The 50,929-nt window shown below is 72.1% G+C and carries 49 protein-coding genes and 2 pseudogenes (1 of these 51 running past the window's edge); 39 read left to right on the top strand and 12 right to left on the bottom strand.

Annotation, left to right across the window (positions count from 1 at the left end):
* Nucleotides 1-129 precede the first annotated feature (129 nt).
* The 17 genes and pseudogenes from ACZ6KO_RS30055 to ACZ6KO_RS29975 form a co-directional block, all read left to right on the top strand.
* A pseudogene (locus ACZ6KO_RS30055) lies at nucleotides 130-513 on the top strand (hypothetical protein); the annotation flags it as partial.
* A gap of 157 nt (nucleotides 514-670) precedes the next feature.
* Entirely contained in the window at nucleotides 671-1,108 is a 438-nt protein-coding gene (gene rpsP / locus ACZ6KO_RS30050; RefSeq protein WP_401454400.1) for a 30S ribosomal protein S16, read from the top strand.
* A gap of 2 nt (nucleotides 1,109-1,110) precedes the next feature.
* On the top strand, nucleotides 1,111-1,350 hold the full coding sequence (locus tag ACZ6KO_RS30045; protein WP_201880709.1) for an RNA-binding protein: 240 nt from the start codon (nucleotides 1,111-1,113) through the stop codon (nucleotides 1,348-1,350).
* 78 nt (nucleotides 1,351-1,428) lie between these two features.
* On the top strand, nucleotides 1,429-1,980 hold the full coding sequence (rimM, locus tag ACZ6KO_RS30040) for a ribosome maturation factor RimM (protein ID WP_469307147.1): 552 nt from the start codon (nucleotides 1,429-1,431) through the stop codon (nucleotides 1,978-1,980).
* Nucleotides 1,980-2,801, top strand: coding sequence for a tRNA (guanosine(37)-N1)-methyltransferase TrmD (gene trmD, locus ACZ6KO_RS30035; RefSeq protein WP_469307146.1), 822 nt, complete (start codon nucleotides 1,980-1,982; stop codon nucleotides 2,799-2,801). The genes rimM and trmD overlap by 1 nt, the downstream gene beginning before the upstream one ends.
* Nucleotides 2,802-2,934: 133 nt before the next feature.
* Complete coding sequence (rplS, locus tag ACZ6KO_RS30030) at nucleotides 2,935-3,285, top strand: 50S ribosomal protein L19 (RefSeq protein WP_401454395.1); 351 nt, start codon at nucleotides 2,935-2,937, stop codon at nucleotides 3,283-3,285.
* 44 nt (nucleotides 3,286-3,329) lie between these two features.
* A complete protein-coding gene (gene lepB, locus ACZ6KO_RS30025) occupies nucleotides 3,330-4,049 on the top strand; it encodes a signal peptidase I (protein ID WP_469307145.1) in 720 nt (239 codons plus the stop codon).
* A complete protein-coding gene (gene lepB, locus ACZ6KO_RS30020; protein ID WP_469307144.1) occupies nucleotides 4,042-4,866 on the top strand; it encodes a signal peptidase I in 825 nt (274 codons plus the stop codon). Before lepB (ACZ6KO_RS30025) ends, lepB (ACZ6KO_RS30020) begins: the two co-directional genes overlap by 8 nt.
* 112 nt (nucleotides 4,867-4,978) lie before the next feature.
* Complete coding sequence (gene lepB / locus ACZ6KO_RS30015; RefSeq protein ID WP_469307143.1) at nucleotides 4,979-5,866, top strand: signal peptidase I; 888 nt, start codon at nucleotides 4,979-4,981, stop codon at nucleotides 5,864-5,866.
* 63 nt (nucleotides 5,867-5,929) lie between these two features.
* Entirely contained in the window at nucleotides 5,930-6,721 is a 792-nt protein-coding gene (gene lepB, locus ACZ6KO_RS30010) for a signal peptidase I (RefSeq protein WP_469307142.1), read from the top strand.
* Complete coding sequence (locus tag ACZ6KO_RS30005) at nucleotides 6,711-7,268, top strand: NUDIX hydrolase (RefSeq protein WP_469307141.1); 558 nt, start codon at nucleotides 6,711-6,713, stop codon at nucleotides 7,266-7,268. The genes lepB (ACZ6KO_RS30010) and ACZ6KO_RS30005 overlap by 11 nt, the downstream gene beginning before the upstream one ends.
* A 55-nt stretch (nucleotides 7,269-7,323) precedes the next feature.
* Complete coding sequence (locus tag ACZ6KO_RS30000; RefSeq protein WP_179178094.1) at nucleotides 7,324-7,632, top strand: DUF2469 domain-containing protein; 309 nt, start codon at nucleotides 7,324-7,326, stop codon at nucleotides 7,630-7,632.
* An 87-nt stretch (nucleotides 7,633-7,719) separates the two neighbouring features.
* Complete coding sequence (locus tag ACZ6KO_RS29995) at nucleotides 7,720-8,082, top strand: YraN family protein (protein ID WP_469307140.1); 363 nt, start codon at nucleotides 7,720-7,722, stop codon at nucleotides 8,080-8,082.
* Nucleotides 8,082-9,740 (top strand): YifB family Mg chelatase-like AAA ATPase, encoded by a 1,659-nt coding sequence (locus ACZ6KO_RS29990; protein WP_469307139.1) that lies wholly within the window; start codon nucleotides 8,082-8,084, stop codon nucleotides 9,738-9,740. Before ACZ6KO_RS29995 ends, ACZ6KO_RS29990 begins: the two co-directional genes overlap by 1 nt.
* On the top strand, nucleotides 9,737-10,906 hold the full coding sequence (dprA, locus tag ACZ6KO_RS29985) for a DNA-processing protein DprA (protein WP_469307138.1): 1,170 nt from the start codon (nucleotides 9,737-9,739) through the stop codon (nucleotides 10,904-10,906). Before ACZ6KO_RS29990 ends, dprA begins: the two co-directional genes overlap by 4 nt.
* A gap of 224 nt (nucleotides 10,907-11,130) precedes the next feature.
* A complete protein-coding gene (gene whiG, locus ACZ6KO_RS29980) occupies nucleotides 11,131-11,967 on the top strand; it encodes an RNA polymerase sigma factor WhiG (protein WP_469307137.1) in 837 nt (278 codons plus the stop codon).
* Nucleotides 11,968-12,037: 70 nt separating this feature from the next.
* Nucleotides 12,038-12,577: a TetR/AcrR family transcriptional regulator gene (locus ACZ6KO_RS29975; RefSeq protein ID WP_469307187.1), complete on the top strand. Its 540-nt coding sequence runs from the start codon at nucleotides 12,038-12,040 to the stop codon at nucleotides 12,575-12,577.
* Between the two features lie 111 nt (nucleotides 12,578-12,688).
* On the opposite strand, the pseudogene ACZ6KO_RS29970 reads toward ACZ6KO_RS29975, so the two are convergent.
* Nucleotides 12,689-13,048: pseudogene (locus ACZ6KO_RS29970) on the bottom strand (peptidoglycan DD-metalloendopeptidase family protein); the annotation flags it as partial.
* A gap of 298 nt (nucleotides 13,049-13,346) precedes the next feature.
* Between ACZ6KO_RS29970 and rpsB the strand changes: the two are divergent.
* The 9 genes from rpsB (at nucleotide 13,347) to ACZ6KO_RS29925 (ending at nucleotide 23,159) form a co-directional block, all read left to right on the top strand.
* On the top strand, nucleotides 13,347-14,237 hold the full coding sequence (gene rpsB, locus ACZ6KO_RS29965) for a 30S ribosomal protein S2 (protein ID WP_469307136.1): 891 nt from the start codon (nucleotides 13,347-13,349) through the stop codon (nucleotides 14,235-14,237).
* A gap of 132 nt (nucleotides 14,238-14,369) precedes the next feature.
* A complete protein-coding gene (gene tsf / locus ACZ6KO_RS29960; RefSeq protein ID WP_469307135.1) occupies nucleotides 14,370-15,203 on the top strand; it encodes a translation elongation factor Ts in 834 nt (277 codons plus the stop codon).
* Between the two features lie 163 nt (nucleotides 15,204-15,366).
* Nucleotides 15,367-16,149, top strand: a complete 783-nt coding sequence (gene pyrH, locus ACZ6KO_RS29955) for a UMP kinase (protein WP_401454380.1) — start codon at nucleotides 15,367-15,369, stop codon at nucleotides 16,147-16,149.
* A gap of 96 nt (nucleotides 16,150-16,245) precedes the next feature.
* Nucleotides 16,246-16,803 (top strand): ribosome recycling factor, encoded by a 558-nt coding sequence (gene frr, locus ACZ6KO_RS29950; protein ID WP_401454424.1) that lies wholly within the window; start codon nucleotides 16,246-16,248, stop codon nucleotides 16,801-16,803.
* Nucleotides 16,803-17,786, top strand: a complete 984-nt coding sequence (locus tag ACZ6KO_RS29945; RefSeq protein WP_469307134.1) for a phosphatidate cytidylyltransferase — start codon at nucleotides 16,803-16,805, stop codon at nucleotides 17,784-17,786. The genes frr and ACZ6KO_RS29945 overlap by 1 nt, the downstream gene beginning before the upstream one ends.
* Nucleotides 17,787-17,890: 104 nt before the next feature.
* Entirely contained in the window at nucleotides 17,891-19,003 is a 1,113-nt protein-coding gene (gene rlmN, locus ACZ6KO_RS29940; protein WP_401454378.1) for a dual-specificity RNA methyltransferase RlmN, read from the top strand.
* A gap of 252 nt (nucleotides 19,004-19,255) precedes the next feature.
* Nucleotides 19,256-20,356, top strand: coding sequence for a thiamine ABC transporter substrate-binding protein (locus ACZ6KO_RS29935; protein ID WP_469307133.1), 1,101 nt, complete (start codon nucleotides 19,256-19,258; stop codon nucleotides 20,354-20,356).
* A gap of 107 nt (nucleotides 20,357-20,463) precedes the next feature.
* Nucleotides 20,464-22,116 carry an ABC transporter permease gene (locus ACZ6KO_RS29930; RefSeq protein ID WP_469307186.1) on the top strand — a complete coding sequence of 551 codons (1,653 nt, stop codon included), beginning with the start codon at nucleotides 20,464-20,466 and terminating at the stop codon, nucleotides 22,114-22,116.
* Nucleotides 22,116-23,159 carry an ABC transporter ATP-binding protein gene (locus ACZ6KO_RS29925; RefSeq protein WP_469307132.1) on the top strand — a complete coding sequence of 348 codons (1,044 nt, stop codon included), beginning with the start codon at nucleotides 22,116-22,118 and terminating at the stop codon, nucleotides 23,157-23,159. Before ACZ6KO_RS29930 ends, ACZ6KO_RS29925 begins: the two co-directional genes overlap by 1 nt.
* Here the strand turns inward: ACZ6KO_RS29925 and ACZ6KO_RS29920 are convergent.
* The 5 genes from ACZ6KO_RS29920 to ACZ6KO_RS29900 all read right to left on the bottom strand — a co-directional run bounded on the left by ACZ6KO_RS29920 (nucleotide 23,156) and on the right by ACZ6KO_RS29900 (nucleotide 28,097).
* On the bottom strand, nucleotides 23,156-24,058 hold the full coding sequence (locus ACZ6KO_RS29920) for a hypothetical protein (protein WP_469307131.1): 903 nt from the start codon (nucleotides 24,056-24,058) through the stop codon (nucleotides 23,156-23,158). The two genes, ACZ6KO_RS29925 and ACZ6KO_RS29920, sit on opposite strands and share 4 nt — an antisense overlap.
* A gap of 156 nt (nucleotides 24,059-24,214) precedes the next feature.
* The gene (locus ACZ6KO_RS29915; RefSeq protein ID WP_469307130.1) at nucleotides 24,215-25,288 is read right to left on the bottom strand and encodes a hypothetical protein; all 1,074 of its coding nucleotides are present in this window, start codon (nucleotides 25,286-25,288) and stop codon (nucleotides 24,215-24,217) included.
* The gene (locus tag ACZ6KO_RS29910) at nucleotides 25,270-26,046 is read right to left on the bottom strand and encodes an ABC transporter ATP-binding protein (protein WP_469307129.1); all 777 of its coding nucleotides are present in this window, start codon (nucleotides 26,044-26,046) and stop codon (nucleotides 25,270-25,272) included. The genes ACZ6KO_RS29915 and ACZ6KO_RS29910 overlap by 19 nt, the downstream gene beginning before the upstream one ends.
* Before the next feature lie 183 nt (nucleotides 26,047-26,229).
* Nucleotides 26,230-27,609, bottom strand: a complete 1,380-nt coding sequence (locus ACZ6KO_RS29905; protein ID WP_469307128.1) for an aspartate aminotransferase family protein — start codon at nucleotides 27,607-27,609, stop codon at nucleotides 26,230-26,232.
* The gene (locus ACZ6KO_RS29900) at nucleotides 27,594-28,097 is read right to left on the bottom strand and encodes an Lrp/AsnC family transcriptional regulator (RefSeq protein ID WP_401454370.1); all 504 of its coding nucleotides are present in this window, start codon (nucleotides 28,095-28,097) and stop codon (nucleotides 27,594-27,596) included. Before ACZ6KO_RS29900 ends, ACZ6KO_RS29905 begins: the two co-directional genes overlap by 16 nt.
* A gap of 169 nt (nucleotides 28,098-28,266) precedes the next feature.
* Here ACZ6KO_RS29900 and ACZ6KO_RS29895 point away from each other — a divergent pair, with 169 nt between their 5' ends.
* The 3 genes from ACZ6KO_RS29895 (at nucleotide 28,267) to ACZ6KO_RS29885 (ending at nucleotide 31,560) form a co-directional block, all read left to right on the top strand.
* Nucleotides 28,267-29,706: a gamma-aminobutyraldehyde dehydrogenase gene (locus tag ACZ6KO_RS29895; RefSeq protein ID WP_469307127.1), complete on the top strand. Its 1,440-nt coding sequence runs from the start codon at nucleotides 28,267-28,269 to the stop codon at nucleotides 29,704-29,706.
* Between the two features lie 95 nt (nucleotides 29,707-29,801).
* Nucleotides 29,802-30,980, top strand: a complete 1,179-nt coding sequence (locus tag ACZ6KO_RS29890; RefSeq protein ID WP_469307126.1) for an ABC transporter substrate-binding protein — start codon at nucleotides 29,802-29,804, stop codon at nucleotides 30,978-30,980.
* Nucleotides 30,981-31,056: 76 nt separating this feature from the next.
* Nucleotides 31,057-31,560, top strand: coding sequence for a hypothetical protein (locus tag ACZ6KO_RS29885; RefSeq protein ID WP_469307125.1), 504 nt, complete (start codon nucleotides 31,057-31,059; stop codon nucleotides 31,558-31,560).
* A gap of 23 nt (nucleotides 31,561-31,583) precedes the next feature.
* On the opposite strand, the gene ACZ6KO_RS29880 is transcribed toward ACZ6KO_RS29885, so the two are convergent.
* A complete protein-coding gene (locus tag ACZ6KO_RS29880; RefSeq protein ID WP_469307124.1) occupies nucleotides 31,584-32,279 on the bottom strand; it encodes a glycerophosphodiester phosphodiesterase in 696 nt (231 codons plus the stop codon).
* Nucleotides 32,280-32,300: 21 nt separating this feature from the next.
* Nucleotides 32,301-33,326 (bottom strand): adenosine deaminase, encoded by a 1,026-nt coding sequence (locus ACZ6KO_RS29875; RefSeq protein WP_469307123.1) that lies wholly within the window; start codon nucleotides 33,324-33,326, stop codon nucleotides 32,301-32,303.
* Nucleotides 33,327-33,436: 110 nt separating this feature from the next.
* On the opposite strand from ACZ6KO_RS29875, the gene ACZ6KO_RS29870 reads away from it, so the two are divergent.
* Nucleotides 33,437-34,144: a DUF4190 domain-containing protein gene (locus ACZ6KO_RS29870; RefSeq protein WP_469307122.1), complete on the top strand. Its 708-nt coding sequence runs from the start codon at nucleotides 33,437-33,439 to the stop codon at nucleotides 34,142-34,144.
* 24 nt (nucleotides 34,145-34,168) lie between these two features.
* On the opposite strand, the gene ACZ6KO_RS29865 is transcribed toward ACZ6KO_RS29870, so the two are convergent.
* The gene (locus ACZ6KO_RS29865) at nucleotides 34,169-35,758 is read right to left on the bottom strand and encodes a TROVE domain-containing protein (RefSeq protein WP_469307185.1); all 1,590 of its coding nucleotides are present in this window, start codon (nucleotides 35,756-35,758) and stop codon (nucleotides 34,169-34,171) included.
* Between the two features lie 440 nt (nucleotides 35,759-36,198).
* Entirely contained in the window at nucleotides 36,199-36,756 is a 558-nt protein-coding gene (locus ACZ6KO_RS29860; protein ID WP_469307121.1) for an NADAR family protein, read from the bottom strand.
* Nucleotides 36,757-36,930: 174 nt separating this feature from the next.
* Here ACZ6KO_RS29860 and ACZ6KO_RS29855 point away from each other — a divergent pair, with 174 nt between their 5' ends.
* From ACZ6KO_RS29855 to ACZ6KO_RS29820, 8 genes are all read left to right on the top strand, one after another.
* Nucleotides 36,931-38,445, top strand: a complete 1,515-nt coding sequence (locus ACZ6KO_RS29855) for a gamma-aminobutyraldehyde dehydrogenase (RefSeq protein WP_469307120.1) — start codon at nucleotides 36,931-36,933, stop codon at nucleotides 38,443-38,445.
* A gap of 49 nt (nucleotides 38,446-38,494) precedes the next feature.
* Nucleotides 38,495-39,742, top strand: a complete 1,248-nt coding sequence (locus ACZ6KO_RS29850; protein ID WP_469307119.1) for a polyamine ABC transporter substrate-binding protein — start codon at nucleotides 38,495-38,497, stop codon at nucleotides 39,740-39,742.
* A gap of 57 nt (nucleotides 39,743-39,799) precedes the next feature.
* Nucleotides 39,800-40,957, top strand: a complete 1,158-nt coding sequence (locus ACZ6KO_RS29845) for an ABC transporter ATP-binding protein (RefSeq protein WP_469307118.1) — start codon at nucleotides 39,800-39,802, stop codon at nucleotides 40,955-40,957.
* Nucleotides 40,954-41,883 (top strand): ABC transporter permease, encoded by a 930-nt coding sequence (locus ACZ6KO_RS29840; protein ID WP_401454353.1) that lies wholly within the window; start codon nucleotides 40,954-40,956, stop codon nucleotides 41,881-41,883. The genes ACZ6KO_RS29845 and ACZ6KO_RS29840 overlap by 4 nt, the downstream gene beginning before the upstream one ends.
* Nucleotides 41,883-42,677, top strand: a complete 795-nt coding sequence (locus ACZ6KO_RS29835; protein WP_469307117.1) for an ABC transporter permease — start codon at nucleotides 41,883-41,885, stop codon at nucleotides 42,675-42,677. The genes ACZ6KO_RS29840 and ACZ6KO_RS29835 overlap by 1 nt, the downstream gene beginning before the upstream one ends.
* A gap of 33 nt (nucleotides 42,678-42,710) precedes the next feature.
* Nucleotides 42,711-44,129: an NAD(P)/FAD-dependent oxidoreductase gene (locus ACZ6KO_RS29830; RefSeq protein ID WP_469307116.1), complete on the top strand. Its 1,419-nt coding sequence runs from the start codon at nucleotides 42,711-42,713 to the stop codon at nucleotides 44,127-44,129.
* A 177-nt stretch (nucleotides 44,130-44,306) separates the two neighbouring features.
* Entirely contained in the window at nucleotides 44,307-44,783 is a 477-nt protein-coding gene (locus ACZ6KO_RS29825; protein WP_469307115.1) for a hypothetical protein, read from the top strand.
* Between the two features lie 70 nt (nucleotides 44,784-44,853).
* The gene (locus ACZ6KO_RS29820; protein WP_469307114.1) at nucleotides 44,854-46,665 is read left to right on the top strand and encodes a chitinase; all 1,812 of its coding nucleotides are present in this window, start codon (nucleotides 44,854-44,856) and stop codon (nucleotides 46,663-46,665) included.
* A 10-nt stretch (nucleotides 46,666-46,675) separates the two neighbouring features.
* Here the strand turns inward: ACZ6KO_RS29820 and ACZ6KO_RS29815 are convergent, their stop codons facing one another.
* Entirely contained in the window at nucleotides 46,676-47,452 is a 777-nt protein-coding gene (locus ACZ6KO_RS29815; RefSeq protein WP_469307113.1) for a phosphatase PAP2 family protein, read from the bottom strand.
* A 133-nt stretch (nucleotides 47,453-47,585) separates the two neighbouring features.
* On the bottom strand, nucleotides 47,586-48,920 hold the full coding sequence (gene gabT / locus ACZ6KO_RS29810) for a 4-aminobutyrate--2-oxoglutarate transaminase (protein ID WP_469307112.1): 1,335 nt from the start codon (nucleotides 48,918-48,920) through the stop codon (nucleotides 47,586-47,588).
* A 273-nt stretch (nucleotides 48,921-49,193) separates the two neighbouring features.
* Between gabT and ACZ6KO_RS29805 the strand changes: the two genes are divergently transcribed.
* Nucleotides 49,194-50,929, top strand: the 5' portion of a protein-coding gene (locus tag ACZ6KO_RS29805) for an ATP/GTP-binding protein (protein WP_469307111.1). It continues 814 nt past the right edge of the window; 1,736 of the gene's 2,550 nt are visible here — the first part of the coding sequence; the start codon lies at nucleotides 49,194-49,196; its stop codon lies beyond the right edge, outside the window.

Here is a 50,929-nt window from a genome sequence, read left to right as displayed (position 1 = left end):
CCGGCCCGCCCGGCGGTGTGGGTGCGGGGCGGGGGGGGGGGGGGGCGCGGGGGGCGCGCGGGGGGGGGGGGCCCCCCGCCCCCCCCCCGGGGGCGGGGGGGGGGGGGCCCCCCCCCCCCCCCCCCCCCCGGCCGCTACCACAACCGCCGTTTCCTGGCGATCGCCGAGGAGATGGGCCTGGACCACTCCGACGAGCCGCACGCCAGCAGCGGCTTCTCGCTGGTCTCGCTCAACCCCGAGGCGAAGAAGCGCTACCGGCCGACCATGGAGCGGCTCCAGCGCGCGCTGAAGGCGCACATGGTGGCCACCGCCGCGGACACCAAGCGCAGCTTCCGGGGTCCGGCCGCCCGGCACGGGTCCTCCGGGGGCGGGGTCCGGGTGAAGGCGGTCTGCGACTGCGGGCGCAACGTCCGGGTGGTGCCGTCGGTGCTGGCCCAGGCGCCGATCGTGTGCGGGGGCTGCGGCAAGCCGTTCCGTATCCCGGAAGTGGCGGTGGGAGCGGCCGCGTCCTGACGCGGCGCGGGCATGTGGCACAATGACTAGCTGTACTCGACAGTCGCATAGGACCCCTCTCTCCTCCGGCTGACGCGTCCATCGGGCACCCGAGTACCGCAACCCCACGTGGCATCTCATGTGCCCAACCACGTCAAGTTCAGGAGACACCACTCCAGTGGCAGTCAAGATCAAGCTCAAGCGCCTCGGCAAGATTCGCCAGCCGCACTACCGCATCGTCGTCGCCGACTCGCGCACCCGCCGCGATGGTCGTGCGATCGAGGAGATCGGTCTGTACCACCCCACGTACAACCCGTCGCGCATCGAGGTCGACTCGGAGCGCGCGCAGTACTGGCTGTCCGTCGGCGCCCAGCCGACCGAGCCGGTCCTCGCCATCCTGAAGCTCACCGGTGACTGGCAGAAGCACAAGGGCCTGCCGGCCCCGGCGCCGCTGCTGCAGCCGGCGACGAAGGAGGACAAGCGTCGCTCCTTCGACGAGTTCGCGAAGGCGCTGGAGGGTGGCGACGCCAAGGGCGAGGCCATCACCCAGAAGGCGAAGAAGGCCGACAAGAAGGCGGACGAGGCTGAGGCCGCCGCCGAGTCGACCGAGGCCTGAGCATGCTCGAGGAGGCTCTTGAGCACCTCGTGAAGGGCATTGTGGACAACCCCGACGACGTGCAGGTCGCCTCGCGCAACCTGCGTCGTGGGCAGGTGCTCGAGGTCCGGGTGCACCCCGACGACCTCGGCAAGGTGATCGGCCGCAACGGCCGCACCGCGCGTGCCCTGCGCACCGTCGTGGGCGCCATCGGCGGCCGGGGGATCCGCGTCGACCTCGTCGACGTGGACCAGATCCGCTGAGAAGTTGAACACCGGCACGGGCCGGGGAGGGCTGGTGCCCACCCCGGCCCGTCGTCGTTCGAAGAGGAGAGATACAGCGTGCAGCTGGTAGTCGCGCGGATCGGCCGCGCCCATGGCATCAAGGGTGAGGTCACCGTCGAGGTGCGGACCGACGAGCCGGAGCTGCGGCTCAGCCCCGGCGCCGTCCTGCAGACCGACCCCGCCTCGACCGGACCGCTGACCGTCGAGACCGGCCGGGTGCACAGCGGCCGGCTGCTGCTGCGCTTCGCGGGAGTCAAGGACCGCAACGCCGCCGAGGCGCTGCGCAACACCCTGCTGATCGCCGACGTGGACCCGGCGGAGCTGCCCGAGGACCCGGACGAGTTCTACGACCACCAGCTGATGGACCTGGACGTGGTCCTCGCCGACGGCACCGTGATCGGCCGGATCACCGAGATCTCGCACCTGCCCTCGCAGGACCTGTTCATCGTCGAGCGGCCGGACGGCACCGAGGTGATGATCCCCTTCGTCGAGGAGATCGTCACCGAGATCGACCTGGAGGAGCAGCGGGCCGTCATCGACCCGCCGCCCGGGCTCATCGACGACCGCGCCGAGATCGTCTCCACGCGCGACGCGGAAGACGCCTCCTGATGCGGCTCGACGTCGTCACGATCTTCCCCGAGTACCTGGAGCCGCTGAACGTCTCCCTCGTCGGCAAGGCCCGCGCCCGCGGCCAGCTCGACGTGCACGTCCACGACCTGCGGGAGTGGACGTACGACCGGCACAACACCGTCGACGACACCCCGTACGGCGGCGGCCCGGGCATGGTCATGAAGACCGAGCCCTGGGGGGACTGCCTGGACGACGCGCTCGCCGCCGGCTACGAGTCCGGCGCGCACGGGCCTGTCATGGTCGTCCCCACCCCCAGCGGCCGGCCGTTCACCCAGGAGCTGGCCGTCGAGCTCTCCGCGAAGCCCTGGCTGATCTTCACGCCCGCGCGCTACGAGGGCATCGACCGCCGTGTCATGGACGAGTACGCGACCCGCATACCGGTCTACGAGGTCTCCATCGGCGACTACGTACTGGCCGGCGGCGAGGCGGCCGTCCTGGTCGTCACCGAGGCCGTCGCCCGGCTGCTGCCCGGGGTGCTCGGCAACGCCGAGTCGCACCGCGACGACTCCTTCGCGCCCGGCGAGATGGCCAACCTGCTGGAGGGGCCCGTCTACACCAAGCCACCCGTGTGGCGCGGGCGCGGCATCCCCGAGGTGCTGCTCAGCGGCCACCACGGCAGGATCGCGCGCTGGCGGCGGGACGAGGCCTTCGCCCGTACCGTCGCGAACCGGCCGGACCTCGTCGAGCGCACCCCCGCCACCGCCTTCGACAAGAAGGACCGCGAGACGCTCAGCATCCTGGGCTGGGAACCGGCCCCGGACGGCCGATTTTGGCGCAGGGCCGAGGCCGTGGAAGAATAGGCGGCTGCTGTACGCCCGCGAGCGCCCCTGCCACAGGGGGACCGTCGTCCGCCGGGTGATACGGCTCCCGAACTCTCTACGAAGAACCCGCACCGGCGACCTGTGGCGTCGTGCGAAGAAAGCAGACGAGAACATGTCTTCTCTCCTGGACGGCGTCAACGCCGCCTCCCTGCGTACGGACGTCCCGGCCTTCCGCCCCGGTGACACCGTCAACGTCCACGTCCGCGTGATCGAGGGCAACCGCTCCCGTATCCAGCAGTTCAAGGGCGTCGTCATCCGCCGTCAGGGCTCCGGCGTGTCCGAGACCTTCACGGTCCGCAAGGTCTCCTTCAGCGTCGGTGTGGAGCGCACCTTCCCGGTGAACTCCCCGATCTTCGAGAAGATCGAGCTGGTCACCCGCGGTGACGTCCGCCGCGCCAAGCTGTACTACCTCCGTGAGCTCCGCGGCAAGGCCGCGAAGATCAAGGAGAAGCGCGACAACTGAGGCTCCCTCCGGTGTCCCGGAACGGCCGGATAGGCTCGCCCCCGATGGACACCGAAGCACCTCACCCGCAGCGCGGCCACTCCTCTCCCGACGAGGGGGAGGGGCGGCCGCGTTCTGCGTTCCTCCGGCTGACCTGGCGGCGGACGGCCCTGCTGGGCGTCGCGTGCAACGCGTTCCTGCTCCTGCTCAGCAACTTCGTGGTGCAGCCGTTCCAGATCCCGAGCACGTCGATGGAGCCGACCCTGGCCGTCGGCGACCGGGTGCTCGTCAACAAGCTGGCGTACCGTTTCGGCAGCACGCCGGCCCGCGGTGACGTGGTCGTCTTCGACGGCACCGGGTCCTTCGTGCCCGAGCGCCCCGAGGGCGACGGCCTCGGGGCGGCGCTGCGCGGCGCGGTCTCGGCGCTGGGTCTGGCCGAGCCCTCCGACAGCGACTTCGTCAAGCGGGTCGTGGGCGTGGGCGGCGACGACGTGGTGTGCTGCGACGCGGCCGGCCGCCTGGCCGTCAACGGGGTCCCGCTGCCGGAGCCGTACCTCCACCCCGGGGACGCCCCGTCGAAGGTGCCCTTCCGCATCGTCGTCCCGCTGGGCACCCTGTGGGTGATGGGTGATCACCGCTCCCAGTCCCGGGACTCGCGGGACCACCTCGGGGAGCCGGGGGGCGGGATGGTGCCGGTGGACAAGGTGATCGGGCGGGCCGACTGGATCGGCTGGCCCGTCTCGCGCTGGGGCGCGGTGGACCGGACCGGCGGTGGTCGTGGGTAGCCGCGGGAAGAAACGCGAGCGGGAGCCGGAACCCTCCTTCGTCACCCTGGAGGGCGGCCGGGCCCACCGGCGCCTGCAGATGCGCCGGCTGCGCCGGCGCCGCCGCACCCGGCGGGCGGGCGAGCTGCCGCTGCTGGTGGTCGTGGCGCTGTGCATCGCGCTCGTCCTGAAGACCTTCCTCGTCCAGGCCTTCTTCATCCCCTCCGGCTCGATGGAACAGACGATCCGGATCGGCGACCGCGTCCTGGTCGACAAGCTCACCCCGTGGTTCGGCTCCGAGATCGAGCGCGGTGACGTCGTCGTCTTCAAGGACCCCGGCGGCTGGCTCCAGGGCGAGGCCGCCCGGCCCGAGCCCGATCCGGTCGTGGTCAAGCAGGTCAAGCAGGTCCTGACCTTCATCGGCCTGCTGCCCTCCGCCGACGAGCAGGACCTGATCAAGAGGGTCATCGGCATCGGCGGCGACACCGTCGCGTGCTGCGACGCCCAGGGGCGGGTGACCGTCAACGGCACGCCGCTCGACGAGCCGTACGTGAACCCCGGCAACGCGCCCTCCGAGATCCGCTTCGAGGTGCGGGTGCCCGAGGACCGGATCTTCGTGATGGGCGACCACCGTTCCAACTCGGCCGATTCCCGCTACCACCTGGACGAGGCCGGCCAGGGAACCATCGCCGTGCCGGACGTGGTGGGCCGGGCCGTCGTCATCGCCTGGCCGTACGGTCACTGGAGCTCGCTCGACACACCCGCGACGTTCCGCAACGTGCCCGATCGTGCGCGGCGCGGGCGCCGCCGGGGCCGCGGGGGCCCGGCGTTCGCATAGTGTGTCCTCGGTCTCCCGCGCCCTCGGGAACTCCCGGTCGTTAAGGGAGGGGAGGGCCCGTGTCCGAACCGGTGCGGGCCGCGACGCGAACGTATGACACTGAGGAGTGGATGTGGGGGATGTGGCAGTAGGCGCACGGTCCGAGCGCGATGAGCCCGAGGAGAAGCCGGACCCGGCCGTCGAGGAGAAGAGCGAGGACGACGCAGCCGAAGCGCAGCCGCACCGCCCCTTCTGGAAGGAACTGCCGCTCCTCATCGGCATCGCCCTGGTGCTGGCCCTGCTGATCAAGACCTTCCTGGTCCAGGCGTTCTCGATCCCGTCGGACTCCATGCAGAACACCCTGCAGCGCGGTGACCGGGTGCTGGTCGACAAGCTGACGCCGTGGTTCGGCTCCGAGCCCGAGCGCGGCGAGGTCGTGGTCTTCCACGACCCGGCGAACTGGCTGTCGGGGGAGCCCACCCCGCAGCCCAACCTCGTCCAGCAGGTCCTCAGCAAGATCGGCCTGATGCCGTCCGCCGACGAGAAGGACCTGATCAAGCGGGTCATCGCGGTCGGCGGGGACACGGTGGAGTGCAAGAAGGGCGGCCCGGTCAAGGTCAACGGCAAGGAGCTCGACGAGCCGTACATCTTCCCGGGCGACACCCCCTGCGACGACTTCCCCTTCGGGCCGCTCACCGTGCCCGAGGGCAAGATCTGGGTGATGGGCGACCACCGGCAGAACTCGCAGGACTCCCGCTTCCACCAGCAGGACTCCACCAAGGGCTTCGTCCCGGTCGACAAGGTCGTCGGGCGCGCCGTGGTCGTCGCGTGGCCGCTCACCCGCTGGTCGACGCTGCCGGTCCCGGACACCTTCGACCAGCCGGGCATCAACGACAAGAAGGCCGCGGCCGCGCTCGGTGCCGCGCCGGCCGCGCTCGGACTCGTCGGCGCGGTGCCGCTCGTCCTGTGGCGCCGGCGGCGGCTGACCGTGGGGTCCGTGGCTCGGGACGGGCGTGGCTAGGGAGCGTACCGCCGGGTAGGGTGCCGCCCAGGTCGAGATCTCCTCAGTCGGGGGCGCGCAGCTATGGGCGGTACACAGCGGTCCACACAGGGAACCGTACGGAGCGGGAATGGCCGCGGTGGCCTCGGCAACGTGTTGTCGGGGATCGCCGTGGCCATCGGCTTTGTGCTCTTCCTCGGCGGCTTCGTGTGGGGCGCGCTGGTCTACCGGCCCTACACCGTGCCCACCGACTCGATGATGCCGACGGTGATGCCCGGGGACCGGGTGCTCGCCCAGCGCATCGACGGCGGCGAGGTCCGCCGCGGGGACGTGGTGATCTTCACCGACGCGGTGTGGAGCAACGCTCCGATGCTCAAGCGGGTCGTCGGCGTCGGCGGTGACACCGTGCGCTGCTGCGGCGCGGGCGGCAAGCTCTCCGTGAACGGCAAGGAGCTCGACGAGCCCTACCTGGACACGGTGAAGGCCGACGGGTCGGGGCAGCGTTCGAAGGCGGCGTCGGAGACCCCGTTCGAGGTGACCGTTCCCGAGGGCAACCTGTTCCTGATGGGCGACCGGCGGTCGGCCTCGCTGGACTCCCGGGCGCACCTTCAGGAGGCCGGGCAGGGAACGGTGCCGCGGGAGGCGGTCAGCGCCCGGGTCGACGCCCGCGCGTGGCCGTCGATGGTGATGGTGGAGCGCCCCGGCACGTACGCGGCCCTGCCCGGCGGGGTCTCCGGGCAGGGGCCGCTGCGGCTCCAGGTGGCGGCGGTCCTGATCGGCGCGTTCCTGGTGGTGGCGGGGGCCGCGTACGGGCCCGTCGCGCGCCTGCTGGGGCGTGGGCGGACCGGCCGGGCGGGAGCCGGCGGTGTCGGCTGAGGGCGGGACCCCGGCCGCGCCGGGCTCCGCGGGCTCCGCGGGTGATCCGGGCGCCGCGGGTGATCCGGGTCCGCGGGCCGTGGCGCGGGTGATCCTGCTGGACCCGGACGACCGGATCCTGCTGCTGCACGGGTTCGAACCGGCCGATCCCGCACAGGAGTGGTGGTTCACCCCGGGCGGCGGCCTGGAGGGGACCGAGAGCCGGGCGGAGGCCGCCCTGCGGGAGCTGGCCGAGGAGACCGGGATCACACAGGTGGAGCTCGGCCCGGTGCTGTGGCACCGCTACTGCTCCTTCCCCTTCGACGGGCGGCGCTGGGAGCAGGACGAGTGGTACTTCCTGGCCCGCACCAGCCAGACCGCGACCGCACCGGCCGCCCTCACCGAGCTGGAGCGGCGCAGCGTCACCGGTGCCAGATGGTGGACCTCCGAGGAACTTCTCGCGGCCCGTGAGACGGTGTACCCGACCAGACTCGCCGAGCTGCTGCGCAAGCTGCTCGACGAGGGTCCTCCGGGTGCGCCGGTGATCCTGGATCCCGAAATCGTTTAGGGGCGCGTGAGCCTGGCGCACAATAGGGGGACGCACGGCTGAAGGGGAACATGCCATGAGCGCCGAGGACCTCGAGAAGTACGAGACCGAGATGGAGCTGAAGCTCTATCGGGAGTACCGCGACGTCGTCGGGCTGTTCAAGTACGTGATCGAGACGGAACGCCGTTTCTACCTCACCAACGACTACGAGATGCAGGTGCACTCGGTCCAGGGCGAGGTGTTCTTCGAGGTCACGATGGCGGACGCGTGGGTCTGGGACATGTACCGCCCGGCCCGCTTCGTCAAGCAGGTGCGCGTGCTGACCTTCAAGGACGTGAACATCGAGGAGCTCAACAAGACCGACCTGGAGCTCCCGGGCAGCTGAGGAAGTTATCCACAATGCCTCGGTTGTCCACCAAGATCCTTCTGACTGGGGGCGGCGCGGGACATTCGGTACCGGAGGTGGTGCCGGATGGACGCACGAGGGGCACTGGGGAAGTACGGCGAGGAGCTGGCCGCGCGGCGGCTGGCCGAGGCCGGGATGACCGTGATCGCGCGCAACTGGCGGTCCGGGCGGGGCGGTGAGATCGACATCGTCGCGCGGGACGGCGACGCGCTGGTGATCTGCGAGGTCAAGACGCGCCGGGCCGGCGCGTTCGAGCATCCCGCGGCGGCGGTCCGGGCGGGCAAGGCGGCGCGGCTGCGCCGGCTCGCCGAGAGGTGGCTGGCCGACCACGGCGGACCACCGCCCGGCGGTGTGCGCATCGACCTGGTCGCGGTGGTCCTGCCTCGGCGCGGGGCGCCCGTCGTGGATCACCTCAGGGGGGTGGCCTGATGGGATTCGCGCGGACGTGCTCGGTGGCGCTCGTCGGCGTCGAGGGCGTGGTGGTGGAGGTCCAGGCCGACCTCGAACCGGGGGTGGCGGCCTTCACCCTCGTGGGCCTGCCGGACAAGACCCTGGTCGAGAGCCGGGACCGGGTGCGGGCTGCGGTGGTCAACTCCGGCGCGGAGTGGCCGCAGAAGAAGCTCACCGTCGGCCTCAGCCCGGCGTCGGTCCCCAAATGCGGTTCGGGGTTCGACCTGGCCGTCGCGGCGGCCGTCCTCGGCGCGGCCGAGCGCGTCGACGTGGCCGCCATCTCCGACCTGGTCCTCATCGGCGAGCTCGGTCTCGACGGCCGGGCCCGCCCGGTCCGGGGCGTCCTCCCGGCGGTCCTGGCGGCCGCGGAGGCCGGCTACCGCAGGGTGGTCGTCCCTCAGAGCTGCGCGGCGGAGGCCGCCCTGGTCCCGCAGGTCTCGGTCCTGGGCATCCGTAGCCTGCGCCAGCTGATCGCGGTCCTGACGGACGCCGAGATCCCCGACGAGGAGCCCCCCGAGCCGCCGGGGCGCCCGGACCCGATGCTCGCGGGCCTGGTCGTGCCGGGGGCCGCGCTGGGCACCGGCCTCCTCCGCGGGCCGGCCGGGGCCGCCGCGGCGGCGGGCGGGGGACCGGGCGGCGCGGAGGGGCTGCCCGATCTCGCCGACGTGGCGGGGCAGCCGCTCGCCCGCCGGGCCCTGGAAGTGGCGGCCGCCGGCGGCCACCACCTCTTCCTCAGCGGCCCGCCCGGCGCCGGCAAGACGATGCTGGCCGAGCGGCTGCCGGGGATCCTGCCGCCGCTCACCCGGCAGGAGTCCCTGGAGGTCACCGCCGTCCACTCGGTCGCCGGGATCCTGCCGCCCGGCGAGCCCCTGGTCGGCGCGCCGCCGTACTGCGCCCCGCACCACTCGGCGACCATGCAGTCGCTGGTCGGCGGCGGGCAGGGCGTGCCCCGGCCCGGGGCGGTCTCGCTGGCACACAAGGGCGTGCTCTTCCTGGACGAGGCCCCGGAGTTCAGCACGCGTGTCCTGGACGCGCTGCGCCAGCCGCTGGAATCCGGTCATGTGGTGGTGGCCCGCGCCGCCGGGGTGGTCCGGCTGCCCGCGCGGTTCCTGATGGTGCTGGCCGCCAACCCCTGCCCGTGCGGGCGGCACACCCTGCTCGGGGCCGGCTGCGAATGCCCTCCGTCGGTGATCCGCCGCTACCAGAGCCGGCTCTCCGGGCCTCTCATGGACCGCGTCGACCTGCGGGTGGAGGTGGAACCGGTCGGCCGGTCCGACCTGCTGGGCCGGGGCGGGCGCGGCGAGGCCAGCAGCACCGTCGCCGGGCGGGTCGCCGAGGCCAGGGCCCGGGCGGCGGCCCGGCTCGCCGGGACACCGTGGACCGTCAACAGCGAGGTCCCCGGGCACGAGCTGCGCACCCGCCGCCAGCCCGTGCCCGGCGCCCTCGACCAGGCCGAACGCGACCTGGAGCGGGGCCTGCTCACCGCGCGCGGCCTGGACCGGGTGCTGCGGGTCGCCTGGACCGTCGCCGACCTGGCCGGCAAGGGCCGCCCCGACGCCCTCGACATGGCCGTCGCCCTGGAACTGCGCACCGGTATCGCCCGTGGTGTGCCGCTGGGCCCGGGGGCGGTGCGATGACCGGGCAGGAGGACCTGCGGGCGAGGGCCGCGCTGACCCGGGTGCTGGAGCCCGGGGACGAGCACGGCGGGCGCTGGCTGCGGGAGTTCGGGGCGGCCGAGGTGATACGGCTGCTCACCGGGCCCGAGGAGGAGAGCCGGGCGCTGGCCGGGGTGGGGCAGGAGCGGCTGGCCGGGTACCGCGGCCGGGCGGCGCTCGCGGACCCGGACCGCGACCTCGCAACGATCGAGGAGCTGGGCGGGCGGTTCGTCTGCCCCGGGTCGCCGCAGTGGCCCCGCCAGCTGGACGACCTCGGGGACGCCCGGCCGGTGGGGCTGTGGCTGCGGGGCGGCCCCGACCTGCGGGCCTGGGCCCTGAGTTCGGTCGCCGTCGTCGGGGCCCGGGCCTGCACGCCCTACGGCGCGCACATGGCCCAGACCCTGGCCGCCGGACTCGTCGAACGCGGCTGGGTCGTGCTGTCCGGGGGTGCCTTCGGGGTCGACGGGGCCGCGCACCGCGGGGCGCTGGCCGCGGGCGGGGCGACGGCCGCCGTGCTGGCCTGCGGGGTGGACGTGGCGTACCCGCGCGGGCACGCAGGGCTGCTGCGCCGGATCGTCGGCCAGGGGCTGGTCCTGGGGGAGCTGCCCCCGGGCAGCCATCCCACCCGCAGCCGGTTCGTCCTGCGCAACCGGGTCATCGCCGCCCTCACCCGCGGCACCGTGGTCGTCGAGGCCGCGCTGCGCAGCGGCTCGCTGGTCACCGCCCGCCGCGCCCAGGCGCTGGGCCGGTTCACCATGGGTGTGCCCGGCCCCGCCACCAGCGCGCTCTCGGCCGGCGTGCACGAACTGCTGCGCGGCGGCGGCACGCTGGTCACCGACGCCGCCGACGTCGTCGAACTGGTCGGCGCCATGGGCGAGCTGGCGCCCGTGCGGCGCGGACCGGTGCTGGCCCGGGACCTGTTGGCGCCGGCGGCGGTCAGGGTGCTCGAAGCCCTGCCCGCCGGGCGGCCCGCCCGCGCCGAGGAGGTGGCACTGGCCGCGGGCACCGGAACCGATGAGGTCATCGGCAGACTGTACGAACTTCACTCTCTGGGGTTCGTCGAACGGCAGGGCGAGGAGTGGCGGTTGACCCCGCACCCGCCCGACGGGGGCACTCGAACCGGTGGCGTCCGGCGAGGCGGTCATTGACCTGGGGTGTTCCGGTGAAAGAGTGAAGCCGATGACAGATGCGGTCCTCCTGGTGCCAGCCGCCGGGACCGGGCGCGAGGCGCCGGTCCCGGGCCGCCCGCGCGACGTGAGCCGCTCCGGGGCCCCCGTGCGATCCCGTACTCTGCGCGCACCGCCTCTTCGCGCACCGCGACGCTTCCGTCACGCTACGCTCCCAAGGAATCCGGCCCCGACAAAGGCGAAGCATGCCCCAGCACACCTCAGGGTCTGACCGCGCTGCCGTGCCCCCCGCTGCCCGCGGCAGCGAGAGGTCCACGGCGCCCTCGTCCCTGGACACGCTGTGGCGCTCGTACAAGGACTCGGGTGACGAACGGCTGCGGGAGCAGCTGATCCTGCACTACTCGCCGCTGGTCAAGTACGTCGCCGGCCGGGTCAGCGTCGGCCTGCCGCCCAACGTGGAGCAGGCCGACTTCGTCTCCTCCGGGGTCTTCGGGCTGATCGACGCCATCGAGAAGTTCGACATCGAGCGGTCGATCAAGTTCGAGACGTACGCGATCACCCGGATCCGCGGCGCGATGATCGACGAGCTGCGCGCGCTGGACTGGATCCCGCGCTCGGTGCGGCAGAAGGCGCGGGCCGTGGAGCGCGCCTACGCCACCTTGGAGGCGCAGCTGCGGCGCACCCCGAGCGAGACCGAGGTCGCCGGCGAAATGGGCATCGCGGTGGAGGAACTCCACTCCGTTTTCAGCCAGTTGTCCCTCGCCAACGTGGTCGCGCTGGAGGAGCTGCTGCACGTGGGCGGCGAGGGCGGCGACCGCCTCTCGCTCATGGACACCCTGGAGGACACCGCAGCCGACAACCCCGTGGAAGTGGCCGAGGACCGTGAGCTGCGCAGACTGCTGGCCCGGGCGATCAACACCCTCCCCGAGCGGGAGAAGACCGTGGTCACCCTCTACTACTACGAGGGCCTGACCCTCGCCGAGATCGGCCATGTCCTGGGCGTCACCGAGAGCCGCGTCAGCCAGATCCACACCAAGTCCGTGCTGCAACTGCGGGCGAAGCTGGCGGATGTCGGGCGGTGAGCTTGCGTCCCCTCCGTAGAGTGGAACCGTGCCAAGGATTCGAGCGGCCTCCGTGGCCGAGCACCGGACGATGCAGCGCGCCGCCCTGCTGGACGCCGCGCGTTCCCTGCTGTCCGAAGGCGGGACGGAAGCGCTGACCTTCCCCGCCCTCGCCGAGCGGACCGGCCTGGCCCGGTCCTCCGTCTACGAGTACTTCCGCTCGCGCGCGGCCGTGGTCGAAGAGCTGTGCGCGGTGGACTTCCCCGTGTGGGCGGCCGAGATCGAGGCGGCGATGGAGGCCGAGCAGGCCCCCGAGGCGAAGATCGAGGCCTATGTCCGCAGCCAGCTGGGCCTCGTCGGGGACCGGCGGCACCGGGCCGTGGTGGCGATCTCCGCCAGCGAGCTGGACGCCGGGGCGCGGGAGAAGATCCGCGCGGCCCACGGCGGCCTGGTGGCGATGATCGTCGAGGCGCTCGGCGCGCTCGGCCACGCCCAGCCCCGGCTGGCGGCCATGCTGCTCCAGGGCGTGGTGGACGCCGCGGTCCGGCGCATCGAGCTGGGCGCCGCGGAGGACCCCGCCGAGGTCACCGAGGTGGCCGTCGCCATGGCCCTGCGCGGCGTCCGGGGCTGACCCCGCTCCCCGCGGCAGCAGCCGGACCGCGGCGCGGCCGAGCAGGGCGAGCGGGTTGAGGTAGGTCTCGCCCGCCAGCAGCCCCCAGTGCAGACACGCGACCGGGCAGTGCGTCCCCGCGTCGAGGACCGCCACGACCTGGCCGGCGGTGACGGCGTCCCCGGTCGCGACCAGCGGCCGCACCGGCTCGTACGTCGTGCGCAGCCCGCCCGGGAGGGTGAGGGACAGCACGCCGCGGCCGGCCACCTGTCCGGCGTAATGCACCCGGCCCGGGCCGACCGCGCGGATCCGCGCGCCCGGCGGCGCGGCGAGGTCCACCCCGCGGTGACCCGCCGCGTACGGCCCCGGCGGCGGATCCCACCAGCGGACCACGTGCAGCGGGGCCGGCAGGGGTCGGACGTACGGCACGGACGGGGCCGGCAGCAGGGCCAGCAGCAGGGCCAGGGGCACGGTGAGCAGCGAGAACGTCATGTTCACCACGGTCCCCCGGCGGGCCCCCGCCACCGGCCCGCCTGTGGACGACCGGGCCGTTGTGGACAACCGGGGCGCCCTGGATCGGGGGCACCCCGGAGGGGGTCCGGGGGAGGCGTCATCCGGCACGGCGCCGGGTCCCGTACACTTCTTGTGGCGATCCGGGTCACCGGGTCGACTTCGCACGCCCCAGCACCGGCCCGCAGCGGCAACGGTGACAGCGTCCCTCGGTCCCCTTCCCGGGGGCAGGACGCGGCGGGGCGTCAGGATGCAACCGAGAATTCAAGGAGATACGGCCATGGCCGTCGTCACGATGCGGGAGCTGCTGGAAAGCGGCGTCCACTTCGGTCACCAGACCCGTCGCTGGAACCCGAAGATGAAGCGCTTCATCTTCACCGAGCGCAACGGCATCTACATCATCGACCTGCTCCAGTCGCTGTCGTACATCGACCGCGCCTACGAGTTCGTCAAGGAGACCGTCGCGCACGGCGGCTCCATCATGTTCGTCGGCACCAAGAAGCAGGCGCAGGAGGCGATCGCCGAGCAGGCGACCCGCGTCGGCATGCCCTACGTCAACCAGCGCTGGCTGGGCGGCATGCTCACCAACTTCTCCACCGTCTACAAGCGCCTTCAGCGTCTGAAGGAGCTCGAGGCGATCGACTTCGAGGACGTGGCCGCCTCCGGCCTCACCAAGAAGGAGCTCCTGGTCCTCTCCCGCGAGAAGGCCAAGCTGGAGAAGACCCTCGGTGGTATCCGCGAGATGCAGAAGGTGCCGAGCGCCGTCTGGATCGTCGACACCAAGAAGGAGCACATCGCCGTCGGTGAGGCGCGCAAGCTCCACATCCCGGTCGTCGCGATCCTCGACACCAACTGCGACCCCGACGAGGTCGACTACAAGATCCCGGGCAACGACGACGCGATCCGCTCCGTCACCCTGCTCACCCGCGTGATCGCCGACGCCGTCGCCGAGGGCCTCATCGCCCGTTCCGGTGTCGCCACCGGTGACTCGAAGCCGGGCGACAAGGCCGCCGGCGAGCCGCTCGCCGAGTGGGAGCGCGACCTGCTCGAGGGTGAGAAGAAGGCTGACGAGGCTCCGGCCGCCGCCGCCGAGGCCCCGGCCGCCGAGGCCCCCGCGGCCGACGAGGCGCCGGCCGCCGAGGCTCCGGCCGCCGAGGCCGAGCAGGCCTGACCCACTGTGAGCGCCCGGCGTTCACCCGCCGGGCACCCGCAGCGCGGACGATGACGACGGGGGACGGTGCTACCGCACCGGCCCCCGCCGTTCACCCGTAGATCTACGACTTCGAGAGAGAATCACAGACTCATGGCGAACTACACCGCCGCTGACGTCAAGAAGCTCCGCGAGCTCACCGGCGCCGGCATGATGGACTGCAAGAAGGCTCTGGACGAGTCCGAGGGCAACGTCGACAAGGCCGTCGAGGCCCTGCGCATCAAGGGCCAGAAGGGCGTCGCCAAGCGCGAGGGCCGGTCCGCCGAGAACGGTGCCGTCGTCTCCGTCATCGCCGCCGACGCCACCTCCGGTGTCCTGGTCGAGCTGAAGTGCGAGACGGACTTCGTCGCCAAGGGCGAGAAGTTCCAGGCCGTCGCCAACACCATCGCCGAGCACGTGGCCGCCACCTCCCCGGCGGACATCGAGGCCCTGCTCTCCTCCGAGATCGAGGCCGGCAAGACCGTCCAGGCGTTCGTCGACGAGGCCAACGCCAACCTCGGCGAGAAGATCGTCCTCGACCGCTTCGCGCAGTACAAGGACGGCTTCGTCCACGCCTACATGCACCGCACGAACCCCGACCTGCCGCCGCAGATCGGTGTCCTGGTGGAGTTCGACAAGGAGAGCGACGTCGCTCGCGGTATCGCGCAGCACATCGCCGCCTTCGCGCCGAAGTACCTCTCCAAGGAGGACGTCCCGGCCGAGGTCATCGAGTCCGAGCGCCGCGTCGCCGAGGAGACCACCCGCGCCGAGGGCAAGCCCGAGGCCGCGCTCCCGAAGATCGTCGAGGGTCGCGTCAACGGCTTCTTCAAGGAGGCCACGCTGCTGGGCCAGCCGTACGCGCTGGACAACAAGAAGTCCGTCCAGCAGATCCTGGACGAGGCCGGTGTCACCCTGAAGCGCTTCACCCGCATCAAGGTCGGCATCTGAGTCCGTCCGTACGCGACGGACACCCGGACCCCGGTAGGGTCTGAGGCAGTCGTCCGCGTTCGCGCAGGACGACCGCAGATCTGACGAGGAGGCCATTGCCGTAGAGGGAACCGCAAGGACCCACCGGCAATGGCCTTCTTCGTATGTGCACGAGGAGATCTCCATGAATCAGGGCGTGGACCCCCACACCGCTTCCGACGACAAGAGCGACCACGACAAGAAGGCAGGCCGCCGCTTCATGCTGAAGCTGTCCGGCGAGGCCTTCTCCGGCGGCGGCGGCCTGGGTGTCGACCCCGACGTCGTGCACGCCATCGCCCGCGAGATCGCGGCCGTGGTCCGCGACGGCGCGGAAATCGCGGTCGTCATCGGCGGCGGCAACTTCTTCCGCGGCGCCGAGCTGCAGCAGCGCGGCATGGACCGTGCCCGGTCCGACTACATGGGCATGCTCGGCACCGTCATGAACTGCCTCGCCCTCCAGGACTTCCTGGAGAAGGAAGGCATCGACTCCCGCGTCCAGACCGCCATCACCATGGGCCAGGTCGCGGAACCGTACATCCCGCTGCGTGCCGTGCGGCACCTGGAGAAGGGCCGCGTCGTGATCTTCGGCGCCGGTATGGGCATGCCCTACTTCTCCACCGACACCACCGCCGCGCAGCGCGCCCTGGAGATCGACGCCGAGGCGCTTCTCATGGGCAAGAACGGCGTGGACGGGGTCTACGACTCCGACCCGAAGACCAATCCGGACGCCGTCAAGTTCGACGCGCTGGAGTACGGCGAGGTGCTCTCGCGCGACCTCAAGGTCGCCGACGCCACCGCCATCACGCTCTGCCGCGACAACAAGCTGCCGATCCTGGTCTTCGAGCTGCTCGCCGAGGGCAATATCGCCCGCGCGGTCAAGGGTGAGAAGATCGGCACGCTCGTGAGCGACGAGGGCACCCGGGCGTAGTGCCCCCGAGCCCGGGCGCCGCCCCGAGCGTCCCGCCGGCCGCGAGGCCGGCGCCGCCCGCCTGAACCATCCATATCTGACATGCAGGAGCACGTGGTGATCGAAGAAATCCTCCTCGAGGCCGAGGAGAAGATGGAGAAGGCCGTCGTGGTCGCCAAGGAGGACTTCGCCGCGATCCGCACCGGCCGTGCGCACCCGGCGATGTTCAACAAGATCGTGGCGGACTACTACGGTGCCCTCACGCCCATCAACCAGCTGGCCTCCTTCTCGGTGCCCGAGCCGCGCATGGCCGTGGTGACCCCGTTCGACAAGAGCGCGCTGCGCAACATCGAGCAGGCCATCCGCGACTCCGACCTGGGTGTCAACCCCAGCAACGACGGCAACATCATCCGGGTGACCTTCCCGGAGCTCACCGAGGAGCGCCGCCGCGACTACATCAAGGTCGCGCGCACCAAGGCCGAGGACTCCAAGGTCTCCATCCGTTCCGTGCGCCGCAAGGCGAAGGACGCCCTCGACAAGCTCGTCAAGGACAAGGAGACGGGCGAGGACGAGGTGCGCCGCGCGGAGAAGGAGCTCGACGACACCACCGCGAAGTACGTCGCGCAGGTGGACGAGCTGCTCAAGCACAAGGAAGCCGAGCTCCTCGAGGTCTGATGAACGACTCTCCCTGGGCCGCGGAGCCGGTTGCCGCGGGTCCGGCTTATGATCGGGGGGCTGCCCTTCCGGGCGGCCCCCCGGTCCGTGCCGAGATGCCGCCGCAGGAGCCCATGCCCACGCCACCATCGCAGGCCCCGCAGGCCTCCTCGCAGCCTCCGCAGAGGAAGCGGGCGGGGCGGGACCTGCGCGCCGCCATAGGGGTCGGCGTCGGCCTCGGCGCGGTCATCTTCGCTTCGCTCTTCATCGTCAAGGCGGTCTTCGTCGGCGTCGTCGCCGTCGCGGTCGTCGTGGGCCTGTGGGAGCTGACGTCCCGGCTCCAGGAACGCAAGGGCATCAAGGCGCCGCTGGTACCGCTCGCGGTCGGTGGCGCGGCCATGGTCATCGCCGGATACGTCCGCGGGGCCGAGGGCGCGTGGGTGGCCATGGCCCTCACGGCGCTCGCGGTGCTCGTGTGGCGGATGACCGAACCGCCGGAGGACTACCTCAAGGACGTCACGGCCGGTGTCTTCGCCGCGTTCTACGTGCCGTTCCTGGCGACCTTCGTGGCGATGATGCTCACCGCGGACGACGGTCCGCAACGGGTGGTCACCTTCCTGGTGCTCACCGTGGTCAGCGACACCGGCGCGTACGCGGTCGGCTGGCGCTTCGGCAAGCACAAGCTCGCCCCGCGCATCAGCCCCGGGAAGACCCGCGAGGGCCTGCTCGGCGCCGTCGCCTTCGCCATGGCGGCCGGCGCGCTGTGCATGGAGTTCCTGGTCGACGGCGGCAGCTGGTGGCAGGGTCTGCTGCTGGGGCTCGCGGTCGCGGTGAGCGCCACGCTCGGCGACCTCGGCGAGTCGATGATCAAGCGGGACCTGGGCATCAAGGACATGGGCACCCTGCTCCCGGGCCACGGGGGCATCATGGACCGCCTGGACTCCCTGCTGCCGACGGCACCGGTGGTGTGGCTGCTGCTGGCGGCCTTCGTCGGCACCGGTTGATCATGGTCGCCGGCTGATCCGGGGCCCGTGCGGGTCCCAGCCGTTACCCTGGAAGGGCGCGCTGCTTCTGCGGCGCGCCTTTCGTCTTACGAGGAGTACCTGCCATGGCCCGCCCCGCACCGGGAGAGCTCACCTTCGTCGCCCCTCGCGGAGCCAAGAAGCCCCCGCGGCACCTGGCCGACCTCACCCCCGCCGAGCGCCGGGAGGCGGTCGCCGCGATCGGGGAGAAGCCGTTCCGGGCCAAGCAGCTCTCCCAGCACTACTTCGCGCGGTACGCGCACGACCCGGCCGAGTGGACCGACATCCCGGCCGGCTCGCGCGAGAAGCTCCAGCAGGAGCTGCTGCCCGACCTGATGTCGGTCGTACGGCACATCTCCTGCGACGACGACACCACCCGCAAGACCCTGTGGAAGCTGCACGACGGCACGCTCGTCGAGTCGGTCCTGATGCGTTACCCCGACCGGGTCACCATGTGCATCTCCTCGCAGGCCGGCTGTGGCATGAACTGCCCGTTCTGCGCCACCGGCCAGGCCGGCCTGGACCGCAACCTGTCCACCGCCGAGATCGTGCACCAGATCGTCGACGGCATGCGGGCCCTGCGCGACGGCGAGGTCCCCGGGGGACCCGCGCGGCTGTCCAACATCGTCTTCATGGGCATGGGCGAGCCGCTGGCCAACTACAAGCGGGTCGTCGGCGCCATCCGCCGCCTGACCGACCCCGAGCCCGATGGTCTGGGCCTGTCCCAGCGCGGCATCACGGTCTCCACCGTCGGTCTGGTCCCGGCGATGCTGCGCTTCGCCGACGAGGGCTTCAAGTGCCGCCTCGCGGTCTCGCTGCACGCCCCGGACGACGAGCTGCGCGACACCCTGGTCCCGGTGAACACCCGCTGGAAGGTCCGCGAGGTCCTCGACGCGGCCTGGGAGTACGCCGAGAAGTCCGGCCGCCGGATCTCCATCGAGTACGCCCTGATCCGCGACATCAACGACCAGGCCTGGCGCGGCGACCTGCTGGGCAAGCTGCTCAAGGGCAAGCGTGTCCACGTCAACCTGATCCCGCTGAACCCGACGCCGGGCTCGAAGTGGACCGCCTCGCGGCCCGAGGACGAGCGGGCTTTCGTGGAGGCCATCGCCCGGCACGGCGTGCCCGTGACCGTACGGGACACCCGCGGCCAGGAGATCGACGGCGCCTGTGGCCAGCTGGCCGCCTCGGAGCGCTAGCTTCCGCTTCTGTCCGGCGGGATTCGGCCACGGGGTACCCTGTGGCCGAACCAAATTTCATATTCCGACAGGGGAGCGCCACAGCGCTGAGAGTGCGGGAACCGTCATCCGCAGACCCTCTGAACCTCGCCCCGGTCATTCGGGGTAGGAAGTTCGGTCACCACTCATGCTGTTGCGCCCTGCCCGGCGACCGCTCCACCGACGCCGGGCAGGGCCGCGTCTTCTCCTGGACATCCCAGGAGGAATACACCAGTGAGCACCACCAAGAGAATGGCGGGCGCCGCGCTCGCCGCGGCCCTGGGCGTCAGCACGCTCGCCGCGTGCGGCGGCGGGGACGCCAAGGACAAGGGCACGGCCGCGAGCGGCTCGCCGAAGTCCAAGACGATCACGCTCGTCTCGCACGACTCCTTCGTCGTGACCGACACGGTCCTCAAGGAGTTCGAGCAGCAGAGCGGCTACACCGTCAAGGTGCTGAAGTCCGGTGACGCGGGCGCCGCGCTCAACCAGGAGATCCTCACCAAGGGCTCGCCGCGCGGCGACGTCTTCTTCGGCGTGGACAACACCCTGCTCAGCCGCGCCCTCGACAACGGCATCTTCACGCCGTACGAGGCCAAGGGCCTGGACCGGGTGAAGCCCGAGTACGTGCTCGACAAGGAGCACCGGGTCACCCCGGTCGACTCCGGCGACATCTGCGTCAACTACGACAAGGCGTACTTCGCCGAGAAGAAGATCGCCCCGCCGCAGACCCTCGACGACCTGATCAAGCCCGAGTACAAGAACCTGCTGGTCACCGAGAACGCGGCGACCTCCTCGCCCGGCCTCGGCTTCCTGCTCGCCTCCGTCGGCAAGTACGGGGAGGAGGGCTGGAAGGACTACTGGGCCAAGCTGAAGGCCAACGGCGTCGAGGTCGTCGACGGCTGGGAGCAGGCCTACAACGAGCGCTTCTCCGGCTCCGCGGGCGGCAAGAAGGCCAAGGGCGACCGTCCGCTGGTCGTCTCCTACGCCTCCAGCCCGCCGGTCGAGGTGCTGTACGGCGAGCCCCGGCCGGCCGAGGCCCCGACGGGCGTCGCCACCGGCACCTGCTTCCGCCAGATCGAGTTCGCGGGGCTGCTCAAGGGCGCCAAGAACGAAGAGGGCGGCAAGGCGCTCGTGGACTTCCTGATCAGCAAGAAGTTCCAGGAGGACATGCCGCTGCAGATGTTCGTCAACCCCGTGACGACGGACGCCGCGCTGCCGGAGCTCTTCACCCGGCACGGTGTGGTCATCGACAAGCCGGAGACCGTCACTCCGGAAGCGATCGCCAAGAACCGTGAGCAGTGGGTCAAGGCATGGACCTCGACCGTCGTGAAGTAGGCGGTGGCAAGGGCGGGGGAACGGGCGCGGCGCCGGGGGGCGCCGCGCCGCGTCCCGGCGCCGCGCCGGGCGAGGGGACCCGGGCGACGCTCGTACGGCTCGCCCTGCTGGCGCTGCCCCTCGCCTTCTTCGCGCTCTTCTTCGCCTACCCCGTGGCGGCCATCGTCGGGCGGGGCCTCAAGACCGGCGCCGGATGGCAGTTCGGCCGCTTCGGCGAGGTGCTGGGCCGCCCCGACATCGCCGACGTGCTGTGGTTCACCACCTGGCAGGCGTTCGTCTCCACCGCGCTGACCCTGCTGATCGCGCTTCCCGGCGCCTACGTCTTCGCGCGCTTCGAGTTCCCCGGCAAGCAGGTGCTGCGGGCCGTGGTGACCGTTCCCTTCGTCCTGCCGACCGTGGTGGTGGGCTCCGCCTTCCTCGCCCTGCTCGGCCGCGGCGGTCTGCTGGACGAGACGGTGGGCGTCCGCCTCGACACCACCGTGTGGGCGATCCTCCTCGCGCACGTCTTCTTCAACTACGCCGTGGTCGTCCGCACGGTCGGCGGCCTGTGGGCGCAGCTCGACCCGCGCCAGGAGGAGGCCGCGCGGGTGCTGGGCGCCGGCCGGTTCGCCGCCTGGCGGCGCGTGACGCTGCCCGCGCTGGCCCCGTCGGTCGCCGCCGCCTCGTTGATGGTGTTCCTCTTCACCTTCAGCTCCTTCGGCGTCGTACTGATCCTGGGCGGTCCCGCGTACGCCACCCTCGAGGTGGAGGTCTACCGGCAGACCGCGCAGCTCCTGGACCTCTCGACGGCGGCCGTGCTGACGATGGTGCAGTTCGCGGCGATCGGCGCGATCCTCGCCGTGCACGCCTGGACGGTGCGCCGGCGCGAGCGGGCGCTGCGGCTGGTGGACCCCGCCCGGACCGCCCACCGGCCGCACGGCTGGGCGCAGCGCACCCTGCTCGGCGGGGTGCTGGCGACCATCGCGGTGCTGATCGTGGCGCCGCTGGCCGTGCTCGTCGAGCGCTCCTTCGACACCCCCGGCGGCTACGGCCTCGGCTTCTACCGGGCGCTGGGGGACGCGGGCGCCGGCGGCGGGACCTTCCTCGTACCGCCGCTGGAGGCGATCGGGAACTCCCTGAGGTACGCCCTCGCCGCCACCGTGATCGCCCTGCTGATCGGCGGGCTCGCGGCCGCCGCCCTGACACTCCCCCACTCTCGGCTTCGCTCGAGCGGGGGCACCCCCATCGCGGGCCCCTTCGTCCGCGGCTTCGACGCGCTGCTGATGCTGCCGCTGGGCGTGTCGGCGGTGACCGTCGGCTTCGGATTCCTGATCACGCTGGACGAGCCGCCGCTGGACCTGCGGACCTCGTGGATCCTGGTGCCGCTGGCCCAGGCCCTGGTCGGCGTGCCGTTCGTCGTACGGACCATGCTGCCCGTGCTGCGGGCCGTGGACGCCCGGCTGCGGGAGGCCGCGGCGGTGCTCGGCGCCTCCCCGTGGCGGGCCTGGCGGGAGGTCGACCTGCCGCTGGTGCGGCGGGCGCTGCTGATCGCGGCCGGGTTCGCCTTCGCGGTCTCGCTCGGCGAGTTCGGCGCGACCGTCTTCATCGCCCGGCCCGACGCTCCCACCCTGCCGGTGGCCGTCGCCCGGCTGCTGGGGCGGGCGGGGGAGCTCAACTACGGACAGGCGATGGCCCTGAGCACGATATTGATGCTGGTGTGCGCGGTGTCCCTGCTGGCGCTGGAGCGGCTGCGACCCGCCACGACCTCGGGAGAGTTCTGATGAGTCCCACGCCGTTGCTGGCCCTGGACGCGGTGACGGTCCGCTTCGGCGAGCGGGCGGTCGTCGAAGCGGTCTCGCTCGACGTCGCCGAGCACGAGATCGTGTGCGTGCTCGGGCCCAGCGGGAGCGGCAAGTCCACGCTCCTGCGGGTGATCGCCGGCCTGCAGCCGGTCGCGTCCGGGCGGGTGCTGCTCGGCGGCGCCGACCAGGCCGCCGTACCCGTGCACCGGCGGGGCGTGGGCCTGATGTTCCAGGACCACCAGCTCTTCCCGCACCGGGACGTCGGCCGCAACGTGGCGTTCGGCCTGCGCATGCGGGGGCTCGCGCGGAGCGCGTCGGAGAGCCAGGTGGCCGGACTGCTGGAGCTGGTGGGCCTGCCGGGCGCCGAGCGCCGGCCCGTCGCCTCCCTGTCCGGGGGCGAACAGCAGCGGGTCGCGCTGGCCCGCGCGCTGGCCCCCTCGCCGCGGCTGCTGATGCTCGACGAGCCGCTCGGCCAGCTCGACCGGAGCCTGCGCGAACGGCTCGTCGTCGAGCTGCGCGCGCTGTTCTCCCGGCTCGGGACGACCGTCCTGGCCGTCACCCACGACCAGGGCGAGGCCTTCGCACTGGCCGACCGGGTGGTGGTGATGCGCGACGGGCGCATCGCGCAGGCGGGCACGCCGCTGGAGGTCTGGCGGCGGCCGGCGTCGGAGTTCGTGGCCCGGTTCCTGGGCTTCGAGAACGTGGTCCCCGCCACCGTCTCCGGGACGGCCGCCACCACCCCGTGGGGGCGGATCCCGGTCCCGCCCGGCTCGCCGCAGGGCGAACACCGGCTCCTGGTCCGCCCCGCGGGCGTCACGCTGGACTCCTCGGGCCTGGACTGCGTGGTGCAGGCCCGCACCTTCCGGGGCGGCCACGTCACCCTGTCGCTGCGGCCGGCCGACGGCCCGCCGATCGAGGCGGAGTGCGACCTCGCCCGGGCGCCGGACGCCGGCGACCCGGTCGCGGTCCGCTTCGCGCCGGACCAGGTCGTCGTGCTGCCGGCGGACGCGGAGCCGGCCTAGCCGACGGGTACCGGGGCCGGCGTCTGCTCTTCCTCGGCGGCGTCGTGCTTGCCGTACCAGGCGACGGCCACCGCGCCCGCCACCGCCAGGACGAAGCCGAGGACGGCCAGCCACGCGAAGCCGGCGCGGGAGGCGTCGCCCAGCCACAGGACGCCGATCGCGCCGGGCAGCACCGTCTCGCCGACGACCAGCGCGGCGGTCGCGCCGTTGACCGAGCCGATCTGCAGGGCGACCGTGTGCAGGTACATGCCGCCGAAGCCGGCCACCAGGATGGCGTACAGGGCCGGGTCGGAGACGAGGGTGCCCAGGTCGAACGGGTCGACGCCGTCGAGGATGCGGACGCCGACGCCCAGCGCGCCGAAGCCGAGGCCCGAGAGCAGACCGGCCAGGATCGCGGCGCGGGCGCCCAGCAGCCGGACCGCGACGGTGCCGCCCACGATGATCACGAGGGTGACCGCCAGCAGCCACCAGTGCGTGGAGACCGGGGTCGAACCGCTGCCCTCGTGGCCGGCGGCGCTGGCCAGCAGCACCAGCGCTCCGCAGACGACGCCGATCGACGCCCACTCCTTGCGCGTGAGCCTGATGCCGAGCATCTTCACGCTCAGGACCGCCGTGACGACGAGGTTCGCGCTGATGACGGTCTGGGACAGGAACAGCGGCAGCAGCCGCGCGGCCAGCGCGCCCAGTCCGAAGCCCACGAAGTCGAGAATGGTGCCGACGATGAACTCCCAGGTCATCGCCGCCTTCGCGGTCGACGCCAGGTTGGGCCCGCCGTGCTGGGTCACCCCGGCGGCGGCCGGGGTCGAGCGGGCGGCCCGGCGCGAGCCCACGGCTTGCAGCACGGACCCCGTGCCGTAGCAGATGGACGCCGCGATGGCGGTAAGCAGGCCTATGAGCACCGAGGGCTCCGTTCACGTCTGGCAGGTTGTGCGGTACCTCTGCCAGACGCAGGAACGGGCTGTCGCGTTGCCTCGTGGACCCGATTGACCTGTCCGAAGTCCGCGCGGGCCGCGGGAACCTCCCGGGCCGCGTCGACCCGCCTCCCGCGGGGCGGGTCAGCGGGTCAGCGCGACCGCCGTCAGCTGGGCGACGGCCCAGCTCAGCGGCGCGCACACGACGACCAGGGCCGTGGCACGCAAGGTGGCCGCGGTGCGCAGCACCCTGCCGGGCGTCCCGAGGTCCAGCAGGGCCGCGCGGGCCGGGGACCGGGCCTGGCGGGCCTCGACCGCCGAGGTCAGCAGGGTCGCGGCCGCGCACAGCGCCACCAGGACGGCGGCCGGGACGGTCAGCGGGCCGAGCGGGGGCGGTGCCCCGCCGCCGGCGCGCAGGGCGGGTACGGTGAGCCAGCCCGCCGCCACCGCGCACAGCACGCCGAGCGGGCGGCCGACCCGGCCGGCCTCCTCCTGCAGGGCCCGCCCCGCCAGCAGTCGCAGCGCGCCCGGCCGGACCGCCTGGACCAGGGCCCCGCACAGGTACGCCAGCCCCGGCCCGGCCAGGGCCAGCCCGACCGCGGTCAGCGACCAGCCCGCGAGCATCCCGGCCGTGCCGCGCCCTGCGTACGCCTCGACGGCCAGTCCGCACGCGGTCAGCGTGATCCCCCACGGCAGCTCGGCCTGCGGCGCGCGCGGCGGGTGCGGACGCAGGGCGAGCGCCACGACGGCCGAGGCGGTCAGCGGCACGAGGGCCAGCAGGGTGAGGACGCCCGCTACCGGCAGCGGCTGCTCCGCGTGGAGCAGCGTGGCGCCCGCCCCGTCGAAGGGAAGTCCGGACAGGTCGCCGCGCAGGTGCAGGAACGCGGCGAGGGCGAGCGCGCTGCCCAGGGTGCAGGACAGGGCCGTGGACACCGCCGCGACCAGCTGCCGCCGTACGGGTCCCAGCCCCACCGCGTCCATGCCCCCGCGGGGCCGGGTCGCGGGATCCGTACGGGCCACCGCGACCGCCAACTGCACGGTCGCGGCCAGTGGGACCAGCGCCCACAGCAGGCGAGGGAACGATCCGGCAGAACCGTCCAGGGCGTCGCCGAGCACGTACAGCAGCAGGAACCCCGATCCCGCGGTGGCGGCCGCGACCAGCAGCCGGCGCAGCTGGACGAGCGGCCGCGAGCCGCGGGCTAGGCGGAGAGCGAGCACGCGGCCTGGCCTTCCGTATCGGTGGGCCGGGTACCGGCGGCCCCGGCCGGGCGGCCGTCGACCAGGGCCAGATGCCGGTCGGCGACCGCGGCGGTGTCGGGGTCGTGGGTGGCGAGCACCACGGTCATGCCGTGCGAGCGGGCCGCGGTGGTGAGCGTACGCAGCAGCAGCGCGCACTCGGCACGGTGCAGCGGGGCGGTGGGCTCGTCGGCGAAGACCACCGCGGGGGCGTTGACCAGGGCCCGGGCGAGCGCGACCCGCTGGGCCTCGGTGGTGTTCAGGGCGTCGGGGCGCTTGCGGGCGAAGGCACCGATGTCGAGGCGGTCCAGCCATTCGTCGGCGACCCGCTTGGCGTCGCGGTGCCCGGCCCCGGCGATCAGCAGCGGCAGCGCCGCGTTCTCCCAGACCCGCAGTTCGGGCAGGAGCCGCGGCTCGGGGCCGATCCAGCCGAACCGGTCGCGGCGCAGTCGCTCACGGGCCAGCGCGCCCATGGTGTGCACGGGCACGCTGTTGAACCAGACCTCGCCCTCGTCGGCCACGAGCTGTGCCGACAGGCAGCGCAGCAGCGTCGTCTTGCCGCAGCCGCGCGGGCCGGTGACGGCGAGGACCTCACCCTCGCGGACGCTGACCGAGACACCGATGATGCCGGGCGAGCCCTCCCCGGACTTCGTCCGGGGGGACCCCCTGTGCGAGTAATGCAGGGACCGTGCCCAGAGGACGTCATTATCCGGTGGGGCGTTGTCCGGTGGAGCCACCATGGCGTACACCTCCGTCCGGGGGAACGAAGCGGAGCCCGATCCGTCACCGGCGCCGCGGAGCCATCTAAAGAGATGAACGTGTTGGCTGCGCACAGCACACGGCCCGGACCCCTCGTTCTCACTCGAACGGGGGGTCCGGGCCGTGCGGTCGGACCGGTATTCAGGTGTTCGCCGTGAGCCGCTTTACAGCTTGGTCCACGCCTCGGTGAGCACGTTGCGCAGGATCTGCTCGATCTCGTCGAACGTCCCCTGGTCCGCGATCAGCGGCGGGGCCAGCTGGACGACCGGGTCGCCGCGGTCGTCGGCACGGCAGTACAGGCCGTTCTCGAAGAGCGCCTTGGAGAGGAAGCCGTAGAGCACGCGCTCGGTCTCCTCGTCCGTGAAGGACTCCTTGGTGGCCTTGTCCTTGACGAGCTCGATGCCGTAGAAGAAGCCGTTGCCGCGGACGTCGCCGACGATCGGCAGGTCGTGCAGCTTCTTCAGCGTGTTGAAGAAGTTGCCCTCCTGGTCCAGCACGTGCTGGTTCAGGCCTTCCTTGTCGAAGATGTCGAGGTTGGCGATCGCGACCGCCGAGGACACCGGGTGGCCACCGAAGGTGTAGCCGTGCAGGAAGGTGTTGTCGCCCTTGTAGAACGGCTCGGCGATGCGGTCCGAGACGATGCAGGCGCCGATTGGGGAGTAGCCCGAGGTCATGCCCTTGGCGCAGGTGATCATGTCCGGTACGTAGCCGAACTTGTCGCAGGCGAACATCGTGCCCAGGCGGCCGAAGGCGCAGATCGTCTCGTCGGAGACGAGCAGGACGTCGTACTGGTCGCAGATCTCACGGACCCGCTGGAAGTATCCGGGCGGCGGCGGGAAGCAGCCGCCGGCGTTCTGCACCGGCTCCAGGAAGACGGCCGCGACGGTGTCGGGGCCCTCGAAGAGGATCTGCTGCTCGATCTGGTCGGCGGCCCAGCGGCCGAAGGCCTCCGGGTCGTCGCCGTGGATCGGGGCGCGGTAGATGTTGGTGTTCGGTACCTTGTGGGCACCGGGGACCAGCGGCTCGAAGGGGGCCTTCAGGGCCGGCAGGCCGGTGATGGACAGGGCGCCCTGCGGGGTGCCGTGGTAGGCGACCGCGCGCGAGATGACCTTGTACTTGGTCGGCTTGCCCTGGAGCTTGAAGTACTGCTTGGCGAGCTTCCAGGCGGTCTCGACCGCCTCGCCGCCACCGGTGGTGAAGAACACCTTGTTCAGGTCGCCCGGGGCGTAGTCCGCGAGCCGCTCGGCGAGCTCGACGGCCTTGGGGTGCGCGTACGACCACACGGGGAAGAACGCGAGTTCCTGAGCCTGCTTGTAGGCGACCTCGGCCAGTTCCTTGCGGCCGTGGCCGGCGTTGACCACGAACAGTCCGGCGAGACCGTCCAGGTAGCGCTTGCCCTTGTCGTCGTAGATGTAGGTGCCCTCGCCCCGCACGATGGTGGGGACGGGGGAGTTCTCGTACGAGGACATGCGGGTGAAGTGCATCCACAGGTGGTCGTACGCGGTCTTGGACAGGTCCTGGGTCACGGTTATCGGGTTCCCCACATGTAGGTCTGCTTCTTCAGCTTCAGGTAAACGAAGCTTTCGGTGGATCGCACGCCGGGGAGCGTGCGTATCCGCTTGTTGATCGTTTCCAGCAGGTGGTCGTCGTCCTCGCAGACGATTTCCACCATCAGGTCGAACGAGCCGGCGGTCATCACCACGTACTCGCACTCGGCCATCGCGGTCAGCGCGTCGGCCACCGGGTCGAGGTCGCCCTCGACGTTGATGCCGACCATCGCCTGGCGCCGCAGGCCCACGGTGAGCGGGTCGGTGACGGCCACGATCTGCATGACGCCCTGGTCGAGGAGCTTCTGCACGCGCTGGCGCACGGCCGCCTCGGACAGGCCGACGGCCTTGCCGATCGCTGCGTAGGGACGGCGACCGTCCTCCTGCAGTTGCTCGATGATCGCCAGGGACACAGCATCGACCGAAGGGGACGGTTGTCTGTTCCTGGAATCTGCGCTTCGACTGACCACGACCTCACTGTGCACGAGGAGTCGTCTGTTCCGCAAGACGGAATCGATGAAATCCGTTGCCGAGCGACCTCGAACTTACGGATTTCGTAGTGCGGCGTGTCTGCCTCTGTCGAAAGCGTCGCTCTACGCGTTAGGCTGGGTACTTGTCTCAATCGTTGGACATCGGATCAGGAGTGTGGCTGTAGTGACCACCGAACTGCGTCGTCTGCGCAACTACATCGGCGGAGAGTTCAAGGACGCCGCCGACGGACGGACCACCGAGGTGGTCAACCCCGCCACCGGCGAGGTGTACGCCACCGCACCGCTCTCCGGCCAGGCCGATGTCGACGCCGCCATGGCCGCCGCCGCTGCGGCCTTCCCGGGCTGGCGCGACACCACCCCCTCGGAGCGCCAGAAGGCCCTGCTGAGGATCGCGGACGCCTTCGAGGCCCGCGCCGAGGAGCTGGTGGCCGTCGAGTCGGAGAACACCGGCAAGCCGCTGGGCCTGACGGCCAGCGAGGAGCTCCCCCCGATGGTCGACCAGATCCGCTTCTTCGCGGGTGCGGCCCGGCTGCTGGAGGGCCGCTCGGCCGGCGAGTACATGGACGGCATGACCTCGATCGTGCGCCGTGAGCCGGTCGGCGTCTGCGCCCAGGTGGCGCCGTGGAACTACCCGATGATGATGGCCGTGTGGAAGTTCGCCCCGGCGCTCGCCGCGGGCAACACCGTGGTGCTCAAGCCCTCGGACACCACCCCGGCCTCCACCGTCCTGATGGCCGAGATCATCGACTCGGTCCTGCCCAAGGGCGTCTTCAACGTCGTCTGCGGCGACCGCGAGACCGGCAAGGCCATGGTGGAGCACTCCACCCCGGCGATGGCCTCCATCACCGGCTCGGTGCGGGCCGGCATGCAGGTCGCCGAGAGCGCCGCCAAGGACGTCAAGCGCGTCCACCTGGAGCTGGGCGGCAAGGCCCCGGTCGTGGTCTTCGAGGACGCCGACATCGCCAAGGCCGCCGAGGACATCGCGGTCGCGGGCTTCTTCAACGCCGGCCAGGACTGCACCGCCGCCACCCGCGTGCTCGTGCACGAGTCGATCCACGACGAGTTCGTGGCGGCGCTCGCCAAGAACGCGGCCGACACCAAGACCGGGCAGCCGGACGACGAGGACGTGCTCTACGGCCCGCTGAACAACCCCAACCAGCTCCAGCAGGTCGCGGGCTTCATCGAGCGCCTCCCCGCCCACGCCAAGGTCGAGGCGGGCGGCCACCAGGTCGGCGAGCAGGGCTACTTCTACGCCCCGACGGTCGTCTCCGGCCTGAAGCAGGACGACGAGATCGTCCAGAACGAGGTCTTCGGCCCGGTCATCACGGTCCAGTCCTTCACGGACGAGGACCAGGCCCTGGAGTACGCGAACGGCGTCGAGTACGCGCTGGCCTCCTCGGTGTGGACCAAGGACCACTCGCGCGCGATGCGCATGTCCAAGAACCTCGACTTCGGCTGTGTGTGGATCAACACCCACATCCCGCTCGTCGCCGAGATGCCGCACGGCGGCTACAAGAAGTCCGGCTACGGCAAGGACCTCTCCGCCTACGGCTTCGAGGACTACACGCGCATCAAGCACGTGATGACCTCGCTGAACGGCTGACCGGCGGCCACAACGGCCACCCATGGGTCCCGAGGGGGCGGGCAGTAGACACTGTGTCTATTGCCCGCCCCCCGGCGTTACCTGAGTCTTCTCCCATGCCTGAACTCGCTTTCTCGCGCCGCGCGGTGCTGCGCGGCCTCGGTGCCGCAGGCCTGCTGACGGCCCTCACCGGCTGCGGGGTGCCCGCGGCCTACGTCCCGGAGGACCGGCGAGGGGCCCCGGACCGCTCCGAGCGGGACCGGAGCCTGTCCTTCTCCAACTGGCCGCTGTACATCGACACGGACGAGGAGGACGAGACCAGGCGCCCCACGCTGGAGGCCTTCTCGCAGCGGACGGGCATCGAGGTCCGCTACACCGAGGAGATCAACGACAACGACGAGTTCTTCGGCAAGGTCGGCCCGGCCCTGATGAACCACCAGGAGACCGGCCACGACCTGGTGGTGGTCAGCGACTGGATGGCGGCCCGCTTCGTGCGCCTGGGCTGGACCCAGAAGATGGACCGCGCCGCCCAGGCCAACGTGAGCGCGCACCTGGACCCGCAGCTGCGCTCGCCCGCCTTCGACGAGGGCCGGCTGCACACCGTCCCCTGGCAGTCCGGCATCACCGGCATCGCCTACAACCGCAAGGCGCTCGGCAGGGAGCTGAAGTCCACGGCCGACCTGTTCCACCCCGACCTCAAGGGCCGCGTCACCCTCTTCTCCGGGCTCGACGAGTCCTTCGCGCTGCTGATGCAGGGCAACGGGGTGGACGTGACCCGGTGGACCGAGTCCGACTTCCACCGGGTGTGCGACCAGGTGGAGGACCTCGTGCGGCGGGGGCACGTACGCCGTTTCACCGGCAACGACTACACCTCCGACCTGAGCAAGGGCGACGTCCTGGCCTGCCAGGCGTACTCGGGCGACGCCATCCAGCTGCAGGCCGACAACCCCGACATCGAGTTCGTGGTGCCCGAGGAGGGGGCCGAACTGTGGGCGGAGAGCCTGCTGGTGCCCAACCTCGCCCGCCACAAGGCCAACGCCGAGGCGCTGATCGACCACTACTACGACCCGGAGATCGCCGCCGAGCTCGCCGCGTCCGTCAACTACGTCTGCCCGGTCCCGGCCGCGCGCGAGGTGCTGGCCGGCTCCGACGACCGGGAGACGGCGGAACTCGCGGAGAACCCGCTGATCTTCCCCGACGACGACATGCGCAGCAGGCTCGCGGTGGCCCGGGACATCACCTCGGCGGAGCGCCGCGCCTTCGCCAAGCGCTGGAACGCCATCGTCGGCCTCTGAGCGGCCCGTGGCAGTTTTCTGAACATGTTCAGGATTCGACTTGAACATGTTCAGAAACGCGGCGTAGGGTGCTGTCATGATCGAAAGGCGCGCCCTCGAGCGGCGCATCCGTCTCTGGCTGGCCGTGTTCGTCGTCTGTCTGGTCCTCAGCGGCCTCACGGCCTTCCCCCTGGTCACCGAGGTCCGCTGGCTCAACTCGCTGATCTCCCACGAGTGGCTCGCACGGGTCGGCGAGGGGCTGGACCGGGCCGACGCCGACTACCCGTTCCTCCTCTACGGCACCGACTGGCTGGCCTTCGCCCACCTGGTCATCGCCGTCTTCTTCTACGGCGTCCACCGCGACCCGGTCCGCAACGTGTGGGTCGTGGAGGCGGGCATGATCGCCTGCGCCGGGATCATCCCGCTGGCCCTGATCTGCGGGCCGATCCGCGGCATCCCCTTCGGGTGGAGCCTCATCGACATGGCCTTCGGCGTCTTCGGCGTGATCCCGCTGCTGGCGCTGCGCCGCATGATCAAGCGGCTGGAGTCCCTGCCGCCGGCGGCGCCGGCCGCGCCGGTGACGGCGGGCGCCACCGCGTGACAGGCGCGGGCCGGCCCGGCGGGTCAGTCGTCGAGCGCGGCCCGTACGCCCGCCAGCGCGTCGATGCGGTTGGTGGTGATCGAGTCCACGCCGGCCGCGATCAGCCGGCGCATGGTCCAGCGGGTGTCGGCGGTCCACGCCGACACCTTCAGCCCGTCCGCGTGCAGGGCGGCCACCAACTCCGGGCCGAGCAGCCCGAAGCGGTAGTTGAGCCACGTCGGGCGGACCGCGTCGATCAGGACGCGGCGCGGCGGCGACAGCGTGGTCCAGGTCAGCGCGATCTCGGCGCCCGGGTCGGCGGCCCGTACCGCCAGCATCGTGCGCGGGCCGGCGCAGTAGTACGTACGGTCGCGCGCGCCGCACTCGCGGACCAGGCCGACCACCGCCTCGACCGCCTCGTACGTCGCGCCGGGCAGGTCGAGCATCAGCCGGCCCCCGCCCGCGCCCGCCGCCGTCAGCGCCGCGCGCAGCGTGGGCACCTGACCTTCGGTCAGCTCCCGCAGCTGAGCGGCGGTGACGGCGTCCAGGCGCACGTCGTGGCCCCACAGCCGCAGGAGCGTCTCGTCGTGCAGGAGGACCGGCACCCCGTCCCGGGTCAGCCGTACGTCGATCTCGACGGCGTCCGCCCCGCGCGCGAACGCGGAGCGGACCGAGGGCAGGGTGTTCTCACGGAGGCAGTAGGGATCGCCGCGGTGGCCGACGGCCGTCAGGGTACGCATGCGTCCCATTGTCCGCGGGCGTCAGCGGGCCAGCCAGGCCTCGGTGTACGTGTCGATCTCCGCGACGAGGACCGCCTTGCCCGCCTCGTCGAGGAAGGAGGCCTCGACGGCGTTCTTGGCGAGCCGGGCCAGACCCCGCTCGTCGAGCTCCAGCAGCCGGGCGGCGACCGCGTACTCGTTGTTGAGGTCGGAGCCGAACATCGGCGGGTCGTCGCTGTTGATGGTGACGAGCACGCCCGCGCGCACCATCTCCTTGACGGGGTGCTCGTCGAGGTCGGCGACCGCGCGCGTGGCGATGTTGGAGGTCGGGCAGACCTCCAGCGCGATCCGGTGCTCCGCCAGGTACGCCAGCAGCTCCGGGTCCTGGGTGGCGCTGGTGCCGTGGCCGATCCGCTCGGCGCCGAGCTCGTTGATGGCGTCCCAGATCGTCTGCGGGCCGGTGGTCTCGCCCGCGTGCGGGACGCTGTGCAGGCCGGCGGCGCGCGCCTGGTCGAAGTACGGCTTGAACTGCGGGCGCGGCACACCGATCTCGGGGCCGCCCAGACCGAAGGACACCAGGCCCTCGGGCCGCAGCTCGACGGCGAGCCGGGCGGTCTCGGCGGCGGCCTCCAGGCCGGCCTCGCCGGGGATGTCGAAGCACCAGCGCAGGATGACGCCGAGCTCGGCCTCGGCGGCCTTGCGGGCGTCCTCGATGGCGTCCATGAAGGCCTTCCCGTCGATGCCGCGACGGGTGGAGGAGTACGGGGTGATGGTCAGCTCGGCGTACCGGATGTTCTGCCGGGCCATGTCACGGGCGACCTCGAAGGTCAGCAGCCGGACGTCCTCCGGGGTGCGGACCAGGTCCACGACGGAGAGGTAGACCTCGATGAAGTGGGCGAAGTCGGTGAAGGTGAAGTAGTCGGCCAGCGCCTCCGGGTCGGTGGGCACCTTGGAGTCGGGGTGCCGGGCGGCGAGTTCGGCGACGATGCGGGGCGAGGCCGAGCCGACGTGGTGGACGTGGAGTTCCGCCTTGGGCAGCCCCGCGATGAAGGGGTGCAGGTCGGGCATGAAGGGCCTCCGGATGCTGACGCGGTTGCGGTCGGTCCGCCCCATCGTAGGCAGCTCAAGGGGCTGTCGTTGGCAGCCCGTAGCATGGCTGTACGAGAGGGGGGCGCCGTATGACCGAACACAGCCCCGAGCCCGTGGATCCGTGGGCGCCGCCGGAGCGGCCGGCGGTGGAGCTGGGCAAGAAGCAGGACTCGCGGGGGGACGCGAGCACACCGGGCGTGGCGCCCGGACCGCCGTCGGTGCACGACCAGCCGACCATCGCGGGGATGCCGGGAGCGGGCGGGACGCCCGCCGGGGGACCGGCCGGCCACACCCACCCCGGGGCGGCGGCTCACGCCACGCCCGTGGCGTCGGCCGCGCCGGTCTACCAGCCGGTCGCCCAGCCCGCCTCGGCGGGCTACGGCTACCCCGCCCCGGCCGACCAGCCGGTGTACGGGTACCCGGGCGGCTACCCCGGATACCCGGGGTACGCCGGTCACCAGCCCTACGCGGGCCCGCCGCAGAACGGTTTCGGCACGACCGGACTGGTGCTCGGCATCCTGTCCGTGGTCGGCTTCTTCACCAGCTTCCTCGCCCTCGTGCTCGGGGTCCTGGCCGTCATCTTCAGCGCGCTCGGCCGCGGCCGGGCCCAGCGCGGCGAGGCCGACAACGGCGGGGTGGCGACGTCCGGGCTGGTCCTCGGGATCATCGGCATCGCGCTGGCCGTCCTCGTGATCGTGCTGATGTTCTCCAGCCTCAGGGACCTCGGTCCCCTGGAGGACGAGGGTCCGCCGTCCCGCAGCCGCGACTCCATATCCCAGGTGTACCAGCGCGCCTGACGCCGCGGTCCGCTACCGCTAGAGCTACCGCTGCCACGGCCAGGTGGCGTTCCGGCCGTCCTCGACGAGGCTCACCATCCGGAAGGCCGCGTCCGTCAGCCCGCCGAAGGTGTGGCGGTTGCCGGTGCCGACGGGCGTGTGGCCGACCTGGTAGCCGGCGAGGTTCCACGTGTAGAGCGGGACCCTGGCGGGCACCTGGGCGGACGGGCCGCCGGGGTGGTACGCGGCCTGCTCGTCGGTGACGATCAGCACCCGGTCGTGCCCGTGGTAGTGCGTGCGCAGGGCCTGGGCGGTGTTGGTGCCGCCGAGGTCGCCGAAGCGTCCCAGCACGGTGAGCACCGACTCGCCCTCGCGGTACGCGACGGGGCTGCTGCCCGTGCCGAACTCGACCAGGTCCGCGCGCTCCGCCCGCATCGCCAGCGCGGTGCCGAAGACGGCCGCCGCGTCCGCCCGGTTGAGCTGGGAGCGCTCCGACAGCGGGGACCACATGGAGCCCGACCGGTCCACCAGGATCAGCGACCGGCCCGGCAGCGCCGGCACGTTCGCCAGCGAGTGGCCCAGCGCCCGCTCCAGCGGGTCCGCCCAGCGCGGCGAGGGCGCGTGCCGGTACGCGGCGAGGTAGCGGAAGGGGAACTGCCGCGAGGCGGCGACGGTCTCCGGGTCCGCGATCCGCGCCGCGACCTCGGCGGCCACCTCGTCCGAGATCCCGGCCTGGTCGAAGTTGCGCAGGTTGCGCAGCAGCGCCATGACGCCCATGGAGGGGATGACCGCCTCCCAGGCGGCCGCGTCCATCGGCCCCTGGAGCCAGCCGGCCAGCGCCTCCCAGGTCATGCCGGCCTCGGCCAGCCGGTCCGCGCCGCCCGGTGCGGTGACGACGGCCCGGCGTTCGTCGACCGGCAGCTCCATCAGCTCCCGATGGGCCGTCAGCGTACGGTTCCCGGCGGGCGGTACGGCGTCCTCCGGGTGGTGCCGGCGGTCCAGGGCGTGGGCGAACAGCTCGCCCTGCCAGGGTTTGGCCGGGTCGGGGGAGGCGTGCACCAGGTTGAGGACGTCGCCGAAGCGGAAGCCCTTCGACGCGGTGTCGTACTTCAGCAGCGACCGGCCGGAGTACAGGCGCCGCACGGCGTCGGCGATGCCGCGCTTGACGGGCTTGGGCACGTTCCTGCCGTACGTGGCGGTCCAGTGGGCGAGCAGCTCGCCGGGCTCGTCGGCGCGGCGCAGGACGCTGTCCACGACCTGGCGGCCCGACGGGCCCCCGGTGGCTCCCGCCTCCAGGCGGGCCTTGACGTACGCGGCGGCGCCGACGAGCGAGGCGGTGCGCATGTTCGCCTCCCCGCGCAGCCAGCGCAGCAGACCGGCGGTCCATTCCGGATCCTCGACGGCGAGCCGGCGCACGAGCGCCGCGTACCGCGCGTCGCGTTCGCCCGCGCCCTCGTAGAAGGTGCGCTGTCGCACGAAGTTGGCGACGGCCAGCAGGAACAGTTCGGTGTGCGGGTCGCGCAGGTAGCCCTCCCCGCCCTGGTGGGTGAGGACGCCCTCCTGCGCCGGGTGGGCCCCGCCGGGCCCGTAGGTGCCGCGTGCGGCGGCGGCGGAGACGGAGTGGGCCACGAGCATCTCGGGCCAGATCTTGGACACGCGCTGCGTGTAGCGGGCCAGTGGGAATCCCCCGGATTCGGCAACGGAACGTGATGGTGCGACGAGGTGGCGGGGGCCCGAGATCGGGATCGGCGACGGTCCGGGAGCCCGGCGAGCCACCGCGCTGCTCCACCGGCCGACGGCCCGGGGGCCGGCGGCCGGGCGGGATTCGAACCCGCGACCTCCGGGTTGAGAAGGAGCCGTCACCTGCGCACCGGGCGCCCCGCCCGCACCTCCCGAGATCAAAAAGGCGGCGGCGTCACTTGGTTTCGTAAGGGAAGGAGCCGCAGCCGTCGCACCGGGAGGTGCGTGACTGCCGAGCAGCCTAGGAGGCCCCCGACCGGACCGCCACCGGTTTTCCGGGCCCTCGTGGCCTGCGGTGCCGCGCGGTGCTCCGGTGCCGCCCGGTGCTCCGGCTCCTACGCGTCGTCCCCCGACCGCAGCCGCTCCCGCGCCTCCATCAGCGCGAAGCCCAGCAGGTTCAGCCCCCGCCAGCGCGCCGGGTCCAGTGCCCGCTCGTCGTCGGCCGCCAGGCCGATGCCCCAGATCCGGTCCACCGGGCTCGCCTCCACCAGCACCCGGTCCCCGGTGCCCAGCAGGTACCCCCGCAGCTGCGGCGTCGAGCCGAACTTGTGCGTGCTGCCCGCCACCACGACGGCGAACCGCTCGCGCTCCCACACCGCGCCGTCGAAGCCGCGCACCAGCCGCCCGGCCTTCTTCGCCTCCGCCGGGGTCCGCGCCTCGATGGCCGCCCGCTCCGCCTCCGCGTCACCGAACAGCCGAGCTTTCTCGGCCATCATCCAGTGTTCGGCGGTGGCATAGTGGATGTCACTCACAGTGAAGGGTGCCGGCCACCACTGGCTCAGGCAGCTCGGACCGAGGGTTCCGTCCGGCCGTGGCCGATGCCCCCAGAAGGGCAGGTACTTCACCCTCTCACCCTGGCTGACCTGCCCGATCAGTTTGTCGATCATCTCCATGCACGCGAGTCTGACAGCCGCCACTGACACTTCGTACGGGATTTGCGGTCCGCCTCGACACATGGTCGACCGATTCCGTCGCGTAATCAAAAGGCAACAACGGAATCACTTGGCGGAGTGGAACACCTCTGTCAGGATCGGCACTCAATTCGAGCTGGAGCTACGGAGAGCGTGATGGGCAACCGCTTCCAGGTTAAGGAACGCTTCGCGGACGGCGCGCAGTACATCGACGGACGGCTGCGGCACGGCACCGGTGACGCGTCACACACCGTCGTCAACCCCGCCACCGGCGAGGAGGTCCTGACCTACCGGCTGGCCTCCACGGCCGACGTGGACGAGGCCGTGGCCGCCGCCAAGCGCGCCTTCCCCGCCTGGTCCGCGGCCACCCCCGGCGAGCGCTCCGACGCCCTGCACCGGCTCGCGGCGGTCCTCGCCGAGCAGGCCGAGGACTTCGCGTACGCCGAGTCCGTCCAGTGCGGCAAGCCGATCAGGCTCGCCACCGAGTTCGACGTACCGGGCACGATCGACAACACCGCCTTCTTCGCGGGCGCCGCGCGGCACCTCCAGGGCCAGGCGGCCGCCGAGTACTCGGGCGACCACACCTCGTACGTACGCCGCGAGGCGATCGGTGTGATCGGCTCCATCGCGCCCTGGAACTATCCCCTCCAGATGGCCGCCTGGAAGATCCTCCCGGCCGTCGCCGCGGGCAACACGATCGTCCTCAAGCCCGCCGAGCTCACCCCGCTGACCTCCCTGATGTTCGCGCAGGCGGCCCAGGAGGCGGGCCTGCCCGACGGCGTGATCAACATCGTCACCGGCGCGGGCAGGGAGGCCGGCGAGCACCTGGTCGGCCACCCGGACGTGGTGATGACCTCCTTCACCGGCTCCACCGCCGTCGGCAGGCGCGTCGCCGAGATCGCCACCGCCACCGTCAAGCGCCTGCACCTGGAGCTCGGCGGCAAGGCCCCCTTCGTGGTCTTCGACGACGCCGACCTGGAGGCCGCCGCCCACGGCGCCGTCGCCGCCTCCCTCATCAACACCGGCCAGGACTGCACGGCCGCCACCCGCGCCTACGTCCAGCGGCCCCTCTACGACGCCTTCACGGCCCGTGTCGCCGCGCTGATGGACACCGTCCGCCTCGGTGACCCCCTCGACCCCGCCACCGACCTCGGCCCGCTGGTCTCGTACGCCCAGCGCGACCGCGTCGCCGGCTTCGTCGAGCGGGCCCGCGCGTACGCCACCGTCGTCACCGGCGGTGAGATCCCCGGCGACGCGCTCGCCGACGGCGCCTACTACCGGCCCACCCTGATCGCCGGCGCCGCCCAGGACAGCGAGGTCGTCCAGAGCGAGATCTTCGGCCCCGTCCTGGTCGTGCTGCCCTTCGACACCGACGACGAGGGCATCGCCCTGGCCAACGACACCCCCTACGGACTGGCCGCCTCCGCCTGGAGCCGCGACGTCTACCGCGCCGGCCGCGCCACCCGCGAGATCAAGGCGGGCTGCGTCTGGGTCAACGACCACATTCCGATCATCAGCGAGATGCCCCACGGGGGCTACAAGGCCAGTGGCTTCGGAAAGGACATGAGCGCCTACTCCTTCGAGGAGTACACGCAGGTCAAGCACGTGATGTACGACAACACGGCGGTCGCCGCCAAGGACTGGCACCGCACGATCTTCGGGGACCGATAACCGCTCCGCACGACCGGCGGACGACACCCATCCCGAAAGGGCACAGCGCATGGAGCAGTACGAGCCCGACCGCCTCTCGCCGGCGCAACTCGCCGCGATGCGGCGCAGCCTTGAAAGCGGCCGCGGCGCCCTCACCCGCCGCTCGCTGCTGCGCGCCACCGGAGTCGGCGCGCTCACCCTCGGCGGCCTGTCCGGGCTGTCCGCGTGCGGCATCCCGCCCGCGCAGCGGGCGGACCAGTCCACGGCCTCGGACGACCACTCGGAGAAGGAGAAGGTGCTGAACTTCTCCAACTGGACCGAGTACATGGACACCAGCGACGACGAGAAGACCCGGCCCACCCTGGAGGAGTTCACCAAGCGCACCGGGATCGAGGTCAACTACACCGAGGACATCAACGACAACGTCGAGTTCTTCGGCAAGATCCGCCCGCAGCTGGCGGCCGGCCAGGACACCGGCCGCGACCTGATCGTCGTCACCGACTGGCTCGCCGCCCGCATCATCCGGCTCGGCTGGGCGCAGAAGCTGGACCCCTCCCACCTCCCGCACGCCTACGCCAACCTGATCCCGCAGTACCGCAATCCCGACTGGGACCCCGGCCGCGCGTACAGCTACCCCTGGACCGGCATCGACACCGTCATCGCCTACAACGCCAAGGCCACCGACGGCAGGAAGGTCGACTCCGTCACCCAGCTGCTCGACGACCCCTCCCTCAAGGGCCGGGTGGGCCTGCTCACCGAGATGCGCGACACCGTCGGCATGACCCTGCTCGACCTCGGCAAGGACCCGACGACCTTCACGGACGCCGACTACGACGCGGCCATCGGCCGGCTCCAGAAGGCCGTGGACAAGAAGCAGATCCGCCGCTTCACGGGCAACGACTACACCTCGGACCTCGACAAGGGCGACATCGCGGCCTGCCTGGCCTGGGCCGGTGACGTCATCCAGCTCCAGGCCGGCAACCCGGACATCAAGTACGCCATTCCCGCGCCCGGTTACATCACCTCCAGCGACAACCTGCTGGTCCCCGCCCGCGCGCGGCACAAGGCCAACGCCGAGAAGCTCATCGACTACTACTACGAGCCCCCCGTCGCCGCCCAGCTGGCCGCCTTCATCAGCTACGTCTGCCCGGTCGAAGGCGTCAAGGAAGAGCTCGCGAAGATCGATCCCGCACTCGCGGACAACCCCCTGATCGTCCCGGACAAGGCCATGGCCGCCAAGGCCCACGCCTTCCGTTCCCTCACCGCCGCGGAAGAGACGGCGTACGAGGAGAAGTTCGCCAAGCTCATCGGCTCCTGAGCCGCCGCACCCCCCTGCGCCCCCCTTCCGCCCCTTCCACCCCCGGGACCGCGACCCATGACTGACACGACCGCGGGCGGCGACGTCCGCCTCTCCGGGATCAGCAAGCACTACGGCTCCTTCACCGCCGTGCACCCGCTCGATCTCACCATCCCCCAGGGCTCCTTCTTCGCCCTGCTCGGCGCCTCCGGCTGCGGCAAGACCACCACCCTGCGCATGATCGCCGGCCTGGAGGAGCCCTCCACCGGTACGGTCCACCTCGGCGCGCGCGAGGTCACCCAGCTGCCGCCGTACAAGCGCCCGGTCAACACGGTGTTCCAGAGCTACGCGCTCTTCCCGCACATGGACATCTTCGAGAACATCGCCTTCGGGCTGCGCCGCCGCGGCATCAAGTCCGTGAAGAAGCAGGTCGACGACATGATCGACCTCGTCCAGCTCGGCGAGCACGCCAACAAGAAGCCGCACCAGCTCTCCGGCGGCCAGCAGCAGCGCGTCGCCGTCGCCCGCGCGCTCATCAACCACCCCCAGGTGCTCCTGCTCGACGAGCCGCTCGGCGCCCTCGACCTCAAGCTGCGCCGCCAGATGCAGCTGGAGCTCAAGCGGATCCAGACCGAGGTCGGCATCACCTTCGTGCACGTCACGCACGACCAGGAGGAGGCCATGACGATGGCCGACTCGGTCGCGGTCATGAACGGCGGCCGGGTCGAGCAGCTGGGCGCGCCCGCCGACCTCTACGAGAACCCGCGCACCACCTTCGTCGCCAACTTCCTGGGCACCTCCAACCTCATCGAGGCCGCCGTGGAGTCCGGCGGCGGCTCCTCCGACGACGTCGTCGTCTCCGCCTCCGGCACCACGCTGCGGCTGCCCGCCGTGCGCTGTTCCACCACCCCGCGCAGCGGCGGCAAGCTGCTGGTCGGCATCCGCCCCGAGAAGATCTCGCTGGTCCCGGCGGACGAGGAGCACACCATCGCGGCCGGCCGCAACAAGGTCGCGGGCCGGATCGCCGACTCCTCCTTCATCGGAGTCTCGACCCAGTACGTCATCGACAGCCGGGTCTGCCCCGAGCTGGAGGTGTACGCGCAGAACATCGAGCGCGACGCCCGGCTGGTCCCCGGCGCCGAGGTGATCCTGCACTGGAACCCGGAGCACACCTTCGGTCTCGACGCAGCGCAGGACATCGACGCCGGCATCGAGACCGTCGAGGAGTCCGCGTGACCACGACCGCCGCGCCGCCCCAGGCGCCCGCCCCCGCCGAACCACCGGTCCACCGCCCCTCGCGCCGCAAGCGGCTGGTCCCGTACTGGCTGCTGCTGCCCGGCATCCTGTGGCTGCTGGTCTTCTTCGTGCTGCCGATGATCTACCAGGCCTCCACCTCGGTGCAGACCGGTTCCCTCGAAGAGGGCTTCGAGGTCACCTGGCACTTCGGCACCTACTGGGACGCCTTCACCGAGTACTACCCGCAGTTCCTGCGCTCCCTGCTGTACGCCGGCACCGCCACCGTGCTGTGCCTGCTGTTCGGCTACCCGCTGGCCTACCTGATCGCCTTCAAGGCCGGCCGCTGGCGCAACCTGCTGCTGATCCTGGTCATCGCGCCCTTCTTCACCAGCTTCCTGATCCGCACCCTGGCCTGGAAGACGATCCTGGCCGACGGCGGACCGGTCGTCGGCGTGCTCAACGCGGTCGGCTTCCTCGACGTCACCAGCTGGCTGGGCCTGACCGAGGGCGACCGGGTGCTGGCCACCCCGCTGGCCGTCGTCTGCGGTCTGACGTACAACTTCCTGCCCTTCATGATCCTGCCGCTCTACACCTCGCTGGAGCGGATCGACACCCGCCTGCACGAGGCGGCCGGCGACCTGTACGCCACCCCCGCCACCACCTTCCGCAAGGTGACGTTCCCGCTCTCCATGCCGGGCGTGGTCTCCGGGACCCTGCTCACCTTCATCCCGGCGAGCGGCGACTACGTCAACGCGGAGCTGCTCGGCTCCACGGACACCCGGATGATCGGCAACGTCATCCAGTCGCAGTACCTGCGGATCCTCGACTATCCGACGGCGGCCGCGCTGTCGTTCATCCTCATGGCCATCGTGCTGATCATGGTCACCGTCTACATCCGCCGAGCGGGAACGGAGGACCTGGTCTGATGCAGTGGCTGCGCCGCAATCTCGTCGTCATCGCGGGCCTGTGCACGCTCGCGTACCTGATCCTCCCGAACGTCGTCGTGACGGTGTTCTCCTTCAACAACCCCACCGGGCGGTTCAACTACGCCTGGCAGGAGTTCTCCCTGGACGCCTGGAAGGACCCCTGCGGGGTCGCCGACCTGTGCGGGTCCCTCGGGCTCTCCCTCCAGATCGCCCTGTGGGCCACCATCGGCGCCACCGTCCTCGGCGCGATGATCGCCTTCGCGCTGGTGCGCTACCGCTTCCGGGCGCGCGGCGCGGTCAACAGCCTGATCTTCATGCCGATGGCCATGCCCGAGATCGTGATGGCGGCCTCGCTGCTCGCCCTCTTCCTCAACATGGGCATCCAGCTGGGCTTCTGGACGATCCTGATCGCCCACATCATGTTCTGCCTCAGCTTCGTCGTCGCCGCCGTCAAGGCGCGGGTGCTCTCCATGGACCCGCGGCTGGAGGAGGCCGCCCGCGACCTGTACGCCGGGCCGGTGCAGACCTTCCTGCGGGTGACCCTGCCGATCGCGGCCCCCGGTATCGCCGCCGGCGCGCTGCTGGCGTTCGCGCTCTCCTTCGACGACTTCATCATCACCAACTTCAACTCGGGCAACACCGTCACCTTCCCCATGTTCGTGTGGGGATCGGCGCAGCGCGGTACGCCCGTCCAGATCAACGTCATCGGTACGGCGATGTTCGTCATCGCGGTGCTGGTGGTGCTCGCCGGTCAGATGATCGGCACCCGCCGCAAGAAGACTCAAGCCAAGTAACACCCCGTGTAACCCTGTAGGGAGTTGGAAGCCATGGCCCCAGTCGCCATGCGAAGTGTTGCGAAATCCCTTTCCGAAGCGCTGCCGGTCTCGTACTGGCTGGACGACCCCGGCAAGCCCGCCGCGCAGCCGGCGCTCACCTCCGACGAGGCCTGCGACCTGCTGGTCATCGGCGGCGGCTACAGCGGCCTGTGGACCGCGCTCATCGCCAAGGAGCGCGATCCCGCACGGGACGTCGTCCTGATCGAGTCCAAGGAGGCGGGCTGGGCCGCCTCCGGCCGCAACGGCGGGTTCTGCGCCGCCTCCCTCACCCACGGCCTGGCCAACGGCGTGGCCCGCTGGCCCGGCGAGCTCGCGAAGCTGGAGGAGCTGGGCGCCCGCAACCTCGACGAGATCGAGGCGGCGGTCGCCCGCTACGGCATCGACTGCGACTTCGAGCGCACCGGCGAGATCGACGTCGCCACCGAGCCGCACCAGGTGGAGGAGCTGCGCGAACTCTACGAGCAGGCCCAGAAGCTGGGCCTGGCGGACGGCTCGCGCTGGCTGGACCGCGACGAGGTGCGCGCCGAGGTCGACTCGCCGACCTTCCTCGCGGGCCTGTGGGACACCGACGGCGTCGCGATGCTCAACCCGGCCAAGCTCGCCTGGGGGCTGAAGGAGGCGTGCCTGGGCCTGGGGGTGCGCATCTACGAGAACACCCGGGGGCTCTCGCTCGCCGCCTCCGGTGCGGGGATGGCCGTACGCACCCCGTACGGGCGGATCTTCGCCCGCCGGGTCGCCCTGGGCACGAACATCTTCCCCTCCCTGGTCAAGCGGATCCGCGCGTTCACGGTCCCGGTCTACGACTACGCGCTGATGACCGAGCCGCTCAGCCCCGAGCAGCTGGCGGCCATCGGCTGGCGGGGCCGCCAGGGCATGGGCGACAGCGCCAACCAGTTCCACTACTTCCGGATCACCCCAGAGAACCGCATCCTGTGGGGCGGCTACGACGCCATCTACCCCTACCGGGGCAAGCTCGACTCCGAGTACGACCACCGCCCCGAGACCTACCTGAAGCTGGCGCAGCACTTCTTCACGGCGTTCCCGCAGCTGGAGGGCGTGAACTTCAGCCACGCCTGGGGCGGCGCGATCGACACCTGCTCGCGCTTCTCCGCCTTCTTCGGCACCGCGCACGGCGGCAAGGTCGCCTACGCCGCCGGATACACCGGGCTCGGTGTCGGCGCCACCCGCTTCGGCGCCGACGTGATGCTGGACCTGCTGGACGGGGCGCGCACCGAGCGGACCGAGCTGGAGATGGTGAAGTCCCGGCCGATGCCGTTCCCGCCCGAACCGTTCGCCTGGACGGGCATCACGCTCACCAAGTGGTCCCTGGCGCGGGCCGACGCCCGCGGCGGCCGCCGCAACCTGTGGCTGAAGGCCATGGACAAGTTCGGCCTCGGCTTCGACAGCTGAGCCCGGGCGGGACCCGGATCCGCGACCGGCGGGCGGTGCGCGCCCCCGGCGCACGCGCCCGGTTCATGGCGTGAGCCGTTTCACCACCACGGGGCAGGAGAACCCGCGTCATCGCCCGGCCCGGCCCCGCTCTCTGACGGTGAGGACCCCTCACCTACAGGGAACGGAGGCCGGGCGATGCAGGGCTCGGAGATCAAGAGCGCGGTGGAATGGCTGGTGGCGGTGGCGCCCGATCCCGAAGCCTGCCGGTGGGAGTGGGAGCGCAGCCCCCTGGGGGTCACGCTGCTGCCCGCCGGCCTGAGCTGGGACGTACTGATCCTGCCCGGGGAGCTGGGGCAGCTCACGCTCGAGGTGCTCCGGCGGCTGCTGGAGCGGCCCGGCCCGGTGCTCGCCGACTTCGGTGACTCCCGGCTGGGCTTCTTCGTGCCCGCCGGCACCGCCTCGCGCTGGATGGGCACGGGCGTACGAGGGGCGGGACGCGGCAGCTGGATCGTCGTCCCCCATCCCGGCCGGGCCACCGGCGGGGCGCGCTGGCTGGTGCTCCCCGACGGCCTGGGCACGCTCACCGATCCGGTGGTTCTGGAGCTCGCGATGCACGAGGCGGCGGCCCTGGTGGCGGGGGAGCCCGGGTGGGAGGCGGACGCGAGGCCTTGACAGGAGCATTGGTCTGGACCATGTTGTGCGCCGCCAGGTCCCTCCATCCCCCCATGTTCCGGAGGCAGTTGTGCGCCGCAGAATACTGTCCCTTCTCACGGCCGCCGCCCTGGCGGCGGCCGGTCTGCTCGCCGCGGGGCCGCCCGCCGCGGCGGCGGACGCCGACCTCGCCCGCAACGGCGGCTTCGAGTCCGGCCTCACCAGCTGGAGCTGCACGGCCGGCAGCGGAGCCGTCGTCGGCTCACCCGTCCACGCCGGCGCCGCGGCCCTGAAGGCCACCCCGGCCGGGCAGGACAACGCCCGGTGCGCCCAGGCCGTCACCGTCCGGCCCGGCGCGACGTACACGCTGAGCGCCTGGGTGCAGGGCGCGTACGTCTACCTGGGCGCGAGCGGCACCGGCACCACCGACGTGTCCACGTGGACCCAGTCGGCGGGCGCCTGGACCAAGCTCACGACCACCTTCCGCACGGGCCCGTCGACGACGTCCGTGACCGTGTACACCCACGGCTGGTACGGCCAGAACGCCCACCACGTCGACGACCTCGCGGTGGTCGGCCCCGACCCGGGCGGCCCCGGCGGGCCCGACCTCCCGGCCGCCCCCACCGGCCTCACCGCATCGGGCGCCACCGCCACCTCGGTCGGCCTGTCCTGGTCGGCGGTCGCCGGCGCCACCGGCTACACCGTCTACCGCGACGGCGCCGCGGCCCTGACCGTCAGCGGCACCTCGGCGACGGTGACCGGCCTCGCGCCCGCCACGACGTACGCCTTCCAGGTGGCCGCGGTGGGCCCGGCGGGCGAGGGTCCGCGCAGCGCGGCCGTCCCCGCCACCACCACGAGCGGCGGCCCCGGCCCCGGCGGACCTGCCCTGCCCGCCCACGCCCTCGTCGGCTACCTCCACGCGAGCTTCGCCAACGGCTCCGGCTACGTCCGGATGGCCGACGTCCCCGCGTCCTGGGACGTCATCAACCTCGCCTTCGGCGAGCCGACCTCGGTGACCTCGGGCGACATCCGCTTCCGCCTGTGCCCGGTGGCCGAGTGCCCGAACGTGGAATCGGCCGCCGAGTTCAAGGCGGCGATCAAGGCCAAGCAGGCGGCCGGCAAGAAGGTGCTGATCTCCATCGGCGGCCAGAACGGCCAGGTACAGCTCGCCACGGCGGCCGCCCGCGACACCTTCGTCTCCTCCGTCGGCCGGATCATCGACGAGTACGGCCTCGACGGCCTCGACATCGACTTCGAGGGCCACTCCCTGTCGCTGGCGGCGGGCGACACCGACTTCCGCAGCCCCACCACGCCGGTGATCGTCAACCTGATCTCGGCACTGAAGACCCTCAAGGCCCGGTACGGCCCGGACTTCGTCCTGACCATGGCCCCGGAGACCTTCTTCGTCCAGCTCGGCTACCAGTTCTACGGCCCGGGCCCGTGGGGCGGGCAGGACCCGCGGGCCGGTGCCTACCTCCCGGTCATCCACGCCCTGCGCGACGACCTCACCCTGCTGCACGTGCAGGACTACAACTCCGGCCCGATCATGGGCCTGGACAACCAGTACCACTCCATGGGCGGTGCCGACTTCCACATCGCCATGACCGACATGCTCCTGACCGGCTTCCCGGTCGCGGGCAACACCGCGCGCGTCTTCCCGGCCCTGCGCCCCGACCAGGTCGCCATCGGCCTGCCGGCCACGCCCCAGGCGGGCAACGGGCACACGCCGCCCGGCGAGGTGCACAAGGCCCTGGACTGCCTGACGAAGAAGACGAACTGCGGCGCCTACACCACCCACGGCACCTGGCCCGCCCTGCGCGGCCTGATGACCTGGTCGGTCAACTGGGACCGGTTCGGCGGCTGGGAGTTCTCCAGGAACTTCGACGCCTACTTCGGCGGCTGACCCGCCCTCCTCAGGCTGTCCGCGCCGCGCCGCGGCGGACGGCGAGGAGCAGCGGGACGCACAGCAGGCAGCTGGCCAGCACGTCCAGGGGCCAGTGCCAGCCGCGCAGGATCAGGCCGGTGGCCGTCGCGCCCGTCAGCAGGAGGGCGGCGGCCATCGGCCAGGCGCGGCGGACGTACGGCGTGATCAGCAGGGCCGCGCCGATGTAGGCCACGGCCGAGGTGGCCGTGTGCCCCGAAGGGAAGTAGCCGGCCGCCCAGGGCTCCAGCGGGCCCGGCCGGGCGGTCCACTCCTTCAGCGGGACGACCAGGGCCGGGACCAGGGCCATGGCCAGGCCCGCCACCAGCGCGCCCCGGCGGTTGCCGCGCCACGCCGCCCAGCCCATCGCCAGCAGCAGGACCGGAACGGCGACCGGGACGTTGCCGAGGTCGGAGAGGCGTTCGGTGACGGCGTCCGGGACCGTGCGGACGACGGCACGGCTCAGGCTCTCGTCCGGCGCCAGCAGCGGGCCGGAGACCAGGACCTGCCAGGTGATCAGGGCCAGGCCGAGGAGCGCGGCCGCCGCGGTGAGCAGGGCCCGGGAGGAGAAAACGGCCGGCCGTCCCGGAACAGGGGGGATGGTTCCGGGACGGCCGCCCTGATCGGGTTGCCGCGCGCCCCGGGGGGTTTGGGGCGGACGGCTGTCCGATCGGTGAGGAGTGTGCGCGAACGCATGCCCGGTACGGCGCTGGGGAAGCCCGGTACCGGAATCGTCCCCGGAAGACCGGCGACGGTGTGTCTCACTCATCTGCAGAAACCGTACGGCAGCGAGAGGGGGACCGACAGCGGGATCGCGCTCCCGCCATCGGCCCCCCACACGTTCTTCACAGGGCCCGACGGTTACCGCTGGTATGGATCGAGCACCGTGTTCGGACGCTCGCTCAGATGCCCGCGAAGGCGCCCTCGATGATGTCCAGGCCCTCGTTCAGCAGGTCGTCGCCGATGACGAGCGGGGGCAGGAAGCGGAGCACGTTGCCGTAGGTGCCGCAGGTGAGGACGAGCAGGCCCTCGGCGTGGCAGGCCTTGGCGAGCGCGCCGGCGGCCTCCGGGTTCGGGGTCTTGGACGCGGGGTCCTTGACCAGCTCGATCGCGACCATCGCACCGCGGCCGCGGATGTCACCGATGATGTCGTACTTCTCCTGCATCGCCGTCAGGCGGGCCTTCATCACCGACTCGATGTGCTTGGCCTTGGCGTTGAGGTCGAGCTCCTTCATCGTCTCGATGGAGCCCAGGGCGCCGGCACAGGCCACCGGGTTGCCGCCGTAGGTGCCGCCCAGGCCGCCCGCGTGCGCGGCGTCCATGATCTCGGCGCGGCCGGTCACGGCGGCCAGCGGCAGACCGCCGGCGATGCCCTTGGCGGTGGTGATCAGGTCCGGGACGATGCCCTCGTCCTCGCACGCGAACCACTGGCCGGTGCGGCAGAAGCCGGACTGGATCTCGTCGGCGACGAACACGATGCCGTTGTCGTTGGCGAACTTCACGATCGCCGGCAGGAAGCCCTTGGCCGGCTCGATGAAGCCGCCCTCGCCGAGCACCGGCTCGATGATGATCGCGGCGACGTTCTCGGCGCCGATCTGCTTGGTGATCTGGTCGATCGCCTGCGCGGCGGCCTCGGGGCCGCAGTTCTCGGCACCGGTGGGCCAGCGGTAGCCGTAGGCGACCGGCACGCGGTAGACCTCGGGCGCGAACGGGCCGAAGCCCTGCTTGTACGGCATGTTCTTCGCCGTCAGCGCCATGGTGAGGTTGGTGCGGCCGTGGTAGCCGTGGTCGAAGACGACGACGGCCTGGCGCTTGGTGTACGAACGGGCGATCTTGACGGCGTTCTCGACGGCCTCGGCGCCCGAGTTGAACAGCGCCGACTTCTTCGCGTGGTCACCGGGGGTCAGCTCGGCGAGCGCCTCGCAGACCTCGACGTAGCCCTCGTAGGGCGTGACCATGAAACAGGTGTGGGTGAAGTCGGCGAGCTGCGCGGAGGCGCGGCGTACGACGGCCTCGGCGGAGGCGCCGACCGAGGTCACGGCGATGCCGGAGCCGAAGTCGATCAGGCGGTTGCCGTCGACGTCCTCGATGATGCCGCCGCCCGCGCGGGCCGTGAAGACGGGGAGCACGGAGCCCACGCCGCCGGCCACCGTCTCCAGGCGGCGGGCCTGCAGCTCCTGCGACTTCGGGCCGGGGATCGCGGTGACGATGCGGCGCTCCTGCGGGACAGCGGTCATGGGGGCTCCTGGGGGTGTTTGCGGGCCGTTTTCGGACGCACGTGTGTCTTTGTCCGCAGGCTAGGCCCGAGGGAGGGCCGAAGGCATGCTCCGTTCGGGAGTGGTGCCCGCGTGTCCTTGTCCGTGACGGCCATAGGAGGGGCGGGTCGGGGGCGCCGCGGGTGATCACCGGGTGTCGCGCCGATCCGGCCGGGGTACGGGCCGCGGGGCGGTCCCGGCCACTAGATTGAGCGCCGCAGCACAGTGAACGGGGCAGGCAGGGGGCAGGGGTTCATGGACACCGACGGTACGTACGGCACACCGGACGCGGTCGCCCGCGGGGGCCAGGTCCCCCGGCCGGCCGGGCCACCGCTGCCGCCGGACGCCGGAACCCCCCGCGCACCGGGCCCGGTCCAGGGCCCGCACGCACCGGACCCGCACGCCCCGGACCCGCAGGCACCGGGCCGTTCCGCGAAGGCGCACGCCCCGGCGACCGCGGTCCCGCCCGCCCCCGCCGTCCCCCCGGCCCCCGCCGCCCCGCCGGCGCGGCCGCCCCGCCCCGCCCACGCGCCCCGCCCCGCCGCCGGGGCCGCCGGGGCGCTGGCCGAGTGGCTGCGCACGCCCCGGCCCGAGGCCGAGCCCGGCACCTGGCGCCTGGGCCACGTGCCGCGCGCCGCCCAGGACCCGGAGGAGGCCGTACCGGCGCGCGCGCTGCTCAGCTCCGCCCTGATCTCCTTCCTCGTCTGCGTCCTGGTGTGGTCGCTGATCCGCAACGGCTACATCACGGCGTGGGACGAGCCGCTGCGGATGTTCACCCCGAACGACTGGTGGGACCTGCACGGCGAGCCGCGGCCCGGCCAGGGCGGCATGACCGCCAAGCCGCTCTACGAGCTGCTCTTCGACGCCGCCCTGCTCTACGGTTTCGGCCGCCTCGGCCGCTGGAAGCTCGCCTGGAACCGGCTCGTCGTCGCCCGCGGCCCCTGGGCCCGCGCCGGGGCGGCCGCGCTCGTCGCCCTCCTGGCGGTCCTGCTGGTGCGGGGCTACCAGCTCCCGCTGCGCGCGCTCGCCTACTCGCTGCTTCCGTTCGGCACCGACCAGGTCGCCAACAAGCAGCTCGTCGACACCACCCACCTCCTCCTGGACGCGGGCGTCGTGCTGGCCTGCGCCGTCCTCGGCGGCTGGCTCACCCTGCTGCGCCGCCGCGGGGCCGGCGCCTCCGCCGCGCCGGACGGCCGGCCCGGCGCCCCGGCCCCGGCCGAGCCCGGCTCCGAGGAGGACCCCGTCCGCTGGTCGCAGCTGCGCGCCGCCGGGCTGGCCGACGCCGCCGACCGGCTCGGCGCCGACACCGAGGCCGGCCGGATGGGCGACGTCGACCACGTCCGCATCCGCCGCGCCTGGGAGTCCGTCCAGGTCGACCCCACCCGCTTCACCGCCTTCGCCGACGCGGTGCGCGCCAAGGGCGCCGGCGCCTGCGCGCACCCCTCCGGAGCGCGCGACCTGCCGGTCCGGACCGCCCGGCACGACCTGCTCCTGCGGCAGGTCCGCCTGGGCACGGTCGCGGACACCGAACGCAACCCCTACGCCCGGCGCACCACCGGCCTCGCCCTCGACCCCGAGGTGCTCGGCACCTCGCTGCTGGCCGTCGGCCCCTCCGGCGCGGGCAAGACCGGACGGCTGGTGCGGCCCGTCGTGGAGTCGCTGGCCCTCCAGGCGCTGGCCGGACAGGCCGCCGTCATCGCGGTCGGCGCGGCCGGGGCCCGGCTCGGGCCCGACGACGCGTACGACGTGGTGGTCCGCATCGGCGACGACTCCTCCGTGCACGACCTCGACCTCTACGGCGGCACCCCCGACCCCGACGAGGCGGCCACCCTGCTCGCCGAGGCCTTCGTCGGCGACGTACCGGGCATCGACGTACGGCGGGCCGCGACCGCCCTGGCCCAGCTGCTCGGCCCCTTCCGGGCCGCCTACGGGCGCTTCCCCGGCGTCCCCGAGCTGCGCGAACTCCTTGACCAGGTGCCCGCCGCCGTCGC

It is taken from the genome of Streptomyces sp. NPDC042102, from assembly GCF_055582305.1.
This window is presented reverse-complemented; position numbering and strand designations above follow the sequence as displayed.

Coding starts and splice junctions, on each gene's coding strand:
- gabT (WP_469307112.1), bottom strand. CDS start 48,920: ATGACCGCTGTCCCGCAGGAGCGCCGCATCGTCACCGCGATCCCCGGC.
- ACZ6KO_RS29890 (WP_469307126.1), top strand. CDS start 29,802: ATGCCTGAACTCGCTTTCTCGCGCCGCGCGGTGCTGCGCGGCCTCGGT.
- whiG (WP_469307137.1), top strand. CDS start 11,131: ATGCCCCAGCACACCTCAGGGTCTGACCGCGCTGCCGTGCCCCCCGCT.
- ACZ6KO_RS29875 (WP_469307123.1), bottom strand. CDS start 33,326: ATGCCCGACCTGCACCCCTTCATCGCGGGGCTGCCCAAGGCGGAACTC.
- ACZ6KO_RS30045 (WP_201880709.1), top strand. CDS start 1,111: ATGCTCGAGGAGGCTCTTGAGCACCTCGTGAAGGGCATTGTGGACAAC.
- ACZ6KO_RS29865 (WP_469307185.1), bottom strand. CDS start 35,758: ATGCTCGTGGCCCACTCCGTCTCCGCCGCCGCCGCACGCGGCACCTAC.
- tsf (WP_469307135.1), top strand. CDS start 14,370: ATGGCGAACTACACCGCCGCTGACGTCAAGAAGCTCCGCGAGCTCACC.
- ACZ6KO_RS29975 (WP_469307187.1), top strand. CDS start 12,038: ATGCAGCGCGCCGCCCTGCTGGACGCCGCGCGTTCCCTGCTGTCCGAA.
- ACZ6KO_RS29825 (WP_469307115.1), top strand. CDS start 44,307: ATGCAGGGCTCGGAGATCAAGAGCGCGGTGGAATGGCTGGTGGCGGTG.
- lepB (WP_469307145.1), top strand. CDS start 3,330: ATGGACACCGAAGCACCTCACCCGCAGCGCGGCCACTCCTCTCCCGAC.
- ACZ6KO_RS29845 (WP_469307118.1), top strand. CDS start 39,800: ATGACTGACACGACCGCGGGCGGCGACGTCCGCCTCTCCGGGATCAGC.
- rplS (WP_401454395.1), top strand. CDS start 2,935: ATGTCTTCTCTCCTGGACGGCGTCAACGCCGCCTCCCTGCGTACGGAC.
- ACZ6KO_RS29870 (WP_469307122.1), top strand. CDS start 33,437: ATGACCGAACACAGCCCCGAGCCCGTGGATCCGTGGGCGCCGCCGGAG.
- ACZ6KO_RS30000 (WP_179178094.1), top strand. CDS start 7,324: ATGAGCGCCGAGGACCTCGAGAAGTACGAGACCGAGATGGAGCTGAAG.
- ACZ6KO_RS29880 (WP_469307124.1), bottom strand. CDS start 32,279: ATGCGTACCCTGACGGCCGTCGGCCACCGCGGCGATCCCTACTGCCTC.
- ACZ6KO_RS29925 (WP_469307132.1), top strand. CDS start 22,116: ATGAGTCCCACGCCGTTGCTGGCCCTGGACGCGGTGACGGTCCGCTTC.
- trmD (WP_469307146.1), top strand. CDS start 1,980: ATGCGGCTCGACGTCGTCACGATCTTCCCCGAGTACCTGGAGCCGCTG.
- lepB (WP_469307142.1), top strand. CDS start 5,930: ATGGGCGGTACACAGCGGTCCACACAGGGAACCGTACGGAGCGGGAAT.
- ACZ6KO_RS29945 (WP_469307134.1), top strand. CDS start 16,803: ATGAACGACTCTCCCTGGGCCGCGGAGCCGGTTGCCGCGGGTCCGGCT.
- ACZ6KO_RS29860 (WP_469307121.1), bottom strand. CDS start 36,756: ATGGAGATGATCGACAAACTGATCGGGCAGGTCAGCCAGGGTGAGAGG.
- ACZ6KO_RS29835 (WP_469307117.1), top strand. CDS start 41,883: ATGCAGTGGCTGCGCCGCAATCTCGTCGTCATCGCGGGCCTGTGCACG.
- ACZ6KO_RS29850 (WP_469307119.1), top strand. CDS start 38,495: ATGGAGCAGTACGAGCCCGACCGCCTCTCGCCGGCGCAACTCGCCGCG.
- ACZ6KO_RS29885 (WP_469307125.1), top strand. CDS start 31,057: ATGATCGAAAGGCGCGCCCTCGAGCGGCGCATCCGTCTCTGGCTGGCC.
- ACZ6KO_RS29995 (WP_469307140.1), top strand. CDS start 7,720: ATGGACGCACGAGGGGCACTGGGGAAGTACGGCGAGGAGCTGGCCGCG.
- ACZ6KO_RS29910 (WP_469307129.1), bottom strand. CDS start 26,046: ATGGTGGCTCCACCGGACAACGCCCCACCGGATAATGACGTCCTCTGG.
- rlmN (WP_401454378.1), top strand. CDS start 17,891: ATGGCCCGCCCCGCACCGGGAGAGCTCACCTTCGTCGCCCCTCGCGGA.
- ACZ6KO_RS29855 (WP_469307120.1), top strand. CDS start 36,931: ATGGGCAACCGCTTCCAGGTTAAGGAACGCTTCGCGGACGGCGCGCAG.
- ACZ6KO_RS29830 (WP_469307116.1), top strand. CDS start 42,711: ATGGCCCCAGTCGCCATGCGAAGTGTTGCGAAATCCCTTTCCGAAGCG.
- pyrH (WP_401454380.1), top strand. CDS start 15,367: ATGAATCAGGGCGTGGACCCCCACACCGCTTCCGACGACAAGAGCGAC.
- dprA (WP_469307138.1), top strand. CDS start 9,737: ATGACCGGGCAGGAGGACCTGCGGGCGAGGGCCGCGCTGACCCGGGTG.
- ACZ6KO_RS29990 (WP_469307139.1), top strand. CDS start 8,082: ATGGGATTCGCGCGGACGTGCTCGGTGGCGCTCGTCGGCGTCGAGGGC.
- rpsB (WP_469307136.1), top strand. CDS start 13,347: ATGGCCGTCGTCACGATGCGGGAGCTGCTGGAAAGCGGCGTCCACTTC.
- ACZ6KO_RS29815 (WP_469307113.1), bottom strand. CDS start 47,452: ATGAGTGAGACACACCGTCGCCGGTCTTCCGGGGACGATTCCGGTACC.